Here is a 45,869-nt window from a genome sequence, read left to right on the forward strand (position 1 = left end):
CATCGCCCAGCGACCGAGCCAGTCCTCCTGCGCCGCCGTTTCCCAGCTCGGGATCGTGACCTCGCTGCCGTCCACGCCCCGGACCCGCGGGCGCTCGAGCTCGATCTTGCCGCCGTGGAAACCGATCCGTCCCCGCGTTCGGCCCCAACGGTGCGCCCGCCGCGCCGCATCGCGACCGTGGCGCGGCCCGCAGGCCGCCGTCACATCCGCCTCCATCATCGTGCCGAGCGCCTCGATCCCCGCCGCAAGGCAGAACCGATCGAAGCTCGCCCGCACTTCCGCAAACGCTTCGTCCACAGCCCCAGTCGCCGGCGAACCAGCCGGTGTGATATCTCTCGTCATGGCGTTGCTCTCCTTTGTGGAATCAGCACCCCGAGCCTACCGGCTCAAGGTGGGCAACGCCGACCTCTTCAGAAATTCAACAGAACCCGGGACATCCCCCCGCCCGCACTGTTTGTTGAACTAGCAGAACATGGCCACGCATGCAGTTGGCAACGCTTTCCCTGCCACCCAGCTAACTGCTCCAAACTGAGCTTTAAGCGGCGGCAAGAAGCTGATTGCTTGCAAAAACGATCAAAATCGAGAGGAGAACTAACCTGCGAGTTGCGAGCATTGCGGACGCGACTCGGCGCCTGGCAGCCTGGGGGGCATCATGAGGCACCACTCTGCCGCATCCGCAATGCAATGAGCTTAACGGAAGCGTGACTCGGCACATGGTGGTCCTTCAGCTCATGCGCTGTCGCTGCCACGCCCCGTTAAACCCAACGCTTTTTTATCGGGGCTGGCTTACCGAAAGCTGACAGACCTGCGCAACCAAATAGTGAAGGCGAGCATGTGGGCGGGCCGCTTGCCGCTGGCAGCGACATCGCCGTTACGGCTCAGATCAGCAATTCGGCGCGCTTGCGATGAGCGGCAACCGCATTGGGACCACGCGCCGGATTGACACTCAGCCAATCCACCGCGCGTTTAATGACTGACCGCCGTATGACTTCACGCCCCCTTGGCTCGTGGGCACTTCGACCATGCAGGATTGGCCATTCGGATTGCGCACACTTGCTTTCGAATTCGAATACCTCGCGCCGTTACCGGCTCGTGCTCCACGCTGGGTTCGCGTGTGGAGGACGATTGGGTTCCGATTCGTCAAAATGCTTAATGAGCTCGTCAGCCTACCTCCCTGTCAGGCGCGAAAATTAGACGCAATTAGCGAGTTCGAGTAGAAAGAGCGCGGATGCGACTCGGCGCCGATGTCCACCAGGGGGGGCTGGTGGATAAATGCGCTATCTGTCGCATCCGCCTCGCCGGAACGCTGGGGGCGACATGACGCGGCACCCCCCATTGGAGGAAGGAAGGCGCTGTCCCTATCACGTGCCGCTGGCTCAGTAGTCAGCCTCGGGGGATCACAAGGCTAACCCACCCGGCTTTCCCGTGAGGCCCGCCGCCTCAGGGTACAGTGGGACTTTAGAGAGAGAGTGGGCTCGGGTAACCTACCAGCATTGGTAGTCATGCACAGCACGGCGGCGCGAATGAGCAAGCGCACCGCGTTGAACTACCTTGCATGAAGGCAGCAGGCTTCGGGGGTTCGGCGGTATCGGTCGCTCCGTAACGCCGTTATCCAGAGCGTAGTGCGAATGTGCGGGATCGGCTGCGAAAATACGCGCGGAAGAGAAGTGCTGCCGCCGTCGTTGAGCGGCGTGCCATGATCTGTTCGGCGAAGACGATCGAAAGGACCCTGTAGCTGCGCAATGATCAGATAGGCCATCTGATTTACGCGCTTGCCTCTTCGCTCTCGCCAAAAACTGCGATGTCTCGTGCGCGCGGCAAAGATCCGTCGCCTGCCGAACCGCAATCGGCGGCGTTTGGCGGCACCAGGATAATTCGGCCTTCTCTGCAGAGAAGGCGCCAATCGACGTCCGTGACAAATGCGATCTCAGCGGCGCTCGACATGGGGCAGCCGCCTCGACTCATGCTGACGCTTGCCAGGGAACGTGTCCGCCGGCTTATGCAGCAGATCGCGAGAACATCGCAAGGTTCTGGCTCACAGCAATCGACGGGCAGGATCGGGCATGGCTCCCCCATTGGTGTGTTGAGGTATTCCGAGCCCAGAAGGTTTAGAGTTAGAGGGGAGGCAGCGCGGGCCGGCTCTCCGCGCTGTTCAAAGCTCTGAAACTGCCAACTCCGCGCTGCCTAGCGGAGTTAAATGACGATGTGACTCGGCGCTCGTCAAAGAGGCCCTCGGAAAGCGCTGTCCCTATCACGTGCGCCACTAACTTCGCTCGCCAGCGCCGCGGTACTGCAACGCTGCCACCCCGCACACTAGGGCGGCTGCCCGGGGCGCCCTGCCTTTTATCGCCGAGACGTCCCGCAAGGCACCTGCCAGATTTGGTCGGCTGAGCTGGCTTGCGAGGGAGAAACTGACGCGTTGTGCCGACCACTCCTGCCCCCGCACCCAATCCTGAAGCCGCTTATCGCGAGGGGGCAATGAGCTTCTGGCTTGTTCACCCTAGCCACGCATCCGATTCCCGACTTCAGCATCATTGGAGCGCACCTGGAGACGAAGACGCAATATCCAGGCCATAGGTCGAGCCATAGCAGTATGTCTGATCGTTGCGAGAACGGCGAAGGCCATTTCCCCTCGCTAGGTAGACCTGCCTAAGGACGGTTGAACCATCCACCCCTCCTCGCCCACAGTCTAGCTAAGTACTCCAATCGGCCGAACTGGTGGCGAATTCGACGGCGGAAATAGAGTCCTGTGGCGAAGCCCGGGATTTCCACTTCGGTATTGGCTAAATGGAGAGGTCTAGCAGTATCAGTTCCATGCATCGCCGTTCGCTCGTATCTTTTTCTTCGCCTGGGCATCCGATTGCACGACGAGCTCATGGAGGGCGTTACACTTGGTCATGATCCGAGCAAGGATGCTCGAGATGATCAGTTCCCCCCACGTCGTCTTGTCGACTGGCGCCAGCGCAGGTGCGTGCACCCCGTTGAGCTGCGCGATAACCTAGAGGTTCGATCGTGGGGGAGGCCGATTGCAAATTTTCCTTGCCGACGAATCCAGACAAGGCGATCTTACGTCTCGCGCGAGTACTTGCCCGTGTGGCCGCGAGGGAGGATCATGAAAGACAGCTCATCGAGCGAAACGAGGAAAAGAGGGACGATCTATGCTCGATTCTCAACCGATCTTCAGAACGAGCGATCGATTGAGGATCAGCTTTCACTTTGTCAAAGCTATGCCGAGCGTGAAGGATTAATTGTTGTCAGTACCCATGAAGATCGGGCTCGTTCGGGCGGGTCTGTCATGGGCCGCGAAGGCCTTCTACAGATGTTGGACCAGGCGCGGGAGAGATCCTTTGACGTAGTGATCGTCGAAGCGCTCGATCGCCTCTCTCGCGACATGGAAGATCTGGCTGGCATTCATAAGCGGCTGTCATTTCTCGGGATCGAGATCCGGGCGGTCCACGAGGGCGTCGTTAACACTGTGCTGGTGGGCCTTCGCGGCTTGGTCGGACAACTTTATCGCGAGGACAATGCGCACAAAGTGCGTCGCGGCCAAGCGGGGCGGGTTAAGCAAGGTTTGGCTGGTGGCGGCCTGACGTACGGATACGCAGCGATCCCTGGAAGAAGTGGTGAACGAGTGGTTGTCGAGGCCGAGGCACAAGTGATCCGGCGCATTTTTCAGGAATACGTGGACGGCCGTACGCCTCGGGAAATCGCGCATGATCTCAACAACGAGGGGGTATCTCCTCCGCGGGGACGAGGTTGGAATGCGTCAACAATCAATGGCAATCATGAGAGGGGCGCCGGCATTCTACTAAACGAACTTTATGTGGGGCGCCTTGTCTGGAACAAGGTCAGGATGGTAAAGGACCCCGACTCGGGAAAACGCCTGTCGCGACCTAATCCGAAGAGTGACTGGCAGATGGCTGAAGTGCCGCATCTTGCAATTGTCAATCCAGAGCTATTCACGGCTGCTCAGCAACGCAAGGAAGAGCGCGGTCACATCCACCCCAGCCACCAACGTCGGCCTCGTCGGATGCTATCCGGACTGCTCCGGTGCGGCTCATGCGGTTCGGGTATGGCAACCAATGGCCGCGATAAGTCAGGGCGCACTCGTATTCGCTGCTCGGCGTCGAAAGAGAGCGGCACATGTTCTGATGCAAAGACCTTTTATCTAGATGCGGTCGAGAGTGCAGTCCTCAGCGGGCTCAGGGCCGAACTGCGTGCACCGAAGGTGTTTTCGGAATACGTACGAACGTATCTGGAGGAGCGGAAGCGCCTCCTAGCTACATCACAGGCAAAGCGACACCGCCTCGAGCAGCAGCTAGGGCAGTTGACTCGAGAAATCGAACGACTGGTCGATGCGATCGCGAAGGGACATGGCGATCCGTCTGTTCTCGGGCCGCGATCGACTGCCTTAGATGCTGAACGAAAGCGGATATCTGAGGAGTTGCAAAGCGAACCACCCGCCCCGAACGAAATTGCGCTGCATCCGGCCATCCTCAAACAATATGAGGAGCAACTCGGTCGGCTTGAAGAAGCAGTGGGTAAAGGTGTCAGTGCGGGCGACGGAGAGGCCGCGGAAGCCATTAGAGACTTGGTCGAGACGGTCACCGTGCTCCGCCAACCGGCATGCCCAGGTGGTTTAGCCGTCGAGATAGCAGGCCGGCTGAACGCCCTGCTCGGCGAAAAGGCCTATCCAAATAAAGTCAAAGGAGTGTGGGGAAAGGTGGTAGCGGGGGAGGGACTCGAACCCCCGACCCCAGGATTATGATTCCCGTGCTCTAACCAGCTGAGCTACCCCGCCACAGGGATCGCGGCGGCGACTTGAGGCCGATCTCGCGAACGCGCGGCATATAAGGAAGGGGGCGGGGGTAAGTCAAGCAAAGTGGCGCCGTTTGATGGGGGCGACTTCGCTAACGAAATCGCCCCGTTTGGGGCCGGACTCGCCCCGTTTTCACGCACCGGACTCGTGGAGGGTCCCCCTCACCCGGAATCCGCGCTCTCGCGCGGATTCCGGCCTCTCCCCGGTGGGGAGAGGCGAAGGAAAAGCGGCCCTTATTTCGGTCGCACATTGGGGTCGCCGCCGGGGCTGCCGGGGGGCGGGATCACCGGGGTGTTGCCGCCGGTGCTGGGCGCGGGGGCGTGCATATCGGGATCGACGCCCGAAGGCGGGCAGAGCACGCCGTCGGTCTTGGCCAGCTTGTCGCCGAGCGGTTCCCGGGACTGGCCGGTGGTGGTGCCGTCGGGGGTGGTCGCCAGCCGATCGGATGGGGCACAGCCGGCGGCGCGTTGCGGGGATGGCGGCGCGGTCTGTTGCGGCGGCGTCGCCGGGGCGGGCGGGGCCTGCGCGATCGCGCTGCCAGAGGCGGCGATCAGGAGGCCCGCGAGAATGAGGTTTGTCGTGCGCATGGGATGCCAACGCGCAGGGAGCGCAGCGTGTTCCCGGGGGAATGAGATGTGATCGGGGGGTTAAACCCCTATCTCTCGTCCGTCATTGCGAGCGCAGCGAAGCAATCCAGAAATCTGTCCGCGGAGAGACTCTGGATTGCTTCGCTTCGCTCGCAATGACGGGGAGAGAGGCGTGTCCTCTCGCAAGGGCTAGCGCACGCCCGGCCGCGCGCGATCAGGCCTTGCGGTAGCGGATCAGCGAGAAATGGCCCATCGGCGGCATGGGCCTGCGCTCGGTGAGCGCGACGCCGCCGTGCCTTGTGGCCCAGCCTTCGAGACGGGCCCAGGGGAATTCCGGGCGCCAGCCGAGGCGGCGGGCGATGGGCGCGAAGGCGAGCTCGAACAGCTTGCGAGGGCCGCTCTCCGCACCGATGTGGTTGACCAGGATCAGCTCGCCGCCCGACTTGAGCACGCGCACGAACTCGTCGAGCGTGCCTTCGGGATCGGGCACGGCGGTGATGACATATTGCGCCACCACGGCGTCGAAGAAATTGTCGGGAAAGGCGAGGTTCTTCGCATCCATCACCGAGAGCACTTCGACATTGGACAGACGAAGCGCGCGGACGCGCGCCTGCGCCTTGCGCAGCATCGGCTCGGAGATGTCGACGCCGCAGACCTTCGTGGTGCGCGCGTAGTCGGACAGCGAAAGACCCGTGCCGACGCCGACGTCGAGGACGCGGCCGCCGATGCGGTCGGCCTCCGCGATGGTCGACTGCCGGCCGGCGTCGAACACCTTGCCGAACACGAGATCATAGACCGGCGCCCAGCGGCCATAGGCCTTCTCGACCCCGGCCCGCGAGATGTCTGCTGCCATGCCCCCTGCCCTTGCTTACTTCACCTCTCCCATAGGGAGAGGTCGGATCGCATCGCAAGATGCGATCCGGGTGAGGGGTTGCAGTCTCAACGGGAGTTGCGGCCCCTCACCCGGATTGCTTCGCAATCCGACCTCTCCCCGCTGGGGAGAGGTGAACCCGGCCCTACCAATTGCGCTTAAAATCGTCATTCCGTCAGCCGCGCACGGCTTCCGCGAGCGGGCGCGATGTGCCCGCACTGAGCTTGGCCGCGGCGCTCTGGATGAAGCCGCCGCCGAGCACGCGGGCCTGGCCTGAAGGTGCGTCGTAGAACACGCAGGCCTGTCCCGGCGAGACGCCCTCTTCGCCGGCGACGAGCTCGACCTCGTAACGGCCATTGCTGCCGCGCAGCCAGGCTGCTTGCGGACTGCGGGTCGAGCGCACGCGCACGAACATCTCGAGGCCGCTTCCGATGGCGCGGTCGATGTCGCCATCGCCGATCCAGTTGACGTCGCGCAGGGAGATGCGGTGCATCTTCAGCGCCTCGCGCGGGCCGACCACGACGCGGCGGGTCGCGGCGTCCAGCCGCACCACGAACAGCGGCGAGCCGGAGGCGATGCCGAGGCCGCGGCGCTGGCCGACGGTGAAATTGGCGATGCCGTGGTGCCGGCCCAGCACGCGGCCCTCGAGATCGACGATGTCGCCGGGGTCCATCGCATTGGGGCGCAGGCGCGTGATGATGTCGGTGTAGCGGCCCGTCGGCACGAAGCAGATGTCCTGGCTGTCGTGCTTGTCAGCGACCGCAAGCCCGAAGCGGCGCGCGAGCTCGCGCGTCTCGGGCTTGGTCATGTCACCGAGCGGGAAGCGCAGGAAGTCGAGCTGCTCCTGCGTGGTCGCGAACAGGAAATAGCTCTGGTCGCGGTCGGCATCTGCCGCGCAGACCAGCGCGCGCGAGCCGTCGGCCCGACGGCGCGAGGCGACGTAATGACCGGTGGCGAGCGCCTGGGCGCCGAGCTCGCGCGCGGTCTTCAAGAGGTCGCGGAACTTGACGCTGCGGTTGCACTCGATGCAGGGCACCGGCGTCTCGCCGAGCGCGTAGGAATCGGCGAAATTGTCGATGACGGACTCGCGAAAGCGATCCTCGTAATCGAGCACGTAATGGGGAATGCCGAGCTTGGCCGCGACGTCGCGGGCGTCGTGGATGTCCTGACCGGCGCAGCAGGCGCCCTTGCGATGGGTGGCCGCGCCATGGTCGTAGAGCTGCAGCGTGATGCCGACGACGTCGTAGCCCTCAGCCTTCAGTAGCGCAGCCGTCGTCGAGGAATCAACGCCGCCCGACATGGCAACGACGACCCTGGTGTCCTCGGGACGGCCTTCGAGATCCAGACTGTTGAGCATCGGCCCTGAAGCGTTGTGACGGCGGCGAAGCGCGATCCGCGATTGCTGTGCTTTCTCGGGGGACAGCGGCGATCCCCCGGAACCTTGGTTCCCGAAGAGCACGACTGCTCAAGTCGAAAGCGGCTGAGAGTAACCTCTTTAATATAGGCGGCATTCCGGTGAAGCAATCACGCGGGCCCCCGCTTAGGGCAATTCTTGCCGGGGCGGCAGAAATGGCGGGGTCGCGGCCGGCCGCCCGGCAATGGCCCGACATCATCAAAACCTTGATTATATTGATGAAATACCCGATTTCGGAGGCTGGCCCACTCCTTGCTCCCTCTGGTCCGAAGTTGCTTGCAAGGGGTTGCCTGTGGTCGGTCGGATGTCAGATGTCGTGGCAAGCGTGCAAATCCAGAGCGCGCAGCAGAAGCCTGCCCGCTCGCAAGCCCCGAAGGACACGCCGGCGAGCGATGATTTCGGCTCGCTGGTCGACAGCAACACGCAGGCCATCAGTAACAACGCGCCGGCGCAGGACACCCCAGCGCGCCGGAACGAGCAGACCTCGTCCTCCCCGGCGCCCGAGCGGCCTTCGCGCGACAGCTCGTCCACGGACCAGCCTTCGCAGAGCAAGGCGAGCGACGACACCGACCCGTCTGCGCCGGTCGAGAATGACAGGGCCGAGGCGTCCAGCGATCCGGCCAAGGACGCCGGCAAGGTCAAGGAAAAATCCGAGACGGCGGACGCCAAATCGGCGGACAAATCCGACGAAACCGAGAGCAAAACGTCCGACGGCACCGAGCTCGTCACGGCCGCGGTCGACGCGGCTGCCGCCGCGCCGCCCGATGTGACGCTGACCGCCCTGCCCGATCCCGGCATCATCGTTGCCGCGCCGGTCGTCCCGCTCGATCCGAATGCAGCTGCGAACCAGGCTGGCGATGCCGCCGCCGCGCCGCTGGCGATCGCCGCGGCTGCTCTTGCCGCCAGCGCCTCCACGGCGGCGCAGATCGCCGGCACCAAGACCGATACCGCCACGACGAGCGACAAGAGCGCCAAGGCCAGTGCGAAGGCCGCGGGCGCCGAGATCGATGCCGACACCACGACGACGCTCGGCGAGGCCGCGACCGGCACGACCGAGACCACCTCGACCGATGCAAAAGCTGGTGGCGGACTGATCGCCGCCGTCAGCCAGGGCACGCCCAAGACCGCGTTCAAGGACGCCGCCACGGCGCAGGCCCAGACCGACGTCTCCAATATCGGCCAGGATACCGGCAAGGCGAACCTCGCCACGGCGCAGGCACCGGCCAACGCCGCCCATGCGCAAGGCTTCAAGCCGCAGGCCGATAACGTCGCGACCGAGGCGAAGGCGGGCCCCGCCGATCGCGCCGCCGATCCGGCCCAGGGCACGCCGGCCGCGCCCGCGCATGCGGGCCCGCAAGCCACGATCGCTCCGACGGATACCAGCGCGCAGGCCGCCTCCGCCGTGCAGGCACCGCTGACCAATACGACCTCGGCCGCGACAGCATCGACCGCGACGCTCACCGCGACCGCGGCGACCCACAATGCGGCGGTGCCGGTCAGCGGCATCCCGATCGAGATCGCGGCCGCCATTCGCGCCGGCAAGTCGCGGTTCGACATCAGCCTCGATCCGGCCGAGCTCGGCCGCATCGACGTGCGCATCAACGTCGACCGCGCCGGCAACGTCACCTCGCATCTCACCGTGGAGAAGCCGGAGACGCTGCAGATGCTGCGCCAGGACGCGCCGCAATTGCAGCGCGCGCTCGACGATGCCGGCTTCAAGACCGGCAGCAACGGGCTGTCCTTCAGCCTGCGCGACCAGAATTCATCGGGCCAGCACTCTGGCCAGAACAACGACAATGGCGGCAATGCCCGCCGGCTGATCGTCAGCGAGGACGACAGCGTTCCCGCAGCGCCCATCGGGCGCGGCTATGGCCGCATGCTCGGATCGAGCAGCGGCGTCGATATCAGAGTGTGAGGAGTATCAGGCAATGACCACCACGAATGCCGCCACCGCCCCTTCCGTCGTCTCCGGCACGACCGACCTGCCGAAATCCTCCTCGTCGAACTCGCTGAGCTCCACCACGGGCTCGACGCTCGCCGGCAATTTCCAGACCTTCCTGACGCTGCTGACCACGCAGCTGCAGAACCAGAACCCGCTGGACCCGCTCGACACCAACCAGTTCACCCAGCAGCTGGTGCAGTTCGCCGGCGTCGAGCAGCAGCTCAAGACCAACGATGCGCTGTCGCAGCTCGTCACCCTGCAGCAGACCACGCAAGCGACCCAGGCGCTGGGCTTCGTCGGCAAGACCGCGCTGGTCGACGGTTCGACGGCGACCATGAAGAACTCGTCGGCCACCTGGCATCTCAACGTGCCGACCGATTCCACCGTCGACATCACCATCGCCAATTCCAGCGGCCAGACCGTGTTCACCGGCAAATATAGCGCCGCCGCCGGCACCGACATCCCCTTCACCTGGAACGGCATGGGCAATGACGGCACGCAATGGCCCGACGGCAAGTATACGATCTCGGCCACGGGCAAGGACGTCGCGAACAACAATGTCGGCATTGCCGCGCAGGTGCAGGGCGTGGTGTCGTCGGTCGACCTGACCCAGTCGCCGCCGCTGCTCACCATCGACGGCGCCAGCTACACGCTGAGTCAGGTGAAGAGCATTATTGCGGCGAGCAATTGAGGCGAACGGGCGAGCCACATCCGAGAAGTCATCCCCGCCTAGTGCGCAATTGCGCACGGGGGCGGGATCCATAACCCCAGGACGTTGTTTTCGCATGAGGTCGTAACCCCGAGTCTCCGTCAAACTACTCCCTGGGGTTATGGGTCCCGGGCTCGCGCTGCGCGCGCCCCGGGACGACAAGAGAGGGCTTTGCGGCATCCCCGAAGACCCCGTTCGTTAGTAAAGTATTTACCTTCTGCCCCGCTCAGCCGGCCGAGATTGCGTCTGCCGCCCGCCGAACCGGCCGCGTTCCCGCAAGTTTCAACGAGAATTGTATTGAACCCTTAGGCTTAGCGGATTTTTAAGCCGCGGGGGTTACGGTTACGGCGTGAGTTCAGTGGTTGAGAGTTTGTGAGTACGCCATGACAGAACCCCATCGCCCGAGGGTGAAATACGTCATCGGGCCGGACGGCAGTCCGTTGACGATCGCGGACCTGCCTGCACCCGGCACCAAACGCTGGGTCATCCGCCGCAAGGCCGAAGTCGTCGCCGCTGTCCGTGGTGGACTTCTCTCCCTCGAGGAGGCCTGCAGCCGTTATACCCTGACGGTCGACGAATTCCTCTCCTGGCAGTTTTCCATCGACCAGCACGGTCTGGCGGGTCTTCGCACCACCCGCATCCAGCAATATCGCCAGTAGGCGATCCGGAAATCTGCGGCTTTTGACGAAAATCGGCCTCGCCCTGCGAGGCCGATTTTTTTCATGATGCACTTTTGTCCGACCTCTTAACCTTCGTTAACCATATCGAAACCATCCCCTAGGCAATAATTGCCCAGTCGACCGCTCGGTTGCGGGTCGGATTGGTCGGGGCGGTTGCTTGCAAGGTCTTGGGGACTTCTTAAAAAGTATCGGTGCCGCCCGGTTCGGGGCGATGATCGCGGTCACCGCCGCGCTCATCGGCTTCTTCGCCTTCGTCATCATGCGCGTCACCACGCCGCAGATGACGACGCTGTTCACGGACCTGTCCGTCGAAGATTCCTCCAGCATCATCAAGGACCTGGAACGCCAGGGCATCCAGTTCGAGATCCGCAACGAGGGCTCCATCATCATGGTGCCCAAGGACAAGGTCACGCGGCTGCGGATGAAGCTCGCCGAGGGCGGCCTGCCCAAGGGCGGCGGCGTCGGCTACGAGGTGTTCGACAAGTCGGACGCGCTCGGCACCACCTCCTTCGTCCAGAACATCAATCATCTGCGCGCGCTCGAGGGCGAGCTCGCCCGCACCATCCGCGCCATCGACCGCATCCAGGCCGCCCGCGTCCACCTGGTGCTGCCCGAGCGGCCGCTATTCGCCCGCGAGGCGCCGGAGCCGTCGGCCTCGATCGTGGTGCGCGTCCGCGGCGCGCTGGAAGCCCAGCAGATCCGCGCCATCCGCCACCTCGTCGCCTCCGCCGTCAACGGCCTGAAGCCGCAGCGGGTCTCGATCGTGGACGAGGCCGGCCAGCTGCTCGCCGACGGCGCCCAGACCGATCCGGAGCAGGCGCTCGGCGACGAACGCCGCATCTCCTTCGAGAAGCGGATGCGCAAGCAGGTCGAGGACATCGTCTCCTCCGTAGTCGGCTCGGGCCGCGCCCGCGTGCAGCTCTCCGCCGATTTCGACTTCAACAAGGTCACCCAGACCTCGGACAAGTTCGACCCCGAAGGCCGCGTGTTGCGCTCGAGCCAAACCCGCGAAGAGCAGAGCATGACCGCCGACAACAACGGCCAGGTCACCGTCAACAACGAGCTGCCCGGCAACCAGCAGAACAACGGCGTCGCGGCCAAGGACCAGAGCAAGAAGACCGAAGAGACCAACAATTACGAGATCTCCCGCACCACCAAGACCGAGGTGACCGAGGCCGGCCGCGTCAACCGCATCTCGGTCGCGGTGCTGGTCGACGGCATCTACACCAAGAACGACAAGGGCGAGCTCGCCTACCAGGACCGCACCAAGGAGCAGCTCGACCGCATCGCCACCCTGGTGCGCTCGGCGATCGGCTTCGACCAGAAGCGCGGCGACCAGGTCGAGGTCGTCAACCTGCGCTTCGCCGACGCGCCCTCCACCGCCCCGATCGCCGAACCCTCAGGCTTCCTCGGCATGCTGCAGTTCACCAAGGACGACGTCATGTACTTCGTCGAGCTCGGCGTGATGATGCTGCTCGGCCTCGTCGTGCTGTTCCTGGTGATCCGCCCGCTGGTCAAGCGCATTCTGGCCTCCGACGAGGTCGCCGCCGCCATCTCCGGCGTGCTGACGGGCCCCGCCGATTCGGAAGAGGCCGCGCCGGCCGGCCAGCCGCTGCTGCCGAGCGGCGCCGCCAACGCCATCGACGTCGCCACCATCCAGGGCCAGGTCCACGCCCAATCCGTTCACCGCGTCGGCGAGCTTGCCGAACGCAATCCCAACGAAACCGTCGCAATCATCCGCCAGTGGCTGGCTGAGCCGGCGAAGTAACCAAAGCCAAGTGCATCAACAAGTGCATCAAGAAGTGATCTGACAAATGGCCGCCTCCCTGCAAAACGCCAACTCCAACGACATCACCAGCGTGATCTCCACGCTCGGTCAGCGCGCCGGCAGCCGTGCCGCCGACGGCAAGGGCGCCGCGCAGCTGTCCGGTCCGCGCCGCGCTGCGATCCTGATGCTGGCGCTCGGCGAGCAATATGGCGGCAAGATCTGGGGCCTGCTCGACGACGACGAGGTGCGCCAGCTCTCGCTGGAGATGTCGACGCTCGGCACCGTCGAGGTCGACACGGTCGAGGACATGCTGCTCGAATTCGTCTCGCGCATGTCGGCCTCGGGCGCGCTGATGGGCAATTTCGACGCGACCGAGCGGCTGCTGCAGCAATACCTGCCGCCGGAACGCGTCAACGGCATCATGGACGAGATCCGCGGCCCCGCCGGCCGCAACATGTGGGAGAAACTCTCCAACGTGCAGGAAGAGGTTCTCGCCAACTACCTCAAGAACGAATACCCGCAGACCATCGCGGTGGTGCTGTCGAAGCTGAAGCCGGAGCATGCCGCGCGCGTGCTCGGCATCTTCCCGGAGGATCTCGCGCTCGACGTCGTCAACCGCATGCTGAAGATGGAGGCGGTGCAGAAGGAGGTGATCGAGAGCGTGGAGAAGACGCTGCGCACCGAGTTCATGTCGAACCTGTCGCAGACCCGCCGCCGCGACGCCCACGAGGTGATGGCGGAAATCTTCAACAATTTCGACCGCCAGACCGAAACCCGGTTCATCACCTCGCTGGAAGAGGACAACCGGGAATCGGCCGAACGCATCAAGGCGCTGATGTTCACCTTCGACGACCTGGTGAAGCTCGATTCCGGCTCGGCGCAGACCTTGATGCGCAACGTCGACAAGGACAAGCTCGGCGTCGCGCTCAAGAGCGCCAACGAGGACGTCCGCAACTTCTTCTTCGGCAACATGTCCTCGCGCGCAGCCAAGATGCTCCAGGACGACATGGCGGCGATGGGCCCCGTGCGCCTGCGCGACGTCGACGAGGCCCAGGCGCTGCTGGTCAATCTCGCCAAGGACCTCGCCGCCAAGGGCGAGATCATGCTGACCAAGAACCGCGCCGACGACGAGCTGGTGTATTGATGGCCGCGCCGGCAAAATTCCTGTTCGATACCGACTTCGCGGCGCCCGAGCGCTCGCCGCGCGAGAAGGCCGCGACCGCGGCCGAGATCGCGCAGAAGATCGCGGAAGCGGAGGCGCGGGCCTATCAGGACGGTTTTGCCGCCGGCCAGAGCGAGGCCAAGGCCGAGAGCGACCGCCGCGTCGCGCTCGCGATGGAAGAGATCAACATCGCCATCCGCGGCGTCGCCGCCGGAATCGGCAACATCGAGACCAGGATGGAGACGGAAGCCGTCGAGGTCGCGGTCGCGGTGGCGCGCAAGCTGTGCGCCGACCTCGTCGCCGCCGAGCCGCTCGGCGAGATCATCGCGCTGGTCAAGGACTGCTTCTCGCATCTGGTCGCGACTCCGCATCTCGTCGTCCGCATCAACGATGCGCTCTACGACAGCGCGCGCGAGAGGATCGAGCGGCTCGCCAAGCAGAGCGGCTTCGAGGGCCGGCTGGTGATCCTGGCCGAGCCGGACATTGCCACCGGCGACTGCCGGATCGAATGGGCCGATGGCGGCGTCGTGCTGGAGCGCGGCGCCATCGCGGCCAAGATCGACGAAATGGTCGGACGCTACATCGCGTCCCGCAGGGGGAGCTAAGCCATGAGCGACACTGACGGACAGGTCCCGCTGCCCGATCTCAACGGCCCGATGCCGCCTGCCGGCACCGACGTCGGCTACAACGAGGACGAATATGCGGCGCGCGCCGCCGCCGACCTCGAAGCGGTGTTCGACGTGCCGGTGCAGGTCTCGGCCGTGCTCGGCCGCTCCAAGATGGACGTCGGCGAGCTCCTGAAGCTCGGACCCGGCACCGTGCTCGAGCTCGACCGGCGCGTCGGCGAGGCCATCGACATCTACGTCAACAACAAGCTGGTCGCCCGCGGCGAGGTCGTCCTGGTCGAGGACAAGCTCGGCGTGACCATGACGGAAATCATCAAGGCCGACCGCGGCTGACACGCAAGGACATGACGCGCGCCGGCGCGAACAGACGGACAGGAGACTGACATGCGGCTTCTCATCGTTGGCACATTGAAGGGCCAGCTCACCACCGCCACCAAGATCGCGATGGAGAACGGCGCCACCGTGACCCATGCCGAGGATCACGAGCAGGCGATGCGCGTGCTGCGCGGGGGCAAGGGCGCCGACCTCCTCCTGGTCGACGTCGCGCTCGACATCCGCGACCTCGTGCTGCGGCTGGAAGCCGAGCACATCCACGCCCCGATCGTCGCCTGCGGCATCACCAACGACGCCCGCGCCGCCGTCGCCGCGATCCATGCGGGGGCCAAGGAATACATCCCGCTGCCGCCGGATCCGGAGCTGATCGCCGCGGTGCTGGCCGCGGTCGCCAATGATTCCCGCGAGCTGGTCTATCGTGACGATGCGATGGCGAAGGTGATCAAGCTCGCCCAGCAGATCGCCGGCTCGGACGCCTCGGTGATGATCACCGGCGAATCCGGCACGGGCAAGGAAGTGCTGGCCCGCTACGTCCACACGCGATCGGCCCGCGCCAAGCGTCCGTTCATCTCGATCAACTGCGCCGCGATCCCCGAGCATCTGCTGGAATCCGAGCTGTTCGGGCACGAGAAGGGCGCCTTCACCGGCGCGGTCGCCCGCCGCATCGGCAAGTTCGAGGAGGCGACCGGCGGCACGCTGCTGCTCGACGAAATCTCGGAGATGGACGTCCGACTGCAATCCAAGCTGCTGCGCGCCATCCAGGAGCGCGTGATCGATCGCGTCGGCGGCACCAAGCCGGTACCGGTGGACATCCGCATCATCGCGACCTCGAACCGCAACCTGGCGGAAGCCGTGCGCGAAGGCACGTTCCGCGAGGACCTGTTGTTCCGCCTCAACGTCGTGAACTTGAAGATTCCGCCGCTGCGCGAGCGTCCCGCCGACATCCTCGAGCTCGCTCAGCATTTCGTGAAGAAATACGCCGAGGCCAACGGCGTGCCGATGCGCCCGCTCTCGGCCGAGGCGCGCCGCGTGCTCTCCGCCAACCGCTGGCAGGGCAACGTCCGCGAGCTCGAAAACACCATGCACCGCGCGGTGCTGATGGCGCAGGGCGACGAGATCGGACCCGACGCCATCATCACGCCGGACGGCGACCGCCTCGACCTCGCCAAGACCGCACCGGCCGTGGCGCATGCCACCATGGCCGCCGAGCAGGTGACGCGCGCGCTGGTGGGGCGCACCGTCGCCGACGTCGAGCGCGACCTGATCCTGGAGACGCTGAAGCACTGCCTCGGCAACCGCACCCATGCCGCCAACATCCTCGGCATCTCGATCCGCACGCTGCGCAACAAGCTCAACGAATATGCCGACGGCGGCATTCCGATCCCGCCGGCGGGCACGCCCGGAGAATATCCGCGGATGCCGATGATGGGGGCGTGATCCCTCGAAGCACACCTGACGACAAATGCCCGGGCTAGACCCGGGCATTTTTGCTCGATGCAGGCCGCCAGCACGTCATTGCGAGCGCAGCGAAGCAATCCAGAATCCCTCCGCGGAAAGACTTTGGATTGCTTCGCTGCGCTCGCAATGACGCGTTGAGAGCGCTCGTCGCATAACGGGAGCGCGCCACGCGACTAGGTCACGCCTGTGTCAGGCCCTATAACCCGCCCGAAAACCACGCGAGGGACCACATGTCTGAAGCTCAAATCACGGATTGGCTGGCGTCGCAGAAGCAGGCGATGATCGACCTGCTCCGCGACGTCGTGAACATCGATTCCGGCTCCTACGACAAGGAAGGCGTCGATACGGTCGGTGCGCGGTTCGAGCGGCATTTTGCCGAGCACGGCATTCCGTTCCGACGCGAAGCCAACGCCACCTTCGGCGACGCGATCCATGCCGAGGTGGCAAAGCCCGGCAGCAACGAGAAGCCGGTGCTGTTGATGGGGCATCGCGACACCGTGTTCGGCAAGGGCGAGGCTGGGCGGCGGCCGTTCACGATCCGGGATGGCCGCGCCTATGGACCCGGTGTCGCCGACATGAAGTCCGGCCTCGTCATGAACGTGTTCGTGGCCACCGCCTTCCACAAATTCGGCGGCTCACCGCACCCGATCAAGGTGCTGATCACCTCGGACGAGGAGATCGGCTCGCCCTCCTCGCGCCCCGTGATCGAGCGTGAGGGACGCGCAGCCCGCGCGGTGTTCAATTCCGAGCCGGGCCGGCCGACTGGCAACGTCGTGACCGGGCGCAAGGGCGGCATCTTCATGCACATGGCCATCACCGGCAAGGCCGCGCATTCCGGCGCCAATTTCGCCGCCGGCATCAGCGCCATTGGCGAGCTCGCGCACAAGATCGTGCAGATCCACGCGCTCACCGATCTCGACAAGGGCATCACGCTCAATGTCGGCCTCGTCTCTGGGGGACAGTCCGTCAACACGACGGCGCCTTACGCGGAAGGGCAGATCGATCTGCGCTATGTCGATCCGGCCGATCGCGCGCGGATCATGGCTGCGATCGAAAAGATCGTCGCGACCTCCTATGTGCCGGGCACCAGCGCGACGCTGTCGATCAAGGGCGAGTTCGTGCCGGTGGTGCAGAGCGCGGACTCGAAGGCGCTGTTCGAAGGCTATCAGGCGGCCGCAAGGCAGGTGGGCCTCACCACGCTGCAGGGCGAGTTCTCCGGCGGCTGCGCCGATTCCGGCTTCACCGCCGCGGTCGGCACGCCGACCATCTGCGGCCTCGGCCCGGTCGGCGGGCTCGCGCACACGCCGGAGGAGTATCTGGAGATCGACAGCATCGTGCCGCGCGCGCAGGCGCTGGCGCTGGCGATTCTAAGGGGTTGAGCGCGGTGCCGTAGGGTGGGCAAAGGCGCACTTGCGCCGTGCCCACCATCTGGCTTCGCTGGGTAGAGTTGGTGGGCACGCTTCGCTTTGCCCACCCTACGAGACCTTCCGAGCCTCACGAATAACTCGGCGCGTCCGGCTTGCGGAAAATGTGGATGGGATCGCCCGGCACGATCGGAGAGCCGGAGAACATCGCATAGGCGTAGAGCGCGAGATAGGCGATCGCGAGCGCACCGATGGCGTAGAAGACCCAGGTAGCCACGCGCTTCATCGTTCCGCTCCAATGCCGACCCGGCGGGACAGCTCAGGGCGCTTCTAGAGCGATGAGGTGGAAAAGGCCAGCCGGCGCCCACGGGCGGCGGTCAAATGCCGCGCCGGCCGCGCGCGGGAAGACTGACATCGGCGAGCCTGGCCGCGTCTTCGTCCTGATCGACCGCCACGTACTGGCCGTGCCAATAGGCCAGGGCGGCGGTGCGGGTCGAGCTCCTGATGTCCCTGACACGGCCGATGACGATGCCGTGCGAGTGGCGCTCGACGATCTCCTCGACTTCGCAATCGAAGGCCGAGAGCGCGCCGACCAGCAGCGGAACACCCGAGACTGCCGTCACCCACTGGCTGCCTGCAAAGCGATCCGCGCCCTTCAGCCCGCCCTTGCCGGCAAAACGCTCGGCAATGTCGAGTTGGTCGGCATTGAGGATGTTCACGCCGAAAGCGCCGTGGCGACGGATCAGCGGAAACGACGAGGCATCACGGTTGATGCTGACCAGCAGCGTCGGCGGCTCGACCGACAGCGAGGCCACCGAGGTCACCGTCATGCCGGTGATGTCCTTGCCCCGCCCGGCGGTGATGACGCTGACGCCGCCGGTGAGGTGGCGCATGGCGCCGCGGAAATCGGCGGACGAGACGGGAATTTCGGTCATGAGATCGCGGGGCACTACATTCATGGCGTTGCTCCCCGAAAGCGGGGTTCCCTTTATCTAGGTACGATCGTCCGCCGACAACAGGTGGCTCAGGATCGAGCCTTCGAGCCCGGCCAGCTCGGCCGAGCCGCGCTGGCGCGGCCGGGCGGCGTTAACCGTGACGTCGTGGGCGATGCGGCCCTCCTCGATGACCAGCACACGGTCGGCCAGCGCGACCGCCTCGGCAACGTCGTGGGTCACCAAAATTGCGGTGAAGCCCTGGTCGCGCCAGACCCGCTCCAGCAGGCTCTGCATCGAGATGCGGGTCAGCGCATCCAGCGCGCCGAGCGGCTCGTCGAAGGCGAGCACGCGTGGCCGGGAGACCAGCGCACGGCCGAGCGCCACGCGCTGCTTCTGGCCGCCTGAGAGCACCGAGGGCCATTGGTCGCGCTTGTCGGCGAGGCCGACCTCGATCAACGCCTTCTCGGCGCGGGCATGCGCATCGCTGGAGGCACGATCGCGGCCGAGGCCGACCTCGACATTGGCGAGCACGCGGGCCCAGGGCAGCAGCCGCGGCTCCTGGAACATCACACGGATGTCCTCGGGCTGGATATCCTGACCGAAGCTGATGCTGCCGGCATCGATCTTGTCGAGGCCGGCGATCAGCCGCAGCAGCGTGCTCTTGCCGCAGCCGCTTTTGCCGACGATCGCAACGAACTGGCCAGCGGGGATGTGGAGATCGATGCCGCGCAGCACTTCGTTGTCCCCGAAGGATTTTCGCAGGCCACGGATGCTGAGCGGCAGGCCACTGGCCTGAACTCGGTGTTCTTCTTGCCGCTCCTCGCGCACCACGCGGGCATGTGGCGCGAAATTGGCGCGGCTGGCGAGCTCGGTCTCGGGAAGAGAGGTACGAAGCGCTGTCTGCATGTGATTCCCAGTAATTTCGCTCAACGTTTCTGGAAGGCGGGGTGCCAGGAGAGCGTCAGACGCTCCAGCACCCGGGAGGCGCTGTCGGCGAGCTTGCCGAGCAGGGCATAGATCAGGATCGAGAGCACGACGACGTCGATCAGCATGAACTCGCGTGCCTGCATCGCCATGTAGCCGAGGCCCGAAGAGGCCGCGATGGTCTCGGCGACGATCAGGGTCAGCCACATGATGCCGAGCGCGAAGCGGATGCCGACGAAGATCGAGGGCAGCGCGCCCGGGAAGATGACGCGGCGGAACAGTTCGCCATCGGTCATGCCATAGATGCGGCCCATCTCGATCAGCTGCGGGTCGACGGTGCGGATGCCGTGCAGCGTGTTGAGGTAGATCGGGAAGAACACGCCCAGCGCCACCAGGAAGAGCTTTGCGCTCTCGTCGATGCCGAACCAGAGGATGACCAGCGGGATCAGCGCCAGATGCGGCACGTTGCGCACCATCTGCAGCGTGGTGTCGGTGAGCTTGGCCGAGAGCTGCGACAGGCCGTTGGCGAGGCCGAAGGCGAAGCCGATGCTGCCGCCGATCAAGAAGCCGATCGAGGCGCGCCAGAACGACACCCAGATGTTGCGGACGAGCTCGCCGGAGAGCAGCAGCTTCCAGCCCGAGAGCACGACGTCGCTGGGCGCCGGCAGCACCCGCGTCGGCACGAAGCCGGTCACGCTCGCGACCTGCCAGATCGCGATGATGACGAGCGGCACGATCCACTGGATCAGGCCGTCGGCCCGCGGCAGGCGGATGCTGCGCGGAAGCGAAATGCTGTCGATGAGGCTCATGATTGCGACACCCGATGCTGCGGACGGAAATCGCTGCCGACCGTCTCGCCGAACGGACCGCCGTTGAAATGCAGCTTGGTCACGTTGGAAGGCTGCTCCAGCGCCAGCAGCGGGAACACCAGCTCGGCGAACCGATAGGCTTCCTCCAGATGCGGGTAGCCCGACATGATGAAGGTATCGATGCCGAGATCCTGATACTCCTTGATGCGGGCCGCGACGGTCTGGGCATCGCCGACCAGCGCCGTGCCGGCGCCGCCGCGGACGAGGCCGACACCGGCCCACAGGTTCGGGGCGATCTCGAGCTTGTCGCGCTTGCCGCCATGGAGTTGCGCCATGCGTTGCTGGCCGACCGAGTCCATGCGGGCAAAGTTCTTCTGCGCCAGCGCGATGGTGTCGTCGCTGACATGCTTGATCAATTCGTTCGCGGCACGCCAGGCTTCTTCATTGCTCTCGCGGACGATGACATGAAGACGGATGCCGAAGGAGAGTTTTCGGCCGCGCGCGCTCGCGACCTCCCTCACCTTGGCGATCTTCTCGGCAACGAGCGCCGGCGGCTCGCCCCAGGTAAGATATTTGTCGACGGTGTCGACGGCGACGTCGATGCCGGCATCGGAAGAGCCGCCGAAATAGAGCGGCGGGCGCGGCGACTGCACGGGGGGAAACAGCAGCTTGCCGCCCTCGATACGGATGTGCTTGCCCTCGACGTCCACCGTCTTGCCGGCGAGCAGGTCGCTGTAGACGTTGAGGAACTCGCGGGTGACCTCGTAGCGCTCGTCGTGAGCGAGGAAGATGCCGTCGCCCTTGTTCTCGACGGGATCGCCGCCGGTGACGACGTTGACGAGCAGCCGCCCGTTCGAGATGCGATCGAGCGTCGCGGTCATGCGCGCGGCAACGCTCGGCGATTGCAGGCCGGGACGAACGGCGACGAGGTAGCGCAGCCGCTCGGTGAACGGCGCGACCGAGGAAGCGACGATCCAGGAATCCTCGCAGGACCGCCCGGTCGGCAACAGCACGCCGAAATAGCCGAGCTGATCGGCGGCCTGCGCGATCTGGCGCAGATAGTTGAAGTTGACCTCGCGGCCACCGATGCCGGTGCCGAGATAGCGGCCGTCACCATGGGTCGGCAGGAACCAGAGGATGTTGGGCTTCGGTTGGTTGCTCATGAGTGTGCTCACGTTCCCGACTTCCGCGCCACGTCGGAAATCTTGATGGATTTGGGGATCAGGCCGAGCGCGAAGAACGCGTCGGCGACCTGCTGCTGGTCTGCGATCACGGCATCCGTGATCGGCTTGATGCCGTAGGACTGGCGCTTCAACGCCACCTCGACCACGGGGACCGGGAGACCGATCGACGGCGCCAGCTGCTCGGCCACGGCGCGAATGTCGCCCTTGGCCCAATCGTCGACGGTGCTGAGCTCGGCAAGGACGGCGTCCACGACTTTCGGGTTGGCGTCGAGGAATTTCTTGGAGGAGAAGTAGAACTGGTAGTTGGCCACGATGCCGGTACCGTCGGCCAGCGTGCGCGCGCCGGTGGCTGCTTCCGCCGCGGCCTGGAACGGATCCCAGATCACCCAGGCATCGACCGCGCCACGCTCGAAGGCGGCGCGCGCGTCAGCCGGCGCCAGGAACACCGTCTCGATCTCCGAGTATTTGACGCCGGCCTTCTCCAGCGCCTTGACGAGGAGATAGTGGACGTTGGAGCCCTTGTTGAGCGCGACCTTCTTGCCCTTGAGGTCGGCGACGGATTTCAGCGGGCTGTCCTTCGGCACCAGGATCGCCTCGCCCTTCGGCGCCGGCGGCTCATAGGCGACATACTGGAGCGGCGCGCCGGCGGCCTGCGCGAAGATCGGCGGGGCTTCGCCGGTGTTGCCGAAATCGATCGCGCCGACATTGAGCGCTTCGAGCAGCGGCGGGCCGGACGGGAATTCGGTCCACACCACCTTGTAGCCGTCGGCAGCTAACTTCGGCTCCAGCGTGCCCTTGCTCTTGAGCAGCACCAGCTTGCCGTATTTCTGATAGCCGATGCGGACCACCTTGTCCTGACCGTAGGAGGTGCCGACCGCGGCGGCGACGATGCCGATCGACAGCACGATGGCCGCGATCAGACGCTGGATGATACGCCTCATGTTCAGACCTTTGGAAATGGGAAGAGTTGTCGGCACGGTCAGGCTGCCGGGTTGCGCCAGACGATGTCGCGGATTTGAACCGGCTTCGGAATCAGGCCGAGCTTGTAGAAGCGGTCGGCGACACCCTGCTGGGTCGCGACGATCTCGTCGGTGACCGGACCGATCACGAAGTTCGCGCGGTTGGCGGCGACGGTCTGGATATCCAAGGGAACGCCGGTGATCGCAGCGAGCGATCTCGCGACCTCGTCGCGATGCTGCTCGGCCCATTTGCCGGCCGCAGCTGTGACCTCGACGATCTGCTGCAGGATGGCACCGTGGTTCTTCGCGAACTCGCGGTTGGCGATGAAGAAGGAGTTGGTCTTGGTGACCTCGCGCGCATTGATCAGGATGCGGCCGTTCTGCTTGGTCTCGCCGATCGCGAAATAGGGATCCCAGATCGCCCAGGCCTCGATGCTGCCATTGGCGAAGGCGGGCCCGGCGTCCGGCGGCGTCAGGTAGACCGGCGTGATGTCGGCATAGGTGAGGCCGGCCTTCTCCAGCGTCTGCACCACGACGTTGTGGGCGCTGGAGCCCTTGGTGAAGCCGATGCGCTTGCCCTTGAGGTCGGCAATGTCGCGGATCGGCGAATCCTTGGGCACCAGGATGCCCTGGCCGTTGGTGATGGGCTGGCCGGCGGCGTAGACGATCGCCGCGCCCGCGGCCTGGGCAAACACCGGCGGGGAATCCCCGACCGCGCCGAAATCGACGCTGCCGACATTCATCGCCTCCATCATCGGCGGCCCCGAGGAGAACTCGATCCATTTCACCTCGATGCCTTGCGAGGAGAAATGTTTTTCCAAGGCAGCCTGCTGGCGCGTGATGACCAGCACGCCGGTCTTCTGATAGCCGATACGAATTTCCTTCACCGCGCCTTGCGCGATCGCGGGGGACGCGAACGCAGCGGCGGCGACAGTTCCAACCGACAGCTTCAGAAAGTCTCGACGCTGCATTCCACACTCCGGGCCGCGTGCGGCCGTCATCATTCACGTTTGCGGAATGATGGTGCGCGCCGTCGGAAGTGTCGAGACGTCCGGGAAAATAGCGATGCGAGCACTGCGGTTCATGCTGCGCGCGTGATCAATCTTTCAAGCGGCGGACGGAATGAGGATGGAATTTTTCTGCACGCGAATGTGAGAGCTGCACGAATTTTGTCCAAGCCCAGACGAACGGAACACAAAAAGTCGCAAAACAACCCCATGCACAGTAGCCGCGGCGTGCGAAAACAATGACTTACGTATTATCCGAAGCACGTTTGACCCGTCGGGCAAAACAGGAGCAGAATGGCATGGTCGGCGAACTCGCTGTCATTCCCCGCGAAGGCGGGGAATCCAGTACGCCGCAGCCCATCGATTCAACCACAACTGTCTCGGAGTACTGGATCGCCCGGTCAAGCCGGGCGATGACACCGAACGTGTGACGGCCACCTGCCCCAGCACCACCGGCCTATTGCCCCCACCTCACCGGCAGATTCTGCAGCCCGCGAAAGGCCCAGCCGCCGATCCGAACCTCCTCGTCCTCGGCGATCTCGATGCGTCCCGCACGCGCGAACAATGTCGGCAGCGCGACGTCGGCGATCATTGCGCGCGAGGCGAAGGCGCCGGCGCAGAAATGCGGGCCGGCGCCGAAGGCGACGCTCTTGGAGGTGTCGCGCCGCACGTCGAGCTGATCGGCGCGCTCGAAATGCTTCTCGTCGCGGTTGGCTGAGCCGAACATCAGGAATACGCGTTCGTCGCATTCGAACGACACGTCGCGAATGGTCCAGGGCTTGGCGATGCGGCGCGGCGACATGCCGATCGGCGAGATCCAGCGGGCGTATTCCTCGAAGGCCTGGAGCCAGGACACCTCGCCGCGCCGGACCAGGTCGAGCTGGTCGGGATGGGTCAGCAGCGCCCAGACCGTGCCGGCGATCGCCTTGCGCGGCTCGTTCTGGCCGCCTGATATCGCGAGTTTTACATTCGCGCGCACGCTCTCCATCGGCATGCTTGAAGCAAGGAGCACGCCGAGAATGCTCTGGTCGGGATGCTTGCGCATCACCGGCAGGATGTCGTCGATCGCGGCGTCGATGCCCGCGGTAGCCGCATGGCAGCGCGCCTCGACCTCAGGGTCGCCGGCATAATTGGCGATGCCCTCGATCATGCCCTGCGACCACGAATCCATGTCCTGAAAGCCGATATTGGTGAGGCCGGTGATCGACTTCAGGCATTCGCCGGAGAACGGCAGCGCGAAGTCGCGCATGAGATCGATCCGGCCCGGTTCGAGCGAAGCGATGATGCGATCCGCATGGGCCTGGAACTGCGCGGTCCAGTAGCCCTTCACCGTCTTCGGCGAGATCGTCGGAAACATCGCGCGGCGCTCCACGAGATGCGCCTCGCCGTCCTTGCGCATCATGTTGTGGCCCATCAGCCGGTTCATCAGGCCGGCGGGCTGGTGCGAGGAGAACACGTCGATCTGCTTCTCGGAGATCGAGATGTCGTCGCGGCTCGTCAGCAGCGTCGAGCCGAGCTGCGGCACGAACGCGATCGGCGCCTCCTTCCGCATCCTGGCGAGCATCGGATAGGGATCGGCCCAGAAGGCGGCCGGGTCGATGTCGATGCGCGGCGCGGTGCTCAAGCTTCGCTCCCTTGTCGTCTCCTTGATGCCAAGGCTAGCGCCTATCAGTTGCCGTCGTCTGTCCCCATGGATTGGGACAGGCGGGCCAAAAGCTGCCGCTCGCGTCAACCATGGCAGCGTCGAACTGCTGCGACGTCAACTCGGCAAAGGTGCGACGGGGTTGCGCATCATTCACCTCTGGAAGAAAATTCCAGCTCAGCACGAGATCCAGGGCCTGCACTGCCTTCTGAACTGGCGCAGCTCGACGGGTTCGGCCATCCTGTATCTTCTCAGGCCTTTGTCTGCTTTCAACTCAGATGGCAGCTCCGGCCAGCAAGAAAGCGCCGCCAAGCGCGACCATCACAAGTCCAGGCCAGTTCGATTTGACGCCGAAGCCGCTACCGGGCCTTTCAGGCTCCAGCGTGTCACGCCCGGAGCGAAGCCACTTCCCACCGCTGAACCGGCCTCGCCAAATGGGCTGAAACGCCATTTGGAATACGCCGCCGAAAACAAGGAGCACTCCAAGCCATATGAGAGTCATGCTCGCCTCCTCTACCCGCGGACGCCGATAGGTTGATGCGCCGAGAACCGTGGTCCATTCAGCGCTGCCCCCGGCTTACGGCATCAGACCGACCTTGAAAGCCGCCGGGACAACCTCAGACCTCTCAAATAGTTGATATATGGGCATGATTTCTGCTAGGCGTCCATCCGGGCCAGCTTGGGAAATAGTAGCAATTGGTTCCGCCGAAGCGGATTGGTATCAAGGCCTTGGACGGGCGAAGCACGAAGGCTGCTGCAGAAATGCACGCCGTGCGTCTGAAAGATCGGTCGAATCTGATGGGTCCAGCGCAGCAATGACGGGCATCGATTTCGAGCAGATCGTCGACCGCATCCACGAGGCAGCGACCGTTCCGGAGCTCTGGCCTGATGTCCTGGAGCAAATCGCACATGCCGCGGGCGCGCATGGCATGGTCATGATCACCACGGACTCCGATCAGTGGTCCGGTGTCTGGAATGGTGTCGTGACGTCGCCGTCGATCCGCGAGGCCTTCTCGGCGTTCCTGCGTAGCGACCTCTCCAGCCGGACGGAGACGACCCCGCGACTCCTGGCGCTTGATCATCCCGGCTTCGTCGGCGAGCACGAGGCGTTTTCGCCGGAAGAATGGGAGCGCGATCCATATCGGGTGGAATGGAACAAGAAGTGGGGCTTCGAGCATGCCTGCGCGACGGCGGTCCGCAGCCCGTCCGGTGAGATCATCGTCTTCCATATGGAAAGACTGGCCGGCCGGCCCGCCTTTTCGCGGCAGGACCTCGATTTTCTCGACCGCTTTCGCCCCCATCTCGCGCGGGCAGCTTTGCTGTCGACGCGCTGGCGCCTCACCCGGATGCGGGCGGCAACCGAGGCGTTGTCGCTGGTCGGCCTACCGGCCCTCGCGATCACGCGCTCCGGGCGGGTTCTGGCCGCCAACGCCTTGATCGAAGGCATGACGGATGTTCTGCAATGGCTGCCGAAAGACCGGATCGCCATCAAGGACCGCGCGGCCGACACCCTGCTGCGCTCCGGCCTTGCTCAACTCGATGCGCCGGACAAGGCCGTATGCTCCTTCGCCGCGCGTCGCACCAGCGATCTCGATCGCGTGGTCCTTCATCTCGTTTCGATGCCGGGCGAAGCCCGCGATCTCTTCGATGGGGCGGTTGGCCTCCTCATCGCGACACCGGTCGCCGCCTCGCAGGCACCGAGCCTGGCGCTCATTCGCGGCCTGTTCGATCTCACCCCGAGCGAAGCGCGCGTTGCGCGCGGAATTGCGCAAGGACACACGATCGGCGACATCGCCGCGCATCACGGACTCAGCCGCGAAACCATCCGCACGCAGGTCAAGGCCGTCCTCGCCAAGACGGGAACGCGGAACCAGAAGAGCGCAGCTGCACTCTTCGGCGCGATCCCCAAATTGCCGCTGAGGGACTGACGCCAGACTTGCCCAACCCGGAGCCCTGTCCTGCCCGGGGCTCCGCTTCACCCAAATGGGTGAAGACACAGGCCGACGCTCCGGGTTCAACTCCGCCCAAATTGGATCTCTGGCGAGAAGCGGCGGCGATGGCGGGACCGGAATTTCCGATTTTCGAGATGACCCTGGCGCAGCGCAGGCGCAGGACATGGAACTGGAGCGTCTGCACCGTTCAAGGCGCCGTCGTGATGCAGGGCCGGGAATCCAGCCGAGCGGCCGCAAAGTACCGGGCCGAACGAGCGCTTTTCATGCTGCTGCTCACCGCGCCCTATCGTTCCCGACTTTCCGCATAGCAAGGCTCTCGTCGAGCGCTGCAGGGTTGCCTTAGTTCGTGCTGCGCGTCAGCAGGCGCAGCACGATCGCAAACAATTCGCTCTGCGACGAGATGCCGAGCCGTTCATAGGCTCGCTTGCGGTAGGTCAGCGTCGAATGCAGGCTGATGCCGAGCGCCTGCGAGATCGCCTCTGAGCTGAAGCCTGCGAGGATGCGGCGGCAGACCTCCTGCTCGCGCGGCGTCAGCGCGGAGAGCGGCGCGCGCGTGGCGAACAACGCGGCGATGTTCTGGTCGGGTGTCGCGGTCTCCGCCTCCTGGAAATGGCGGGCGACGCTGGCTGCGATCGCCGGCGCGATCGTGCCGAGCCGGTGGCGCTGGACGGCGCTGAAGCGGCCCTGCGCGGCGATGCGGTAGAAATTGACGTAGAAGCAGGTATCGCCGGCCCAGATCGCGGTCGCGCATTTGTCGACGATGCCGGAATCCTGGAAGAAGACTTTTCGGTAACGCGCCCCGTACATGCGCGGCGCGAAGTGGGGCAGCACGATCGGCGCGCCGCCCTCGCCTTCGAACAGCGCGTCGCGGTTGGGATCCGTTTCGTGAAACTGGCCGGCATAGGCGGCGCCGAGATCGCCGCCGATCGGGATGTTGCCGGCATCGAGCAGGCAGCTTGCCGCGCCGGCTCGGCTCAGCGCGAACACCATGCAATGGCCGACGTCCGCCTGCCGGCGCAGCGTGTCGATGAGAACGTTTGGAAAATCGGAGCGGCCGATGGCGAGCACCGCGGGCGTGACATCGCCGGCCGCAAAGCCTGAACCTGTCCCGTTGGGCGGCATCGCTCTCTCCCGGTCGCCTTCCCTATGGCTTGTGCCGATTTGTAGCAGCAGCTCTCGATGACGTGAATGACTGATCTGCCTCGGGTCTTTTGGCATACAGCCAGTCTGGTTCGTCGGGCTAACCGGTTCCGCCTGGAGGAACAAGTGCGGTGGCCCCGCCTTGTCCATCCGATCAGATCAGCCGTTCGTCGGCATTCGGTTGCCGATCGAAGGAGGAGTCATGCGAATTCTCCTCGTTGGCGGTACAGGGTTTCTCGGCTCGGCGATCCATGCCAGGCTGTCGGCCGAAGGCTACGAATGTATGTCGGTGTCGCGCCACCCGGCAGCAGAGCGCGATCGGCGCCATACCAGCCTCGACGTCGCCCGCACAACCGATCCCTCGCAATGGAAGGGCGTCCTTGCGGGCGTCGATGCGGTGATCAACCTGGCCGGAGCGCTCCAGGGACGGGATCTACACGGGGTTCATGTCGCCGGAAGCGCGGCACTCTACAGCGCCTGCGAAAGCGCAGGCATCCGCCGCGTCGTCCTGTTCTCGGCCATCGGCAGCAATGTCGATGCCCCCAGCGATTTTTCTCGTACCAAGCGGGAAGGCGAAGCCGCCTTGATCGCGCGCGACCTCGATTGGGTCATCCTGCGACCCTCCGTCGTGATCGGCCGCGCCGCCTATGGCGGCAGCGCGCTGTTGCGAGGGCTGGCGGCGCTGCCGATTCTGCCGGTCATGCCCGACACGGCGGCGATTCAACCGGTGCATCTCGACGACGTCGTTGAGACCGTGCTGTTCTTCCTGCAGCCGGGCGCGCCTTGCCGCATCGCCATCGATCTGGCCGGCCCACGGCAGATCGCCTTCAGCGACGCGGTCGCGCTGTTTCGGACCTGGCTGCGCTGGAGGCCGGCGTACCGCCTGCAGCTGCCATCCTGGGCAGCTTCGGTTGCTTTCCGCGCGGGGGACGTTGCGCAGATGCTGGGATGGCGAACGCCCATCAACACGACGGCACAGGCGGAAATGCGCCGCGGTGCGAGCGGCGATCCCGGGCCCTGGCGTCGATTGACCGGCACTCCACCGCGCGATCTCGAAGTCGCACTCGCGCGAGAGCCCGCCTCGGTGCAGGAACGCTGGTTTGCACGGCTGTATGCGCTCAAGCCGCTGATCTTCGGCGTCTTCGGCGCGTTTTGGGTCGCCACAGGCATCATCTCGCTGAGCGCGGGCTGGAATATCGGCATGTCGTTGCTGCTTGAAGGCGGGCTGCAAGGGAACGTCGCGGCGCTCGTCGTCACCGCGGGCGCGCTCGCCGACATCGTCATCGGCCTTGCCATTCTCTGGCGGCCTCTGAGCCGCTTCGGACTCTGGGCAGCACTGATCATCTCGCTCACCTATGCCGTGATCGGCACGGTCCTGGTGCCGCGACTGTGGGCCGATCCGCTGGGACCGATGCTGAAGATCTGGCCGGTGATCATGCTCAACCTGGTCGCCATGGCGATCCGGGAGGATCGCTGATGCTCTACCTCCTCGTGAAGATGGCGCACATCATCGGCGCTGCGGTTCTGCTCGGCACCGGGGCCGGCATCGCCTTCTTCATGCTGGTGGCACATCTGCGCGGCGACCCGCGCGAAATCGCGGGGGTCGCGCGGACGGTGGTGCTGGCTGACTTCCTGTTCACGGCGAGTGCCGTGATCCTGCAGCCAATCACCGGGACTTGGCTCGCTTGGTCGAGCGGGTATTCCCTCGGCGACGGCTGGGTGGCGGCGTCGATTGCACTGTATCTCGTGACCGGCGCCTTCTGGCTGCCGGTGGTGTGGATGCAGATGCAGATGCGCGATCTCGCCGTCGCAGCGGTCGCGAGCAACAGCGAGCTGCCCGCCCGCTATCACCGTCTCTTCCGATGGTGGTTCGCCTTCGGCTTTCCGGCTTTCGCGGCCGTGCTGATCATCTTCTGGCTGATGATCGCCCGTCCGGCCATTCCATTCTGGGATTAGATCGGCGCCTTCCAGCTTGATTGGCTTCTCATTGCGCCTGCTTCCAAATGACCGGCGCCGGATTCGGCAAGCTTCAGGAACAGAACCGGACCGGCCGAGTTCGACCTGTTTGGCGCTACATACAATGGAGTTACACGATGAGCCGCGGAATGCCGTCGATGACCGCACTTCTCGGACTGCTCGCAATCGCGGGATATCAGAATCGGGACAAGCTGGCGGAGTTGCTCAGAGGTCCGGGGGCCGGATCCCTCGAACCGTCCAGCGGCCAACAACCGCTTGGCGGCCTGCTCGGAAACCTGACGGGCATGCTGAGCGGGGCCGGGGTTGGAGGACTATTGCAGGGAGGAATTGGCGAGCTGCTGGAGAGATTCAACCAAAACGGCCACGGTGATGCAGCCCAGTCGTGGGTCGGCACGGGGCCGAACAAGGACATCTCGCCCCCGCAATTGCGGGAAGCAATCGGGCCCGACGTGCTGGACAAACTCGAGAAGGAGACCGGGCTTTCGCAAGAGGAAATTCTCGCGAGGCTCTCGCGCGAGCTGCCGCAGGCGGTCGACAAGTACACGCCCGAGGGGCGTCTACCGAGCTGACGGCCTCGTCATTGTCGCCATTGATCAGGAGGAGTGGAGAATGGGCATTATTTGGACGATCATCATCGGCTTTATCGCGGGCATCATCGCGAAATTCATCATGCCGGGTGACAATGAGCCCTCCGGGTTCATCCTCACGACCATCCTGGGCATCGTCGGCGCCTTCGTTGCCACTTACCTTGGCCAGGCCCTAGGCTGGTACCGTCCTGGAGAGGGTGCCGGGCTGATCGGCGCGGTCGTCGGCGCCATCATCGTCCTCTTTGTGTATGGTCTGTTCGCCGGACGACAACGGCGCGCGATCTGAAGAGCAGCAGGCCGGCCCGGTCGGTGGCGACCTGCGTGCGAGCCGATGAGACCTGCCCAAATCCCAGCGGGCGAAGGGGCGCGCCATTGACCGCAGCCCCTTCGCTTTCTTCGTCTCAAGGAGACTGCATCCCGGCACGGGCAGCTGCCGCAGCAGCGCCAGGAAGCAGGGCCTGTCGTTGCTTACACGCTACCCCGCCTCCGCCTTCGCGGGTGCCACGTTGACCGCCAGCTTGCCGTAGCGATCGGTGAAGGCCTCGGTGGCGATCTCTTCCAGCTCGATCTCGCCGCTCATCACGCCCTGTTTCCAAGCCGCCTGCGCCGGATCGTCCTGGAACTCCGGCATCACCTCGCGACCGAACAGCTCGAGCGATTCGCAGATGTGCTCGTGACTGTTCTTGCCGGCCTGGTTGAGCAGGATGACCTGGTCGATATGCGAGGACTGGAAGCGCTTCAGCTTCTTCCGGATGGTCTCGGGTGAGCCGATCAGGCCGCCGCGCAGCGCCGCCTCCTGGGCTTGCGGATTGTCGCGCTTCCACTTGTTGTACTCGTCCCACATGTTGACGGTGTAGGGCGCGGGACGCTGGCGGTTCTGCGCGGCGCCGTAGAAACGCAGCGCGAACTGGAAGAAGGTGGCGCCGTCGGCCCGGGCGCGCGCCTCTTCATCCGTCTTGGCGCACATGAAGAACGAGACCAGCGCCATGTTGGGATTGATCTCGTAGTCGGCGAGCCTGTGCAGACGCTTGGTGATGGCGTTGTAATAGGCGTGCACCCAAGCGTGCGCGGCATCGGCGCTGACGAACTGGAAGCCGAGCGCGCCGAAACCGTGGCGGCCGGCGCGCTCGATGGTCGGCAGCTGCGAGCAGGCCATCCACAACGGCGGGTGCGGCTTCTGCACCGGCTTCGGCACGACGTTGCGCAAGGGGATGTCGAAATATCTGCCGTGATGCTCGCTGCCGGCGTCCTTGAACATCGGGAAGATCGCCGCGACCGCCTCCTCGAACACCTCCTTCTTGGTCTCCATGTCACGGCCGAACGGCTCCAGCTCGGTGATGGAGGCGCTCTCGCCCATGCCGAACTCGCAGCGGCCATTGCTGAGCAGATCCAGCACCGCGACACGCTCGGCGACGCGCGCCGGATGGTTGGTGGTGAGCTGGAGGATGCCGTGGCCGAGCCGGATGTTCTTCGTGCGCTGGCTTGCGGCAGCCAGGAACGATTCCGGCGAGGGCGAGTGCGAATATTCCTCGAGGAAGTGATGCTCGACCACCCAGGCATGGTCGTAGCCGAACCTGTCGGCGAGCTCCATCTGCGAGAGCGCATTCTGATAGAGGGCGAGCTCGTCGCCGGCCCCCCAGGGCCGCGGCAGCTGCAGCTCGTAGAAGATGCCGAACTTCATGGCGTCGCTCTCCCGCCTATTGTTGTTGAGCTCATCTTAATGGGTGAGGCGAAGCTGTCTACGCAGTGGCAATTCCGCTACCCGGGAAGAATGATTTCGCCGCCCGACCTGCGAAGCGGGGCTGGCCACCCCGGCGCTGCGACATCCGCGCAAGTCGATAGGTTGATCCAGATCAACGCCGTGGCGGCCCGGATGCATCAGAAGTGCAGTAAGGCAACGGCCCGGATGCCGTCCCGATTCCCATCCCATCCCGAAGAGACCGAATATGTCGGCCCCTGACGACACGACGTCGCGCGTGCGCCGTAAGCGCATGGAGATCTTTGCGTTCCTGTTCCTGACCGCGGTCGTGATGCCCGTCCTCGCGGTCGGAACGGTCGGCTCATACGGGCTCGGCGTCTGGATCTACCAGATGTTCGCCGGCCCTCCTGGGCCGCCAACCTCCGCGCATTGATCCTTCGACAAGCGAAAGACAGGCATCATGGCCCAATCCACACTTAACCGAACCACACTCAACCGCCGCGCACTGATCACCGGCCGCGTGCTCAGCGCCGACCGCATCGTGGCGCCGCCGGGCGCCGAGATCGCCAGCATCATCGTGCAGGCGCGCCCCGAGCGGCTCGCCGAGGTCGAAGCCGAGATCACGGCGCTGCCCGGCTGCGAGATCCACGGCCGCGACGCGCGCGGCAAGCTCATCGTCGTCGCCGAAGCGGCACCCGATGCCGGCAGCCTCGGCACCACGCTCAACACCATCCAGTCGCTGCAGCACGTCTATTCCGCGGCGCTGGTGTTCCACGCCATCGAAACGACTTAACGGCCGGAGAGCCATCATGACATCGCCGAAGCTCGACCGCCGCCAGATGCTCAAGCTCGAGGCTGCCGCGATCGCCGCGGCCGCCGCCGGCCTTCCCGCACCGGCGCTCGCCGCCAACCTCGCCGCCGAGCGGGAGGTGAGCGAACTGAAATGGGACAAGGCCGCCTGCCGCTTCTGCGGCACCGGCTGCTCGGTGATGGTCGCGACCAAGGACAACCGCGTCGTCGCCACCCACGGCGACATCAAGGCCGAGGTCAATCGCGGCCTCAACTGCGTCAAGGGCTACTTCCTCTCCAAGATCATGTACGGCCACGACCGCCTGACGCAGCCGATGCTGCGCAAGACCAATGGCAAGTACGACAAGAACGGCGACTTCACGCCCGTGTCCTGGACCGAAGCCTTCGACATCATGGAGCTGAAGTGGAAGGAGGCGATCAAGAAGCGCGGTCCCAACGGCGTCGCCATGTTCGGCTCCGGCCAGTGGACGATCTGGGAAGGCTATGCCGCGTCGAAGCTGTTCAAGGCCGGCTTCCGCACCAACAACATCGACCCCAATGCGCGGCACTGCATGGCCTCCGCGGTCGCCGGCATGATGCGCACCTTCGGCATCGACGAGCCGGCCGGCTGCTATGACGACATCGAGGCCACCGACGCCTTCGTGCTGTGGGGCTCCAACATGGCGGAAATGCACCCCATCCTGTGGACGCGCATCGCCGACCGCCGGCTGTCCGCGCCGCATGTCCGCGTCGCCGTGCTCTCCACCTTCGAGCATCGCTCGTTCGACCTCGCCGACATCGGCATGGTGTTCGTGCCGCAGACCGACCTCTACATCCTCAACGCCATCGCCAACCACATCATCAAGACCGGTCGCGTCAACAAGGACTTCGTCGCCGCGCATACCGTGTTCAAGCGCGGCCAGACCGACATCGGCTACGGATTGCGGCCGGAACACCCGCTGCAGAAGAAGGCGACGGGCGCCGCCAAGGCCAACGACTCCACCGACATGAGCTATGACGAGTTCGTCAAGTTCGTCTCGGAGTATACGCTGGAGAAGGCGGCGCAGATGTCGGGCGTGCCGCTGAACCGGCTCGAAGCACTGGCCGAGCTCTATGCCGATCCGAAGACGAAGGTGGTCTCGTTCTGGACCATGGGATTCAACCAGCACACCCGCGGGGTCTGGTGCAACAACCTCGTCTACAACATCCATCTTCTGACCGGAAAGATCTCCGCGCCCGGCAACAGCCCGTTCTCGCTGACCGGCCAGCCGTCGGCCTGCGGCACCGCGCGCGAGGTCGGCACCTTCTCGCATCGCCTGCCCGCCGACATGGTGGTGACCAACAAGGCGCATCGCGACCACACCGAGCAGATCTGGCAGTTGCCCGAAGGCACCATTCCGGACAAGCCCGGCGCCCACGCCGTGCTGCAGAGCCGGATGCTGAAGGACGGCCTGATCAACGCCTATTGGGTGCAGGTCAACAACAATCTCCAGGCCGGTCCCAACGTCAACGAAGAGACTTATCCGGGCTTCCGCAACTCCGACAATTTCATCGTGGTCTCGGATGCCTATCCGACCGTGACGGCGCTCGCCGCCGATCTGATCCTGCCGACCGCGATGTGGGTGGAGAAGGAAGGCGCCTACGGCAATGCCGAGCGGCGCACGCAGTTCTGGCACCAGCTCGTCACCGCGCCGGGCGAAGCCAAATCCGATCTCTGGCAGCTGATGGAATTTTCAAAACGCTTCAAGATCGAGGAGGTCTGGCCCGCGGAGCTGATCGCCAAGAAGCCGGAATATCGCGGCAAGACGCTGTTCGACGTGCTCTACAAGAACGGCCAGGTCGACAAATTCCCTGTTACGGAGATCGAGGCCGGCTACGCCAACGAGGAAGCCAAGGCGTTCGGCTTCTACGTGCAGAAGGGCCTGTTCGAGGAATATGCCCAGTTCGGCCGCGGCCATGGCCACGACCTCGCGCCGTTCGACACCTATCACAGGGAGCGCGGCCTGCGCTGGCCCGTCGTCAACGGCCAGGAGACGAAGTGGCGCTTCCGCGAAGGCAGCGACCCCTACGTCAAGCAGGGCACCGACGTGCAGTTCTACGGCTATCCCGACGGCAAGGCCCGCATCTTCGCGCTGCCCTACGAGCCGGCGGCGGAATCGCCCGACAACGAATATCCCTACTGGCTCTCGACCGGCCGCGTGCTGGAGCACTGGCATTCCGGCACCATGACGCGCCGCGTACCCGAGCTGTTCAAGGCCTTTCCCGAAGCCGTCTGCTTCATGCATCCGGACGATGCGCAGGACATGAAGCTGCGACGCGGCGACGAGGTGAAGGTGGTCTCCCGCCGCGGCTTCATCCGCGCCCGCCTCGAGACGCGCGGCCGCGACCGGCCGCCGCGCGGCCTCGTCTTCGTGCCGTGGTTCGACGAGTCCAAGCTGATCAACAAGGTGACGCTCGACGCCACCGATCCGATCTCGCTGCAGACCGATTTCAAGAAATGCGCCGTGCGCATCGAGCGGGTGAACATGTCATGATGAAACGATCCGCAATCATCCTGTTCGCCTTCGCGGTCGCAGCGGGCACGGGCTCGCTGACGGCGCAGACCGTGACCTCCGGCCTGCGCGGCCCGACCCCGCTCAACGACGAGGGCCCGGCGCCGCCGATGCTGCCGAACCGCAACACTTCCGAGAAGGAGGTGCGCAACTATCCGGAGCAGCCGCCCGTCATCCCGCACAATATCGACGGCTATCAGGTCGATCTCAACGGCAACAAATGCCTGTCCTGCCACGCGCGAGCGCGCACCGCCGAGTCGCAGGCGCCGATGGTCTCGATCACGCATTTCATGGATCGCGACGGCCAGTTCCTGGCCTCGGTCTCGCCGCGCCGCTTCTTCTGCACCGAATGCCACGTGCCGCAGAACACCGCCAATCCGCCGGTCAGCAACGACTTTACCGACATCGATACGCTGCTGTCGCGTGCAAGTCCGGGTGGCCGGCGATGACGACGACTGCTGACGAGCCCAATGCGGAGCTGAAGGCCAAGCGCGGCTTCATCGCGCGCAGCTGGGCGTTTCTGCTCGAGCTCTGGCAGGTGCTGACCCGGCCGAGCTCGGTGTTCGCCCTCGGCACCCTGGTGCTGGCCGGTTTCGTCGCCGGCGTGCTCTTCTGGGGCGGCTTCAACACCGCGCTGGAAATCACCAACACTGAAAAATTCTGCACCGGCTGCCACGAGATGAAGGACAACGTCTACGCCGAGCTGAAGTCGACCATCCACTTCTCCAACCGCTCCGGCGTGCGCGCGACCTGCCCGGACTGCCACGTGCCGCACAACTGGACCGACAAGATCGCGCGCAAGATGCAGGCCTCCAAGGAGGTCTGGGGCAAGATCTTCGGCACGATCGACACGAGGGAGAAATTTAGGGATCATCGGCTCGAGCTCGCCGCGCACGAATGGGCGCGCTTCAAGGCCAATGATTCCCTGGAATGCCGCAATTGCCACAGCGCCGATTCCATGGACATCACCAAGCAGTCGCCGCGGGCCTCGGTGGCGCACCAGCGCTTCCTGTTCACCAAGGAAAAGACCTGCATCGACTGCCACAAGGGCATCGCCCACCAGCTGCCCGACATGCGCGGCGTGCCTGGGTGGCAGTAGGATCGCCATGCCCCGCTTGAACCGGCGGGGCGAATGGTTAGTTTTGGGGGATGGCGAATCGCCTCATTCGCCGCTCCCTCAAGACAGACATGGCCACTTTCACTCCGCATCAGGATGCTGCGCTCAAGGCCGTCGGCGATTGGCTCAAGGCCAGGCCGGGACGGGGCGGCACGCCGCCGGTGTTCCGCCTGTTCGGCTTTGCCGGCACCGGCAAGACCACGCTGGCGCGGCACATCGCCGAGGGCGTCGACGGCGAGGTGAAGTTCGCCGCCTTCACCGGCAAGGCGGCCCTCGTCATGCGCAACAAGGGCTGCGACGGCGCCTCCACCATCCATTCGCTGATCTACCGCGCCCGCGAATCCGGCGAGGAGCAGCCAAGCTTCGAGTTGTGGGACGACGCCCCGGCCTCGAAGGCGAAGCTGATCGTGATCGACGAATGCTCGATGGTCGACGCCGAGCTCGGACGCGACCTGATGTCGTTCGACTGTCCTCTCCTGGTGCTGGGCGATCCCGCGCAGCTGCCGCCGATCCAGGGCGGCGGCTTCTTCACCAATTCCGAGCCCGACGCGATGCTGACCGAGGTGCATCGCCAGGCCCAGGACGATCCGATCGTGCGGATGTCGATGGACGTGCGCGAGGGCCGCGAGCTCGACATCGGCCGCTACGGCGAGAGCGAGGTGGTGTCGCGGAAAGAGCTCGATCCTGATCGCGTCATGGGCGCCGACCAGATCCTGGTCGGCCGCAACAACACGCGACGCGCGTACAATATGAGAGTGCGCCAGCGCCAGAACATCGAGGATCAGTTTCCGGTCGCCGGCGACAAGCTGGTGTGCCTGCGCAACAACCGCAAGAAGGGCCTGTTCAACGGCGGCCTGTGGCGCGTCAAGTCGCGCAACACCTCGCGCTCGAAATCGCGCATCCTCTCGATGCGGCTATCGCCGGACGAGGATTTCGGCCACAAGGTGACCAAGGTCTCGGTGCGCGCCGATTGCTTCGAGGGCGGCGTCGAGCAGATCGCCTGGGAGCAGCGCAAGCCCTATGACGAGTTCGACTACGGCTACGTGCTCACCGTGCACAAGTCGCAGGGCTCGCAATGGGACGATGTCGTGCTGTTCGACGAGAGCTTTGCGTTCCAGGATTCGCGGGCACGGTGGCTGTATACGGGGATCACGCGGGCGGCGAAGCGGTTGAGTATCGTCGTCTAGAGTCCGCTGCCGTAGGGTGGGCAAAGCGCAGCGTGCCCACGCACTATTGCTTGTGGGGAGAGACCGTGGGCACGGCGCGGTGCGCCTTTGCCCACCCTACGGCACCGCAGATGAGGCGCGAGTATTGCCCTCACTTGCCCGCGACGAAGTAAAAGTCCTCGCGGCCTGGCGGCGAGCCATATGTGAACGGCTGCTGCTCGTGCCTGGTCGCGGCCCAGACGTCGTCGCGGACGATGTCGAACAATTTTCGGATCTCGACGCGCGGCTGCTTGATCTCGCGGGCGAGCGCGGTGGCGAACGGGCTGTTGGCGGCACCGTCGCCGTCCATCGCGGTCTCGCCGTGCTTGGCGGCGTAGACCACCATGAAGCCGGCACCGGGCTCGATGTTGGAGAAGCCCTTCTCGACCAGCTTCAGCGACAGGGTGCGTTGCATCGCCGGCGCGAACGGATTGTCGCGGCAGGCATCGAGGACAACGAGGCGCACTTTGCGCGCGGCGCCGACCGCGGCGATCACCTGCTCGAGCGCGACGGCCTCGGTCTCGGCGTCCTTGTCGGCGGTGAGCCTGGCGTCGACCGGCACGAGATAGTTCACCCCGCCGATCTCGAAACCATGGCCGGCATAGTAGACCACGGCCCAATCGGCCTTTTCCGCTTCCTCGGCGAAGGCCTTCAGGGTCTGGAAGAACGTGTCGCGGGTGAGGTCCTTGGTGTCCAGCACGGTCTGGAAGCCGAGGTCGCGCAGCACGCCCGCGATCAGCTTCGAATCGCGCGGCGGATTGGGCAGTGGGTGGGCGTTCTTGTAGGCGCCGTTGCCGATCACCAGCGCGACGCGACGGCCGGTCGTCGCGCTCGCCGCTTCTTTCGGCGTCAGGGCGGCGAGCCGCTCCTGCGCGATGGCACGGGCGCGCGCAACCTCGGTGTCGTCGAACCTCGTCAGCGAATAAGCCGCGGCGCGATAATCGGCGCGGGCCTGCGCGAGATCCTTCCGCCGCTCGTAGATCTGGCCGCGGCCGGAATGGGCGCGGACGTTGTTCGGGTTGATCTGGATGGCCGTGTTGTAATCCTTCAGCGCGGCCTCGAGGTCGCCCTTCATCATGCTGACGTCGGCGCGGTTGTTGATCGCGAACACGTTCCTGGGCTGCTTCTCGATCAGGCCGTTGCAATCGGCCAGGGCGCGGTCGAACTTGCCCATCATGCCGTAGGTGACGCAGCGGTTGCCGGCGATCTGCGGCGCGGCCGCATCAATCTTCTCGGCCTCGGCGAAATCGGCGATGGCGCCGTCGAAATCCTTCATCAGCGTGCGCGCGCGGGCGCGATTGGTCCAGGCGAGCAGGAATTTGGGCGTGTACTTGATCGACAGGCTGAAATCGTCGATCGCGCTCTGCAGCGCGCCGCGGCGCGCGTGGATGACGCCGCGGTTGTTGTAGGGAACGCCATAGGCCGGGCGCTTCTGGAGCGCGAGGTTGTAGTCGGCCATCGCGAGATCCTCCTGTCCGCTGCGCTCATAGGCGAGGCCGCGCAGGTTGAGCGCGACGACGTTGTCCGGATCGAGGTCGATGGCCATGGACAGCGTCTCGATCGCGTGGACATGGTCGCGCTTGTTGAGCAGGATATTGCCGCGCACGGACAGGGCGATCGCCTTGTCCTTGCCGGTGAGACGATCGGCGTTCAGCAGGTTCTCGCAAACCGTAGCGCGGGCCTGCAGCTCGGCCTGACGGTCGCGGCACAAAGCGAGATCGTCGCCGGGTTGGGGATCGGCCGCGGCACTGCAAGTGCCGGCGGCGAGGACGGCGAGGATCAGGAATACGACGCGCAGCATGTTGTCAGGCCAGCTCCAGCCACCATTTTGGTTCGATCGTCGATCGCGCCGGTTCATCTAGCGCGGAGTTCCGCACCCCGCCAAGCGGGCCGGTTGCCGCGTCAACCCTGCGCGTCCTCACGGTCTCGTGTCCGCCCCGGCGTAACAATCGGCGGCTCGGCCCGTATCTCGGATGATGCGAAAACGCGGCCGGGCAGGCTGTTCGCCCGGTCCCGTCCGCCCTAGACTGTCAGACCTCCCCAAAAGAGGATTGCCGAAAGAGGATTGCCATGCGCCGAACCGCCCTCGCCACCCTGCTCGCCGCAACCACCGCCCTGACGCTGGCTTTCTTGATGCCGTCCCGGGCCGCGGAGGAGGCGGTCGTGATCCCAGCTCCCGCGTTGGACGCTTCGCCCGCAAGCGGCATCCAGACCGCCGTGCTCGCCGGCGGCTGCTTCTGGGGCGTGCAAGGCGTCTTCCAGCACACGTCCGGCGTGGTCAACGCGGTGTCCGGCTATGCCGGCGGCACCAAGGCTACCGCCGACTACCAGGCGGTATCGAGCGGCCGGACCGGCCATGCGGAATCGGTCGAGATCAAGTACGATCCGAAGAAGATCTCCTACGGCAAGATCCTCCAGATCTACTTCTCGGTGGTGCACGACCCGACCCAGCTCAACCGCCAGGGCCCCGACGTCGGCCCGCAATATCGCTCGGCCATCTTCACCACGTCGGACGAGCAGAAGAAGGTGGCGGAGGCCTATATCGCCCAGCTCAACGGCGCGAAGGTGTTCAACAAGCCGATCGTGACCAAGATCGGCGCGCTGGAGGCGTTCTATCCGGCGGAGGCCTATCACCAGGACTATCTGACGCTGCACCCGAACCAGCCTTACATCGCCTACAACGACATCCCGAAGGTCGAGAACCTGAAAAAGCTGTTCGCGGATAACTACATTGAGAAGCCGACGCTGGTGAATGCCGGCAAGGCCACCAACTGATCGAAAGATCACCAAAGCAACGGGAGACCCATGCCCGACACCAAGACGAAAGCGACCGAGGACAAGGTCATCAAGAGCGAAGAGCAGTGGCGGCGCGAGCTATCGCCGATGCAATACGCCGTGCTGCGCGAGAAGGCGACCGAGCGTCCCTTCTCGGGCGAATATGAGCACGAGCACCGTGCCGGCACTTATGTCTGTGCCGGCTGCGGCAACGTGCTGTTCGAGTCGGATGCCAAGTTCGATTCCGGCTGCGGCTGGCCGAGCTTCACCCAGCCGGCGGCCGAGAGCCACATCGACGAGGAGCGGGACACCAGCCACGGCATGATCCGCACCGAGGTGCTCTGCTCCAAATGCAGCGGCCATCTCGGCCACGTCTTCCCCGACGGCCCCGGGCCGACCGGCCTGCGCTATTGCATCAACTCCGCGGCGCTGAAGCTCGAGCCCAAATAACGCGGCGCGCCGGCGGGTTCCCCCGTGGAACCCGGCGGCGCGATGTGCTTTTCTGCTCTGGCGGTGCGGCCGATCCTCTTAATTTCGGCGCCCGCCAGGGAGGATGCCATGACGCTTGGGACCATCCTGATCATCCTGGTGATCATCTATCTCGTCGGCGGCCTGTCCGGCCGGTTCGGCGGCTACGGCTATGGCCTTGGTCATTCCGGCATGGGGATCGGCGGGGTCGTGCTGGTCATCCTGGTCGTGCTGCTGCTTCTTGGCAAAGTTTAAACCATATAAGTCGTTGAAATATAAATATTTTATTCGTCAGCGGAGCTGCCATGCGCGGATTCATCATCTCGCATCGCGGGGGTCGCATTTTTGTCAAATCGGCCTATATTAGAGGGCGACAATGACATGTGGCGGGCCCGCTCGATTGCGGCCCCTGCCCTCCCCAACCCCACGCGCTTAAAGCCCCAGAGAAGATCACGAGGTCTTTGACCATGCGTCCACTGCGTCCGTTCAACTTCAACACCTCCGCCGAGCTCTTCCCCGCCGCCATCCGCAAGAAGAAGCGCGCGGGCTTCACCTATCGCCGGTTCGGCACGGCGGCCGAGGCCGTGCAGTTCGCGATGGAGCAGTTGCCGACGGACTCGCTGAACGGCGCCTATCTCCAGGTCGAGGAAGCGCGCTTCGACCAGAACGGCATCCGCTCGCTGTACGAGAGCGATGCCTTCCCGCTGCCCCGCCGGCCGAAGCCGGCCCCGGCCGCGGAGACCGACGCCGACGCGGCGTAAGCTTTCGCAACAAAGTTCGATGTGCGCAGAAGGCGCGATGGCCGAAAGGTCGTCGCGCCTTTTGTGTTTTGGGGATTTGTCCGGCCGTCATTGCGAGCGCAGCGAAGCAATCCAGAGTCCCTCCGCGGAAAGATTCTGGATTGCTTCGCTGCGCTCGCAATGACGACGCAGGGAGATCCGGCGCATTGTCGACCAGTTGGACTCGCGGCAAGCCCTCTCAGCCGGGCTACATCCGCGGCTGCTTTTCCAGCCAGCGGCGCAAGAGGCGAACGTTGCGCATGTTGGCGCGGAACATGACGTCGAAGGCGTCGCCCGCGAACGGGACGAGGCCAACCACGCCGTCGACGGCGACATTGCCGAGCATGCGCGCCGTGATGTGCCAGGGCGCGCCCAGCGCGCGGGCCTCGCGCACCAGCCACAGCGAGATCGCGGTGGTGATGATGTCGCCGACGACGGGGATCAGGCCGATCAGCCCGTCGATGCCGTAGCGGATGTTGGTGCCGGGCAGGATGAAGGCGACGTCGAGCAGCTTGGCGATCGCCTCGAGCCGCGCGATCCGCTGCTCGCGGGTCAGATTGCCGAACGGGCCGCCTTGCCCGAACTCGAAGCGAAACTCGCGAAATCCCTGCTCCAGGCTTTCGGGCCTGATCTCATGGCCTTCCTGGTCGATGATCGGCCCGCGGGCTTCGTCGCGCGAGAAGCGCGCACGCGAGCTGTTCCCGGAACGGGATTTGCGCGGAGCGAGGATGTCGTCGTCGGGCATGCCCATGGCCTCGAGTGAACGCGCCAGCGCGGCGGAGGTTGCTGCCGCGCCCGAACGCCGCGCGTCAGGTCGGCGCCGGCGCGGCTTGCGGCTCCTCGACATAGCGATGCACGAGCCAGGATGAAATCACCGCCGGCACGAAACCCACGAGCCCGTACAGGATGAACTGCACCGCGCCCGAATCCGGCCCGCGCGAGCTGTAGGTGAGCGAGGCCAGGACGAAGGCGAACAGGCCGACCAGGAGCATCCGCAAGCCGGGACCGATCCGGCGGATGTGGAGCAGGATGTCGTCGACCGCGCCGATCATCAGCGAGGGGAGGAAGCCGAACAGGTAGCTGTATTGCAGGGTCTTGAAGAACACCGCGAACAGCTTGCCGACCTCGGCAAGATTGGTCTGCGCCCAATAGCCGGACTGGTAGGTCGTCGTCAGCAGCAGCAGGAACCCGCCGACGAACGGGCCGACCAGCGCAAACACCAGATAGCGTTTCATCAAGCACCTCACACTTTGCCGGCGTTATAGCAGCGCAGCGGGAACCTTGAACAGCGGGCGCCGGGCGCCTTAAGGGGAACAAGTGGCAAGGCGATGAGTTCATGCTGGACCTGAATTCAACCCCTGACAGACTGGAGCCGCCGATGGCCCGCAAGATTTTCCTGGCGACGATCGCGCTGGCGGCCCTCAGCGGGCTGTCGACGTCACCCACGTTCGCCCAAGGCCATATGGGCACGCCGCAGGAGCAGCAGGCCTGCTCGCGCGATGCCCAGCGCTTCTGCCGCAAGGACCTCGGCAATGACGGCGCGGTGCAAAGCTGTCTGCAAGCCAACCGGGCCAAGCTGTCGAAGCCCTGCAGCAAGGTGTTTCAGAGCCACGGCATGTGAGGACGGACCCACCCCCGCGAACGGAGCGTGAAGCCATGTTGCACGACGAAGAGCTCTCGATCCTGCGGGACATCAGCCAGTCCGTTGCCTTCGCCGACGACCGGCAGGGCAAGATGGGGCAATTGATCGCCGACGGCTACGTGATGAAGGACGGCGATCTGTTCGAGCTGACGCCCAAGGGCGTCACCGCCGTCGAGGAGCACGCCGCTCTCGGTGTGAGCGATGCGGAACAGGCGCGGGCGTCGTAGGCTGGCTGATCTTGTTCGCGCACGACGTGACTGGCGTGCAACAATTGCGAATTCCTTTGTGCCGGCCATTGCGGGCGCGTGACATTGGCGCATACTTCGCTCGGGCGGCGCAGCACTTTCGATTCGAGCATCACGAAATCGAGCGACCACATGCGGGATTGAAGCTCCCGGCGTGAAGGCTGTGACATGCGGCAGATCAAGCCGCGTGCGGCGCCCCAAAACCAAGTGGCTCAAGCCACGGAACTCGGGGACGCAACCTTCATGACGCGCTATCAGACCATCACCTCTCTCTTCGCCTTCGCCACTACCTTCGTACTCCAGACATCACCCAGTCTCGCCTTCTCGCAAGAAGCCCAGCAGATGTGCTCGGGTGACGCGATGCGGCTGTGCTCCAGCGAGATTCCCGACATCCCGCGCATCACCGCCTGCATGGTCCGGAACAAGGCCCATGTCAGCCCCGGCTGCCGCGCCGTGATGGACCGCGAGCACGCCGCCGCGGCGGCATCGCGCAAGCGGGAAGCGGCGGCGCAGTAGGTCCCTCGGACGTCATTCCGGGGCGTGCGAAGCACGAGCCCGGAATCCATCGGGCGGCATGTGACGCGGTGAAATGGATTCCGGGCTCGCGCTACGCGCGCCCCGGAATGACAGAAGAGCCTAATCGCCCCACTGCGCGAAGGCGTCGTTGAAGGCGCGCTCGCCGGGGGCGCCCTTCTCGATGGCGATGATGGCGCGGCGCTGGTTGGCGTAGACCAGCGGCACGTCGAACCAGGAGCGCTCCTTCAGGAGCTGGACGTTGCGGGCGCGGTCGGCATCAACATTGGAGAGGCCCACCAGGAAGAAGCCGTCGGTGACCTTGACCGCAAGGCCTGCGAGCGGCGTGCCGCGGGCCTGCTCGTTCGACTTCATCAAGATGCCCGGCACGTTGGAGACGCTGCCGCCGGGGAAATCCTGCGGCAGGATGAAGGTCAATTCCGCGGTGTGGCTCGCCGGCAGCGAGGAGTCGGTGTTGCGGCGGAACGACATCGTCATCTTGAACTTGCGGTCGGGGATCTCGATGTCGGCGCGCACGGCGAGGTCGGCCTTCTGGTTGCCTGAGGCCTTGATCGGCTCGAGCCGCCACACCACCGAGCCGACATATTGCTTGCCCTTCGGGTCGGACGGATCCTCGTCATAGAGCACGACCTTCTGCGCCACCGGCGCGACCGGCTGGTCGCTGGCCGAGGGCTGGCCGACGCGATCGGGAATCTTGGGCTTGCTCTGCGGCTGTGCCGGGGTCGGCGTATCAGCCACTTGCGTCGCGGACGGCTTGAGAAAGCCGTTGACGATCTGGACCAGCTGCTTGCCCCAGAGGATGCCGGCGCCGACCAGGATGAGCACGATGCCGACGGCAATCGCGCTCTTGAACGGAAAGGCGGAGCGGGTGCGGGCGCGCTTCTTGACGTCGCGGTCGGGGGCAATGCGCGAACGCGGCGAGGGCGGCTGCGGCGTGTAGCGCTCGGCCTCCTCGATCGACTCGTCGTAGGAATAGGGCGCCTCGGATTCGCCGGTGCGGTTTTCCAGGCTCGGCTCCAGCCGGTCGAATTCCGGCGAGGGCGAGGGCACGTTGGCGTAGGTGCGGCGCGCGGCGCGGCTGGCCTGCGCGGCGGCACCGCCGAGATCATTGGCATCGGCCGTGATGTCGCGGAAGCCGCGCACGCCGGGCGAGGACGGCAGCGGCGGCGGCGGCGGCGGTCCCACATCGGGCGGACGGCGTGCAGCCTGGCGATC

Annotated in this window: 47 protein-coding genes, 1 tRNA gene and 1 pseudogene; 30 read left to right on the forward strand and 19 right to left on the reverse strand. The window is 65.0% G+C overall.

Annotation, left to right across the window (positions count from 1 at the left end):
- A pseudogene (locus XI05_RS11675) lies at window positions 1–342 on the reverse strand (IS256 family transposase); the annotation flags it as partial.
- Between the two features lie 2,770 nt (window positions 343–3,112).
- Between XI05_RS11675 and XI05_RS11680 the strand changes: the two are divergent.
- Window positions 3,113–4,768 (forward strand): recombinase family protein, encoded by a 1,656-nt coding sequence (locus XI05_RS11680; protein WP_271501755.1) that lies wholly within the window; start codon window positions 3,113–3,115, stop codon window positions 4,766–4,768.
- Here the strand turns inward: XI05_RS11680 and XI05_RS11685 are convergent.
- The 4 genes from XI05_RS11685 to mnmA all read right to left on the reverse strand — a co-directional run bounded on the left by XI05_RS11685 (window position 4,725) and on the right by mnmA (window position 7,634).
- Window positions 4,725–4,801: transfer RNA gene (locus XI05_RS11685), tRNA-Met, on the reverse strand. The genes XI05_RS11680 and XI05_RS11685 overlap by 44 nt on opposite strands.
- Window positions 4,802–5,052: 251 nt before the next feature.
- Window positions 5,053–5,406 (reverse strand): hypothetical protein, encoded by a 354-nt coding sequence (locus XI05_RS11690; protein WP_212254348.1) that lies wholly within the window; start codon window positions 5,404–5,406, stop codon window positions 5,053–5,055.
- A gap of 214 nt (window positions 5,407–5,620) precedes the next feature.
- Window positions 5,621–6,259 (reverse strand): class I SAM-dependent methyltransferase, encoded by a 639-nt coding sequence (locus XI05_RS11695; protein WP_271501672.1) that lies wholly within the window; start codon window positions 6,257–6,259, stop codon window positions 5,621–5,623.
- Window positions 6,260–6,452: 193 nt separating this feature from the next.
- Window positions 6,453–7,634 carry a tRNA 2-thiouridine(34) synthase MnmA gene (mnmA, locus tag XI05_RS11700; RefSeq protein WP_271501675.1) on the reverse strand — a complete coding sequence of 394 codons (1,182 nt, stop codon included), beginning with the start codon at window positions 7,632–7,634 and terminating at the stop codon, window positions 6,453–6,455.
- Between the two features lie 349 nt (window positions 7,635–7,983).
- On the opposite strand from mnmA, the gene XI05_RS11705 reads away from it, so the two are divergent.
- The 9 genes from XI05_RS11705 (at window position 7,984) to XI05_RS11745 (ending at window position 17,748) form a co-directional block, all read left to right on the forward strand.
- Window positions 7,984–9,606: a flagellar hook-length control protein FliK gene (locus XI05_RS11705; RefSeq protein WP_271501678.1), complete on the forward strand. Its 1,623-nt coding sequence runs from the start codon at window positions 7,984–7,986 to the stop codon at window positions 9,604–9,606.
- Between the two features lie 13 nt (window positions 9,607–9,619).
- Window positions 9,620–10,324, forward strand: a complete 705-nt coding sequence (locus XI05_RS11710) for a flagellar hook assembly protein FlgD (RefSeq protein WP_271501680.1) — start codon at window positions 9,620–9,622, stop codon at window positions 10,322–10,324.
- A gap of 401 nt (window positions 10,325–10,725) precedes the next feature.
- A complete protein-coding gene (gene sciP, locus XI05_RS11715; RefSeq protein ID WP_002714638.1) occupies window positions 10,726–11,001 on the forward strand; it encodes a CtrA inhibitor SciP in 276 nt (91 codons plus the stop codon).
- Window positions 11,002–11,179: 178 nt separating this feature from the next.
- Window positions 11,180–12,790: a flagellar basal-body MS-ring/collar protein FliF gene (fliF, locus tag XI05_RS11720; protein WP_271501683.1), complete on the forward strand. Its 1,611-nt coding sequence runs from the start codon at window positions 11,180–11,182 to the stop codon at window positions 12,788–12,790.
- 46 nt (window positions 12,791–12,836) lie between these two features.
- Window positions 12,837–13,934: a flagellar motor switch protein FliG gene (gene fliG, locus XI05_RS11725; protein WP_172784662.1), complete on the forward strand. Its 1,098-nt coding sequence runs from the start codon at window positions 12,837–12,839 to the stop codon at window positions 13,932–13,934.
- The gene (locus XI05_RS11730) at window positions 13,934–14,557 is read left to right on the forward strand and encodes a FliH/SctL family protein (RefSeq protein WP_271501686.1); all 624 of its coding nucleotides are present in this window, start codon (window positions 13,934–13,936) and stop codon (window positions 14,555–14,557) included. The genes fliG and XI05_RS11730 overlap by 1 nt, the downstream gene beginning before the upstream one ends.
- 3 nt (window positions 14,558–14,560) lie before the next feature.
- Window positions 14,561–14,911, forward strand: a complete 351-nt coding sequence (gene fliN, locus XI05_RS11735; RefSeq protein WP_172784664.1) for a flagellar motor switch protein FliN — start codon at window positions 14,561–14,563, stop codon at window positions 14,909–14,911.
- Between the two features lie 51 nt (window positions 14,912–14,962).
- Window positions 14,963–16,348: a sigma-54-dependent transcriptional regulator FlbD gene (gene flbD / locus XI05_RS11740; protein ID WP_212254343.1), complete on the forward strand. Its 1,386-nt coding sequence runs from the start codon at window positions 14,963–14,965 to the stop codon at window positions 16,346–16,348.
- A gap of 251 nt (window positions 16,349–16,599) precedes the next feature.
- Window positions 16,600–17,748, forward strand: coding sequence for a M20 family metallopeptidase (locus XI05_RS11745; RefSeq protein ID WP_271501688.1), 1,149 nt, complete (start codon window positions 16,600–16,602; stop codon window positions 17,746–17,748).
- Window positions 17,749–17,863: 115 nt separating this feature from the next.
- Here the strand turns inward: XI05_RS11745 and XI05_RS11750 are convergent, their stop codons facing one another.
- The 8 genes from XI05_RS11750 to XI05_RS11785 all read right to left on the reverse strand — a co-directional run bounded on the left by XI05_RS11750 (window position 17,864) and on the right by XI05_RS11785 (window position 25,175).
- Window positions 17,864–18,019 carry a hypothetical protein gene (locus XI05_RS11750; protein ID WP_271501691.1) on the reverse strand — a complete coding sequence of 52 codons (156 nt, stop codon included), beginning with the start codon at window positions 18,017–18,019 and terminating at the stop codon, window positions 17,864–17,866.
- Between the two features lie 91 nt (window positions 18,020–18,110).
- A complete protein-coding gene (locus XI05_RS11755) occupies window positions 18,111–18,692 on the reverse strand; it encodes a flavin reductase family protein (RefSeq protein WP_260382186.1) in 582 nt (193 codons plus the stop codon).
- A gap of 33 nt (window positions 18,693–18,725) precedes the next feature.
- On the reverse strand, window positions 18,726–19,574 hold the full coding sequence (locus tag XI05_RS11760) for an ATP-binding cassette domain-containing protein (protein ID WP_271501693.1): 849 nt from the start codon (window positions 19,572–19,574) through the stop codon (window positions 18,726–18,728).
- A gap of 20 nt (window positions 19,575–19,594) precedes the next feature.
- Window positions 19,595–20,401, reverse strand: coding sequence for an aliphatic sulfonate ABC transporter permease SsuC (gene ssuC, locus XI05_RS11765; RefSeq protein ID WP_271501696.1), 807 nt, complete (start codon window positions 20,399–20,401; stop codon window positions 19,595–19,597).
- Entirely contained in the window at window positions 20,398–21,564 is a 1,167-nt protein-coding gene (gene ssuD / locus XI05_RS11770; protein ID WP_271501699.1) for an FMNH2-dependent alkanesulfonate monooxygenase, read from the reverse strand. Before ssuD ends, ssuC begins: the two co-directional genes overlap by 4 nt.
- An 8-nt stretch (window positions 21,565–21,572) precedes the next feature.
- On the reverse strand, window positions 21,573–22,526 hold the full coding sequence (locus XI05_RS11775; RefSeq protein ID WP_271501701.1) for a sulfonate ABC transporter substrate-binding protein: 954 nt from the start codon (window positions 22,524–22,526) through the stop codon (window positions 21,573–21,575).
- A 38-nt stretch (window positions 22,527–22,564) separates the two neighbouring features.
- Window positions 22,565–23,515 (reverse strand): sulfonate ABC transporter substrate-binding protein, encoded by a 951-nt coding sequence (locus tag XI05_RS11780; protein WP_271501704.1) that lies wholly within the window; start codon window positions 23,513–23,515, stop codon window positions 22,565–22,567.
- Between the two features lie 493 nt (window positions 23,516–24,008).
- Window positions 24,009–25,175: a cytochrome P450 gene (locus tag XI05_RS11785; RefSeq protein WP_271501707.1), complete on the reverse strand. Its 1,167-nt coding sequence runs from the start codon at window positions 25,173–25,175 to the stop codon at window positions 24,009–24,011.
- Here XI05_RS11785 and XI05_RS11790 point away from each other — a divergent pair.
- The 3 genes from XI05_RS11790 (at window position 25,150) to XI05_RS11800 (ending at window position 27,453) form a co-directional block, all read left to right on the forward strand.
- Window positions 25,150–25,731, forward strand: a complete 582-nt coding sequence (locus tag XI05_RS11790) for a hypothetical protein (RefSeq protein WP_271501709.1) — start codon at window positions 25,150–25,152, stop codon at window positions 25,729–25,731. The two genes, XI05_RS11785 and XI05_RS11790, sit on opposite strands and share 26 nt — an antisense overlap.
- Window positions 25,732–26,008: 277 nt before the next feature.
- Entirely contained in the window at window positions 26,009–27,121 is a 1,113-nt protein-coding gene (locus tag XI05_RS11795; RefSeq protein ID WP_271501712.1) for a helix-turn-helix transcriptional regulator, read from the forward strand.
- A 128-nt stretch (window positions 27,122–27,249) separates the two neighbouring features.
- Window positions 27,250–27,453: a hypothetical protein gene (locus XI05_RS11800; protein WP_271501715.1), complete on the forward strand. Its 204-nt coding sequence runs from the start codon at window positions 27,250–27,252 to the stop codon at window positions 27,451–27,453.
- A 31-nt stretch (window positions 27,454–27,484) separates the two neighbouring features.
- Here the strand turns inward: XI05_RS11800 and XI05_RS11805 are convergent, their stop codons facing one another.
- Complete coding sequence (locus tag XI05_RS11805; RefSeq protein ID WP_271501718.1) at window positions 27,485–28,267, reverse strand: helix-turn-helix transcriptional regulator; 783 nt, start codon at window positions 28,265–28,267, stop codon at window positions 27,485–27,487.
- Window positions 28,268–28,487: 220 nt separating this feature from the next.
- On the opposite strand from XI05_RS11805, the gene XI05_RS11810 reads away from it, so the two are divergent.
- From XI05_RS11810 to XI05_RS11825, 4 genes are all read left to right on the forward strand, one after another.
- A complete protein-coding gene (locus XI05_RS11810) occupies window positions 28,488–29,762 on the forward strand; it encodes an SDR family oxidoreductase (RefSeq protein WP_271501722.1) in 1,275 nt (424 codons plus the stop codon).
- Window positions 29,762–30,241 (forward strand): DUF2269 family protein, encoded by a 480-nt coding sequence (locus tag XI05_RS11815; protein WP_271501723.1) that lies wholly within the window; start codon window positions 29,762–29,764, stop codon window positions 30,239–30,241. The genes XI05_RS11810 and XI05_RS11815 overlap by 1 nt, the downstream gene beginning before the upstream one ends.
- Window positions 30,242–30,378: 137 nt before the next feature.
- A complete protein-coding gene (locus XI05_RS11820; protein WP_172784681.1) occupies window positions 30,379–30,831 on the forward strand; it encodes a YidB family protein in 453 nt (150 codons plus the stop codon).
- A gap of 40 nt (window positions 30,832–30,871) precedes the next feature.
- Entirely contained in the window at window positions 30,872–31,135 is a 264-nt protein-coding gene (locus XI05_RS11825) for a GlsB/YeaQ/YmgE family stress response membrane protein (protein ID WP_172784682.1), read from the forward strand.
- A gap of 189 nt (window positions 31,136–31,324) precedes the next feature.
- Here the strand turns inward: XI05_RS11825 and XI05_RS11830 are convergent, their stop codons facing one another.
- The gene (locus XI05_RS11830; protein WP_271501725.1) at window positions 31,325–32,530 is read right to left on the reverse strand and encodes an LLM class flavin-dependent oxidoreductase; all 1,206 of its coding nucleotides are present in this window, start codon (window positions 32,528–32,530) and stop codon (window positions 31,325–31,327) included.
- 265 nt (window positions 32,531–32,795) lie between these two features.
- On the opposite strand from XI05_RS11830, the gene napE reads away from it, so the two are divergent.
- The 6 genes from napE (at window position 32,796) to XI05_RS11860 (ending at window position 38,193) form a co-directional block, all read left to right on the forward strand.
- Window positions 32,796–32,981, forward strand: coding sequence for a periplasmic nitrate reductase, NapE protein (napE, locus tag XI05_RS11835; RefSeq protein ID WP_018641487.1), 186 nt, complete (start codon window positions 32,796–32,798; stop codon window positions 32,979–32,981).
- 27 nt (window positions 32,982–33,008) lie between these two features.
- A complete protein-coding gene (locus XI05_RS11840; protein WP_271501728.1) occupies window positions 33,009–33,341 on the forward strand; it encodes a chaperone NapD in 333 nt (110 codons plus the stop codon).
- A gap of 16 nt (window positions 33,342–33,357) precedes the next feature.
- Entirely contained in the window at window positions 33,358–35,871 is a 2,514-nt protein-coding gene (napA, locus tag XI05_RS11845; RefSeq protein WP_271501731.1) for a nitrate reductase catalytic subunit NapA, read from the forward strand.
- Entirely contained in the window at window positions 35,835–36,338 is a 504-nt protein-coding gene (locus XI05_RS11850) for a nitrate reductase cytochrome c-type subunit (protein ID WP_442869262.1), read from the forward strand. The genes napA and XI05_RS11850 overlap by 37 nt, the downstream gene beginning before the upstream one ends.
- Window positions 36,335–36,988 (forward strand): NapC/NirT family cytochrome c, encoded by a 654-nt coding sequence (locus XI05_RS11855; protein WP_271501736.1) that lies wholly within the window; start codon window positions 36,335–36,337, stop codon window positions 36,986–36,988. The genes XI05_RS11850 and XI05_RS11855 overlap by 4 nt, the downstream gene beginning before the upstream one ends.
- 89 nt (window positions 36,989–37,077) lie before the next feature.
- Complete coding sequence (locus XI05_RS11860) at window positions 37,078–38,193, forward strand: ATP-dependent DNA helicase (protein ID WP_271501739.1); 1,116 nt, start codon at window positions 37,078–37,080, stop codon at window positions 38,191–38,193.
- Between the two features lie 130 nt (window positions 38,194–38,323).
- On the opposite strand, the gene XI05_RS11865 is transcribed toward XI05_RS11860, so the two are convergent.
- Window positions 38,324–40,012 (reverse strand): caspase family protein, encoded by a 1,689-nt coding sequence (locus XI05_RS11865; protein ID WP_271501741.1) that lies wholly within the window; start codon window positions 40,010–40,012, stop codon window positions 38,324–38,326.
- A gap of 269 nt (window positions 40,013–40,281) precedes the next feature.
- Here XI05_RS11865 and msrA point away from each other — a divergent pair, with 269 nt between their 5' ends.
- The 4 genes from msrA (at window position 40,282) to XI05_RS11885 (ending at window position 42,215) form a co-directional block, all read left to right on the forward strand.
- A complete protein-coding gene (gene msrA / locus XI05_RS11870; RefSeq protein ID WP_271501744.1) occupies window positions 40,282–40,986 on the forward strand; it encodes a peptide-methionine (S)-S-oxide reductase MsrA in 705 nt (234 codons plus the stop codon).
- A gap of 30 nt (window positions 40,987–41,016) precedes the next feature.
- Window positions 41,017–41,436: a peptide-methionine (R)-S-oxide reductase MsrB gene (gene msrB, locus XI05_RS11875; protein WP_212254324.1), complete on the forward strand. Its 420-nt coding sequence runs from the start codon at window positions 41,017–41,019 to the stop codon at window positions 41,434–41,436.
- Window positions 41,437–41,544: 108 nt separating this feature from the next.
- Window positions 41,545–41,709: a DUF3309 family protein gene (locus XI05_RS11880; protein WP_172784692.1), complete on the forward strand. Its 165-nt coding sequence runs from the start codon at window positions 41,545–41,547 to the stop codon at window positions 41,707–41,709.
- A 212-nt stretch (window positions 41,710–41,921) separates the two neighbouring features.
- A complete protein-coding gene (locus tag XI05_RS11885; RefSeq protein ID WP_024337713.1) occupies window positions 41,922–42,215 on the forward strand; it encodes a hypothetical protein in 294 nt (97 codons plus the stop codon).
- Between the two features lie 226 nt (window positions 42,216–42,441).
- Here XI05_RS11885 and XI05_RS11890 read toward each other — a convergent pair whose 3' ends face one another.
- Both XI05_RS11890 and XI05_RS11895 read right to left on the reverse strand, forming a co-directional pair.
- Entirely contained in the window at window positions 42,442–42,984 is a 543-nt protein-coding gene (locus XI05_RS11890; protein WP_271501746.1) for a DUF4112 domain-containing protein, read from the reverse strand.
- 58 nt (window positions 42,985–43,042) lie between these two features.
- Complete coding sequence (locus XI05_RS11895) at window positions 43,043–43,468, reverse strand: DUF5413 family protein (RefSeq protein ID WP_172784695.1); 426 nt, start codon at window positions 43,466–43,468, stop codon at window positions 43,043–43,045.
- Window positions 43,469–43,611: 143 nt separating this feature from the next.
- On the opposite strand from XI05_RS11895, the gene XI05_RS11900 reads away from it, so the two are divergent.
- The 3 genes from XI05_RS11900 (at window position 43,612) to XI05_RS11910 (ending at window position 44,636) form a co-directional block, all read left to right on the forward strand.
- Entirely contained in the window at window positions 43,612–43,854 is a 243-nt protein-coding gene (locus XI05_RS11900) for a cysteine rich repeat-containing protein (RefSeq protein ID WP_271501748.1), read from the forward strand.
- Window positions 43,855–43,889: 35 nt separating this feature from the next.
- A complete protein-coding gene (locus XI05_RS11905; RefSeq protein WP_271501750.1) occupies window positions 43,890–44,102 on the forward strand; it encodes a hypothetical protein in 213 nt (70 codons plus the stop codon).
- Window positions 44,103–44,363: 261 nt separating this feature from the next.
- Window positions 44,364–44,636 (forward strand): hypothetical protein, encoded by a 273-nt coding sequence (locus tag XI05_RS11910; protein WP_271501752.1) that lies wholly within the window; start codon window positions 44,364–44,366, stop codon window positions 44,634–44,636.
- 120 nt (window positions 44,637–44,756) lie between these two features.
- Here XI05_RS11910 and XI05_RS11915 read toward each other — a convergent pair.
- Window positions 44,757–45,869, reverse strand: a 1,113-nt coding sequence (locus XI05_RS11915) for a hypothetical protein (RefSeq protein WP_271501754.1), incomplete at its 5' end; no start/stop codon positions are given.

Origin of the sequence: Bradyrhizobium sp. CCBAU 11357 (assembly GCF_028128865.1) — a bacterium.
Taxonomy (GTDB): domain Bacteria; phylum Pseudomonadota; class Alphaproteobacteria; order Rhizobiales; family Xanthobacteraceae; genus Bradyrhizobium.

Coding starts and splice junctions, on each gene's coding strand:
- XI05_RS11680 (WP_271501755.1), top strand. CDS start 3,113: ATGAAAGACAGCTCATCGAGCGAAACGAGGAAAAGAGGGACGATCTAT.
- XI05_RS11690 (WP_212254348.1), bottom strand. CDS start 5,406: ATGCGCACGACAAACCTCATTCTCGCGGGCCTCCTGATCGCCGCCTCT.
- XI05_RS11695 (WP_271501672.1), bottom strand. CDS start 6,259: ATGGCAGCAGACATCTCGCGGGCCGGGGTCGAGAAGGCCTATGGCCGC.
- mnmA (WP_271501675.1), bottom strand. CDS start 7,634: ATGCTCAACAGTCTGGATCTCGAAGGCCGTCCCGAGGACACCAGGGTC.
- XI05_RS11710 (WP_271501680.1), top strand. CDS start 9,620: ATGACCACCACGAATGCCGCCACCGCCCCTTCCGTCGTCTCCGGCACG.
- sciP (WP_002714638.1), top strand. CDS start 10,726: ATGACAGAACCCCATCGCCCGAGGGTGAAATACGTCATCGGGCCGGAC.
- fliG (WP_172784662.1), top strand. CDS start 12,837: ATGGCCGCCTCCCTGCAAAACGCCAACTCCAACGACATCACCAGCGTG.
- XI05_RS11730 (WP_271501686.1), top strand. CDS start 13,934: ATGGCCGCGCCGGCAAAATTCCTGTTCGATACCGACTTCGCGGCGCCC.
- fliN (WP_172784664.1), top strand. CDS start 14,561: ATGAGCGACACTGACGGACAGGTCCCGCTGCCCGATCTCAACGGCCCG.
- flbD (WP_212254343.1), top strand. CDS start 14,963: ATGCGGCTTCTCATCGTTGGCACATTGAAGGGCCAGCTCACCACCGCC.
- XI05_RS11745 (WP_271501688.1), top strand. CDS start 16,600: ATGTCTGAAGCTCAAATCACGGATTGGCTGGCGTCGCAGAAGCAGGCG.
- XI05_RS11750 (WP_271501691.1), bottom strand. CDS start 18,019: ATGAAGCGCGTGGCTACCTGGGTCTTCTACGCCATCGGTGCGCTCGCG.
- XI05_RS11755 (WP_260382186.1), bottom strand. CDS start 18,692: ATGAATGTAGTGCCCCGCGATCTCATGACCGAAATTCCCGTCTCGTCC.
- XI05_RS11760 (WP_271501693.1), bottom strand. CDS start 19,574: ATGCAGACAGCGCTTCGTACCTCTCTTCCCGAGACCGAGCTCGCCAGC.
- ssuC (WP_271501696.1), bottom strand. CDS start 20,401: ATGAGCCTCATCGACAGCATTTCGCTTCCGCGCAGCATCCGCCTGCCG.
- ssuD (WP_271501699.1), bottom strand. CDS start 21,564: ATGAGCAACCAACCGAAGCCCAACATCCTCTGGTTCCTGCCGACCCAT.
- XI05_RS11775 (WP_271501701.1), bottom strand. CDS start 22,526: ATGAGGCGTATCATCCAGCGTCTGATCGCGGCCATCGTGCTGTCGATC.
- XI05_RS11780 (WP_271501704.1), bottom strand. CDS start 23,515: ATGCAGCGTCGAGACTTTCTGAAGCTGTCGGTTGGAACTGTCGCCGCC.
- XI05_RS11790 (WP_271501709.1), top strand. CDS start 25,150: ATGTCGATGCGCGGCGCGGTGCTCAAGCTTCGCTCCCTTGTCGTCTCC.
- XI05_RS11795 (WP_271501712.1), top strand. CDS start 26,009: ATGACGGGCATCGATTTCGAGCAGATCGTCGACCGCATCCACGAGGCA.
- XI05_RS11800 (WP_271501715.1), top strand. CDS start 27,250: ATGGCGGGACCGGAATTTCCGATTTTCGAGATGACCCTGGCGCAGCGC.
- XI05_RS11805 (WP_271501718.1), bottom strand. CDS start 28,267: ATGCCGCCCAACGGGACAGGTTCAGGCTTTGCGGCCGGCGATGTCACG.
- XI05_RS11810 (WP_271501722.1), top strand. CDS start 28,488: ATGCGAATTCTCCTCGTTGGCGGTACAGGGTTTCTCGGCTCGGCGATC.
- XI05_RS11815 (WP_271501723.1), top strand. CDS start 29,762: ATGCTCTACCTCCTCGTGAAGATGGCGCACATCATCGGCGCTGCGGTT.
- XI05_RS11820 (WP_172784681.1), top strand. CDS start 30,379: ATGAGCCGCGGAATGCCGTCGATGACCGCACTTCTCGGACTGCTCGCA.
- XI05_RS11825 (WP_172784682.1), top strand. CDS start 30,872: ATGGGCATTATTTGGACGATCATCATCGGCTTTATCGCGGGCATCATC.
- XI05_RS11830 (WP_271501725.1), bottom strand. CDS start 32,530: ATGAAGTTCGGCATCTTCTACGAGCTGCAGCTGCCGCGGCCCTGGGGG.
- napE (WP_018641487.1), top strand. CDS start 32,796: ATGTCGGCCCCTGACGACACGACGTCGCGCGTGCGCCGTAAGCGCATG.
- XI05_RS11840 (WP_271501728.1), top strand. CDS start 33,009: ATGGCCCAATCCACACTTAACCGAACCACACTCAACCGCCGCGCACTG.
- napA (WP_271501731.1), top strand. CDS start 33,358: ATGACATCGCCGAAGCTCGACCGCCGCCAGATGCTCAAGCTCGAGGCT.
- XI05_RS11850 (WP_442869262.1), top strand. CDS start 35,835: ATGCGCCGTGCGCATCGAGCGGGTGAACATGTCATGATGAAACGATCC.
- XI05_RS11855 (WP_271501736.1), top strand. CDS start 36,335: ATGACGACGACTGCTGACGAGCCCAATGCGGAGCTGAAGGCCAAGCGC.
- XI05_RS11860 (WP_271501739.1), top strand. CDS start 37,078: ATGGCCACTTTCACTCCGCATCAGGATGCTGCGCTCAAGGCCGTCGGC.
- XI05_RS11865 (WP_271501741.1), bottom strand. CDS start 40,012: ATGCTGCGCGTCGTATTCCTGATCCTCGCCGTCCTCGCCGCCGGCACT.
- msrA (WP_271501744.1), top strand. CDS start 40,282: ATGCGCCGAACCGCCCTCGCCACCCTGCTCGCCGCAACCACCGCCCTG.
- msrB (WP_212254324.1), top strand. CDS start 41,017: ATGCCCGACACCAAGACGAAAGCGACCGAGGACAAGGTCATCAAGAGC.
- XI05_RS11880 (WP_172784692.1), top strand. CDS start 41,545: ATGACGCTTGGGACCATCCTGATCATCCTGGTGATCATCTATCTCGTC.
- XI05_RS11885 (WP_024337713.1), top strand. CDS start 41,922: ATGCGTCCACTGCGTCCGTTCAACTTCAACACCTCCGCCGAGCTCTTC.
- XI05_RS11890 (WP_271501746.1), bottom strand. CDS start 42,984: ATGGGCATGCCCGACGACGACATCCTCGCTCCGCGCAAATCCCGTTCC.
- XI05_RS11895 (WP_172784695.1), bottom strand. CDS start 43,468: ATGAAACGCTATCTGGTGTTTGCGCTGGTCGGCCCGTTCGTCGGCGGG.
- XI05_RS11900 (WP_271501748.1), top strand. CDS start 43,612: ATGGCCCGCAAGATTTTCCTGGCGACGATCGCGCTGGCGGCCCTCAGC.
- XI05_RS11905 (WP_271501750.1), top strand. CDS start 43,890: ATGTTGCACGACGAAGAGCTCTCGATCCTGCGGGACATCAGCCAGTCC.
- XI05_RS11910 (WP_271501752.1), top strand. CDS start 44,364: ATGACGCGCTATCAGACCATCACCTCTCTCTTCGCCTTCGCCACTACC.